This window comes from Nocardia sp. NPDC059177, assembly GCF_042755165.1.
Classification (GTDB): domain Bacteria; phylum Actinomycetota; class Actinomycetes; order Mycobacteriales; family Mycobacteriaceae; genus Nocardia.
This window is the reverse complement of record NZ_JBHZBX010000003.1, coordinates 1-57671: the sequence shown is the minus strand read 5'-3', so window position 1 is coordinate 57671 and position 57671 is coordinate 1. Positions and strand designations below refer to the sequence as shown.

Below are 57671 nucleotides of genomic sequence, written 5' to 3'. Positions count from 1 at the left end.
CTCGCGGGCAGCGCCGAGAACCGATTCGGCCCGTTCCTCGGTCTGGAGTGCATGAATCGCTGACCACCTTCGCCGGTCAGCTGAAGGGTGAGCGGTCGATGCCGCAGCTCATCCCCTCCGGGGGCAGCTGGCCGGTGAGCAGGTAGTCGCGTTTGACGTGTTCGGCGCAGGTGCTCGGCACATACATGCTGCTGTGGCCGATACCTTCGACGACGACCACCTGGGCCCGCGCCAGCTGCGCGGCCCCGGCGAGTGCGCCGCGGAGCGGGGTGGCCGGGTCGAAACGGCTGTTCAGGATCAGGATGGGTGCGGCGGTGTCGCGGTTCCACGGGCCGGTGTAGCGGTCGGGGTCGGTGGCCTGCCAGAAGGCGCACGGGGTGGCGTTGAAGACGGCGGTGCGGCCGAAGTAGGGGACGCGCAGGTCTTCGATCGCGCCGGCCCGGTGGTAGACGGCGGGGTCGGTCGGGACGGTGCTGTCGGCGCACTGGATCGTGTAGAACGCCTCGACCCGGTTGCCGGGGTGCTCCTTGTCGAAGATCGTGTCGTGGGTGACGGCCGGGGTGAAGGTGGTGCCCGCGTCGAAGAGTTGTTGCAGCAGCGTCGCCAGGTCGGCGTAGGTGCCGGGGCGCGACAGGCTGCCCGCGGCGGCCACGATCTGTCCGTAGGTCCACGGGGTGCCGTCGACCACGATGGGGGCCAGCCGGGCGCGTTCGACCAGCGCGATCCATTTGAGTTTCGGATCGCCCGCGGCGAACGCGCAGGCCGGACCGGCGGTCGAGCATTCGCGCAGGAAGGCGTCGAAGGTCTCGGCGAGCGCGTCGGCCACGCCCTGGCGGGTGTCCAGGGGCAGATTCGCGCCGTCGGCGCCGTGCCCAGTCGCATTGCCCGCGAAATCCAGGGAGCCGTCCAGCGCCATCGCCCGCACCCGGCCGGGGAACAGGTTGGCGTAGACCGCGCCGAGGTAGGTGCCGTAGGAGATGCCGTGATAGCTCAGTGCCGCGTCGCCTACCGCGCGGCGGAGCAGGTCCAGGTCGCGGGCGGTATTGGTGGTCGAGGCGTGGCTCAGGATCGGGCCCGCCGATGCCGCGCAGCGGGCGGCGATATCGGCCGAGCGCGCGAAGAACTCCGGTTCCTCGGCGGGGCCGGACGGCGTGCCGGGGAACGTCGCGAGGTAGGCCTGCTGCTCCTCGGCCGAGCCGAAACAGCTGGCCGGCGCGCTGCGCGAGACCGAACGCGGATCCCATGACACCAGATCGAAGCGGGCCCGAAGCTCCTCGGAGAACAGCCACGGCCAGCGCGCCCGTTCCCGCAGCCGGTCGACACCCGAGGGCCCCGGGCCACCGAAGTTCACGAACAGAGTGCCGATGCGCCGCGCGGGATCGGTCGCGGGCAGTTTGATGACCGCCAGCTGGATCTGCTCGTCGTGCGGCCGGTGATAGTCCAGCGGAACCTGCGCCCAGGCGCAGGAGAACCCGTCCTCGCAGTCCGTCCACCGTAGTTCCGGGGTGCTCGCGGCCTCGGCCAGCGGGTCTACATAAGGATCGGCCGCGTGCGCGGTGGCCGGGGCGGTGAGCGTGCCGAGTCCGAGCAGAACGGCGATGACGCAGATCCAGCTACGGCGACGGCGCGCGGAGCGCGAATACAACTGCCGAGCCTCCTGCACAGATCGGGCGAACGTGACGAAGCTATCACGTGGTTAGTCACGGAAACTAGTTGCGGGCGAAGGAAATTCGACCGGCCGGTGGAGTTCGGGCTGGTAGTGGCCGTTCCCCGGGGGCGCCCACCTCGGCATTTGTTCCACCCCTTTCGGTTAACGCCGGGTTACGCAATCCGGGAAATTCTGTGTTCTTGCCGATAATTCGCTCCCGGCAGTGGTCGGCAATTGTTCACGCCGCTACTCTCGGGCTGGTCGCGGGAAAATACACCGCGACCGGGAGTCAAAGACGATCCCTAATTCCGATGACAGCGGAGGAAGTGGGATTGTGACTGCAACCACAGAGGAAACCGGGCGTGACCTGGCCCACCGCGCGCCCCTACGCGGGATTCCGGCGGGTGCGATGCCGATGGTCGCCTTTCTTTCGATATTGGCTGGATTCATCGGCGCCGCCGCCTATACGCATTCCGCCGGATATTTCGTCACCTTCATGACCGGAAATACCGAGCGGGCCGTGCTCGGCTGGTTCGACAATGATCAGCTCTTGGCCACCGGTGCCATCACGCTGCTGTTCTCGTTCGGGCTCGGTGTCTTCGTCGCCTCGCTGCTGCGCCGGTGGGTCTGGCGCGACAGCCGTCACGGCGCCACGGTGGTGGCCACGGTCGCGCTGGTGGTCGCCGCCGCTGTCGACTGGGCGCTGGACCGCTCCGGCAGCCAGGAGGTCGACTTCATCCCGATCGCCTTCGTCGCCTTCGCCGTCGGCGCGCTCAACACCGCTTTCGTCAAGAACGGCGAGGTCAGCGTCCCGCTGAGCTACGTCACCGGCACCGTGGTCAAGCTCGGCCAGGGCATCGAGAGCCACGTCAGCGGTGGTAGTGCCAGGGACTGGCTCGGCTACGCGCTGCAATACGGGTCCTTCGCGGTGGGCGCGCTGCTGGGCGGTGTGCTCGGCGAGATCGTCGGCGGCGATCAGATGCTGCTGGTCGCGGCCGGTGTCTGCGCGGTGGGCGCCATGATCACCGCCCGCGCGAGCCGGGACCCGCTGCCCGCCACCTGACCGGCACCCGGATTTTGTCGCGACCACGGCGTTGCCTACACTAGAGCGGTTGCCTGGGCAGATCTGTGTCCGCTACACGCTCGGCGTTGGCGGATCGTTCCCCCGGCGCCGAGCGCTCGTGAAGAGTACTCATCCGGTCGGTAAGTGCCGCCCGGACCAGCCGAATTGTTGTAGGCCCACGGTCTGCGCGCGAGAGTGCGCCGATGCTGCATGGGAACCGCAGCGAGAAAGGTGTCGAGGTCTAACCATGACCATGACTGATCCGATCGCAGACTTCTTGACGCGTCTGCGCAACGCCAACTCGGCGTACCACGATCAGGTGAAGGCTCCGCACTCCAAGCTCAAGGCGAACATCGCCGAGATCCTGAAGCGTGAGGGTTACATCGCCGATTACCGCACCGAAGACGCGCCGGTGGGCAAGGCCCTCGTCGTCGATCTGAAGTACGGCCCCAGCCGTGAGCGCAGCCTGCAGGGCCTGCGTCGCGTCTCGAAGCCGGGTCTGCGTGTGTACGCGAAGTCCACCAACCTGCCCAAGGTCCTCGGCGGCCTCGGCGTGGCGATCATTTCCACGTCGACCGGTCTGCTCACCGACCGTCAGGCGGCCAAGCAGGGCGTGGGCGGCGAAGTCCTCGCCTACGTCTGGTAAGGGAGGTCAGGACAAATGTCGCGTATTGGTAAGAAGCCCATCGAGATTCCGGCCGGCGTCGACGTCACCATCGACGGCCAGGTCGTCACGGTGAAGGGGCCCAAGGGCACCCTGTCGCACACCGTGTCCGAGCCGATCACCGTCACCAAGGGTGAGGGTAACGAGCTCGAGGTCGCCCGTCCCAACGACGAGCGCGCCAACCGTTCGCTGCACGGCCTTTCCCGCACCCTGATCGCCAACATGATCGAGGGTGTCACCAAGGGCTACGAGAAGAAGATGGAAATCTTCGGCGTCGGTTACCGTGTGGCCGCCAAGGGCTCGAACCTCGAGTTCGCCCTGGGTTACAGCCACCCGGTGCCGATCGAGGCCCCGGAGGGCATCACCTTCGCGGTGGAATCGCCCACCAAGTTCTCTGTGTCCGGCATCGACAAGCAGAAGGTCGGCCAGATCTCCGCTGTCATCCACGGACTGCGTAAGCCCGACCCGTACAAGGGCAAGGGCATCCGCTACGCCGGCGAGGTCGTTCGCCGCAAGGTCGGAAAGACGGGTAAGTGATCATGGCGCAAACTGCTAACCAGAAGGCCAAGCGGATTCCGCTGGGCAAGGACGCGTCGACCAAGCGCCGGCTGTCCAAGACCCGCCGTCACTTCCGTCTGCGCAAGAAGGTCGTCGGCACCACCGAGCGTCCGCGCCTGGTGGTCAACCGTTCCTCGCGGCACCTGCACGCCCAGCTCGTCGACGATTCGGTGGGCAAGACCATCGCCGCCGCGTCCTCGATCGAGGCCGATGTGCGTGCGCTGGAGGGCGACAAGTCCGCCAAGGGCGCCAAGGTCGGTCAGCTGATCGCCGAGCGTGCCAAGGCTGCCGGTATCGAGTCGGTCGTGTTCGACCGTGGTGGTCACGACTACCACGGCCGCATCGCGGCGCTGGCCGATGCCGCTCGTGAAGGCGGGTTGAAGTTCTGATGACTGTTATTTCGAACGGAAGGAACGTCTGATGCCGGGACGTCAGCGGCGTGACGGCGGCAACGGACCCGCCGGACAGAACAGCAATAGCCCCGAGGGCAACCGCGACAACCGTCGCGGTGGTGGCGATCGTCGCGGTGGCGGCGACCGTCGGGACAACGCTGCCGAGAAGAACCAGCTCGAGCGCGTGGTCGCGATCAACCGCGTCTCCAAGGTCGTGAAGGGTGGTCGTCGCTTCAGCTTCACCGCCCTCGTGATCGTCGGTGACGGCAACGGTCTGGTCGGCGTCGGCTACGGCAAGGCCAAGGAAGTTCCCGCGGCCATCCAGAAGGGTGTCGAGGAGGCTCGTAAGAGCTTCTTCCGCGTCCCGATGATCGGCTCGACCATCACCCACCCGGTTCAGGGTGAGGCGGCGGCCGGTGTCGTCATGCTGCGTCCGGCTTCGCCCGGTACCGGTGTGATCGCCGGCGGCGCGGCGCGTGCCGTGCTCGAATGCGCGGGCATTCACGACATTCTGGCCAAGTCGCTCGGTAGCGACAATGCGATCAACGTCGTTCACGCGACGGTCGCCGCGCTCAAGATGCTCCAGCGTCCCGAAGAGGTTGCCGCCCGTCGCGGTCTGCCGATCGAGGACGTCGCTCCGGCGGGCATGCTGCGTGCGCGTGCGGGACAGGGAGCCTGACCATGGCTGATCTCAAGGTGACCCAGATCAAGAGCACCATCGGCGCCAAGGCGAATCAGAAGGACTCCCTGCGTACGCTGGGCCTTCGCAAGATCCGTCAGAGTGTGGTCCGTGAGGACAACGCTCAGAACCGCGGTCTGATCAACGTCGTGCGCCACCTCGTAACTGTTGAGGAGGTCTGACATGACCATCAAATTGCACCACCTGCGTCCTGCGCCGGGTTCCAAGACCGAGAAGACTCGCGTGGGTCGCGGTGAGGGCTCCAAGGGCAAGACCGCCGGTCGCGGTACCAAGGGCACCAAGGCCCGCAAGAACGTCCCCGCGGCGTTCGAGGGTGGCCAGATGCCGCTGCACATGCGCCTGCCGAAGCTGAAGGGCTTCACCAACCGCTTCCGCGTGGAGTACCAGGTTGTGAACGTGGGCCGCATCGCGGAGCTGTTCCCCGAGGGCGGCACGGTCGGTAAGGCCGAGCTCGTCGCGGCCGGCGCCGTTCGCAAGAACGAGCTGGTGAAGGTTCTCGGCGACGGTGAGATCGGCGTGGCGGTCCAGGTGACCGCCGACAAGGTGACCGGCTCCGCCAAGGAGAAGATCGCCGCCGCCGGTGGCACCGTCACCGAACTGGCCTGACGGTACTGTGTAGTCGACAGCGACACCGGACGAGTCGAGAGCTCGTCCGGTGTCACTGTTAGAGTCTCATCTAGTGTTGTCTGCCAAGCTCGTCATCGGCTGACGTTTCCGTAAGAACCGAAGTCGCATGGCATGACCATGTCGTTCGCCAGGAGGATCTGTGCTTTCCGCCTTCGTATCGGCCTTCCGGACTCCGGACTTACGGCGGAAGATTCTCTTCACGCTGGGGTTGATCGCGCTGTACCGGTTGGGTGCCGCGCTGCCGTCCCCCGGTGTCGATTATCAAAACGTACAAGAGTGCGTGAAGCTGGTCTCCGGTGGTGATTCCGCCGGTATCTACCAGCTCATCAACCTTTTCTCCGGTGGTGCGCTGCTGCAGCTGTCGGTGTTCGCGATCGGCATCATGCCCTACATCACCGCGAGCATCATCATCCAGCTGCTGACCGTCGTCATCCCGCGGTTCGAGGAACTGCGCAAGGAAGGCCAAGCAGGCCAGACCAAGATGACGCAGTACACCCGGTATCTGTCGATCGCCCTGGCGGTTCTGCAGGCCACCGGTCTCGTCGCGCTCGCGGCTCGCGGTCAGCTGCTACAGGGCTGCCAGGAGGACATCCTGGCCGACACCAGCGTCTTCGGCATGATCATCATCGTGCTGGTGATGACCGCCGGTGCCGCGCTGGTCATGTGGTTCGGCGAGCAGATCACCGAGCGCGGTGTCGGCAACGGCATGTCGCTGCTCATCTTCGCCGGTATCGCCGCGCGTATCCCGCTCGACGGCAAGGCGATCCTGGACACCCGCGGTGGCCTGGTCTTCGGTCTGGTGTGTGTCGCTGTACTGGCGATCATCGTGGCCGTGATCTTCGTCGAGCAGGGTCAGCGCCGGATTCCGGTGCAGTACGCCAAGCGCGTGGTCGGCCGCAAGATGTACGGCGGGTCGTCGACCTATCTGCCGCTGAAGGTCAACCAGGCCGGTGTCATCCCGGTGATCTTCGCGTCCTCGCTGCTGTACCTGCCCAACCTGATCGCGCAGCTGACCGGGGCCAGCTCGTCGACGGATCCGAGCTGGTGGCAGGAGATCATCCAGAAGTACCTGGTGGACCCGACCAACCTGGTCTACATCGCGATCTACTTCGGTCTGATCGTGTTCTTCACCTACTTCTACGTCGCGATCACCTTCAACCCGGAGGAACGCGCCGACGAGATGAAGAAGTTCGGTGGTTTCATTCCGGGCTATCGTCCGGGTAAGCCGACCGCCGACTACCTGAATTTCGTGCTGAGCCGCATCACCCTGCCCGGCTCGATCTACCTCGGTGCGGTCACCGTCCTGCCGAGCCTGTTCCTCGGTGCGGGCAGCGCGGGCCAGTCCGCGAACATGGCCTTCGGCGGTGCCGCCGTGCTCATCATGGTCAGCGTGGGTCTCGACACGGTCAAGCAGATCGAGAGCCAGCTGATGAATCGAAATTACGAAGGGTTCCTCAAGTGAGAGTTGTTCTGCTCGGTCCGCCGGGTGCCGGCAAAGGTACTCAGGCCGTCCTGCTGTCGGAAAAGCTGGGCGTTCCGCACATCTCCACCGGAGACCTCTTCCGCGCGAACATCAGCCAGCAGACCGCCCTCGGGCGTGAAGCGCAGAAGTACATGGACGCGGGCGACCTCGTCCCCAGCGATGTCACCAACCGGATGGTCGAGGCGCGCGTGGGCGAGCCGGACGCCGTCAACGGTTTCGTGCTCGACGGCTACCCGCGTACGGTCGACCAGGCCGACGCGCTGAAGAAGATCCTCGAGCACAACGGCACCGCGCTCGACGCCGTGCTGTGCTTTGTGGTCGCCGAGGACACCGTGGTCGAGCGGATGCTCGCCCGTGGCCGCGCCGACGACACCGAGGACGTCATCCGCAACCGGCTGCGGGTCTACCGCGAGGAGACCGAGCCGCTGCTCGAGTACTACGACGGGCTGGTCGTGACCGTCGACGGTATCGGCGAGGTCGACGAAGTCAACGCGCGGGCACTGGCCGCGCTCGGCAAGTAAAACCACCGATCGGAGTATTGAGGCCGGATGGTCTTCAACCGTAAGAAGAAGGTCGTGCCGTTCCGTTCGGCGGGCGAGCTCGATGCCATGGCGGCAGCGGGCGCGATCGTCGGGCGGGCGCTGGTCGCCGTGCGGGACGCGGCGAAGCCCGGGGTGTCGACGCTGGAGCTGGACGAGGTCGCCGAACAGGTGATCCGGGACGCGGGCGCTGTCCCGTCGTTCAAGGGCTACCACGGCTTCCCCGGCTCGATCTGTTCTTCGGTCAACGACCGCGTGGTCCACGGGATCCCCTCGGCGCGCGACATCCTCACCGAGGGCGATCTCGTCTCCATCGACTGCGGCGCCATCCTCGACGGCTGGCACGGTGATTCGGCGTGGACCTTCGGCGTCGGCCCCATCATCGAGGCCGACCGGCTGCTGAGCGAAGCGACCAGGCTGTCGATGGAAATGGGCATCGCCGCGATGCAGCCCGGCAACCGGCTCACCGATGTCTCCCACGCCATCGAACTGGGCACCAGGGCCGCCGAAAAAGAGCACGGCCGTCAGTACGGCATCGTCGACGGCTACGGCGGTCACGCCATCGGCCGCGAGATGCACATGGACCCGTTCCTGCCCAACGAAGGCGCCCCCGGTAAGGGCCCGCGCCTGGTGGTCGGTTCGGTACTGGCGATCGAGCCGATGCTCACCCTCGGCACCACCGAGACCACAACCCTCGACGACGACTGGACCGTGGTCACCACCGACGGCTCCCGCGCCGCCCACTGGGAACACAGCGTCGCGGTCACCGAAGACGGCCCCCGCATCCTCACCCTGCGCCCGGAGTAGCATTCGCGATGCTACCGATGTTCCTACCCTGGTAGCATTGATGGCATGAAGCTGAGCGTGAGCCTTTCCGAGGACGATGTCGAACTGCTCGACGCCGAGGTCTGCCGTGCTGGTCTGCCTGGACGGTCGGCTGCCATCCACCGGGCGATCCAGCTGCTGCGAGAACGAACGCTCGAGGACGAGTACACGGCCGCCTGGGACGAATGGGAATCCTCTGGCGAAGAGGAGATCTGGTCCCAGGCTGCGGCTGACGGCCTCGTCTGATGCGCCGGGGTGACATTCTGCTGATCGAGTTCGACCCGGTACGCCCGGATGAGGCCAACAAAGTGCGTCCGGCGATCGTGGTCAGCAACGACGGCGCGAATCGTTCAGCTGAGCGGCAGGGACGCGGAGTGATCTCTGTACTTCCGGTGACCAGCAATGTCGATCGGGTGTTCTCGTTCCAGGTGCTGCTCGAGGATGTCGGTCTACGTGCCGTGTCGAAGGTGCAGACCGAACAGATCCGGTCCGTGTCCATCAGCAGGGTCAGGCGTTCGCTGGGACGACTGCCCGCCGTGACCATGGCCGAGGTGGATCGGGTCTTGCGTTTGCACCTCGGATTGTGAGGTCAGCCTTCCAGCAGGATGGTGACCGGGCCGTCGTTTGTCAGCTGGATCTGCATGTGGGCGCCGAAGTGGCCGGTTTCGACGGTCGCGCCGAGGTCGCGCAGGGTGGTGGCGAAGGTGTCGACGAGGGGTTCGGCGATCGGGCCGGGGGCGGCGGCGTTCCAGGAGGGGCGGCGGCCTTTGGCGGTGTTGGCGTAGAGAGTGAACTGGCTGACGACCAGGATCGGTGCGTGCAGGTCGGCCGCGGAGCGTTCGCCGTCGAGAATCCGCAGGCGCCAGGTCTTGTCGGCCAGTGCCCGCGCGGTCGCCTCGGTGTCGGTGTGGGTCGCGCCGACCAGGGCGAGCAGGCCGTGCCCGCCGGAGGCCGCGGTGGGGTCGATCCGGCCGACGATCTGTCCGTCGACGCTCACCTGGGCGCTGGTCACCCGCTGCAGCAGTACTCGCACAGCCACCGATCATGCCGGGTGGCTGCGTGTGCGGGCGCGCCGGGTCAGGGCTTGCCGAAGAACAGGATGTCGGGGCCGTATTCGGTGAGCGGGCGCTTTTCGGCGGCCTGGCGGATGCCGCTGCCAGGGAGTTCGGTGACCTTGGCGAACATCTCGGCGTTGCCGAAGGCGGCGCGGACCTGGGTTTCGGAGGCGTAGTCGGCGCCGTAGTCGGCCAGGGTGGCGAAGTCCAGGGGCGCGAGGGGAGCGTCGAGCGGGGCCTGTCCGGCGGGTCGGCCGAGGGCGGCGTACTGGGTGGCGACGCCGTTGTCGTAGAGGCACAGCTCGTAGGAGATCTTCTCGATGGTGGCGACGGTGAGGACCGGCCATTTCTCCGAGAGCCGCACCGCCAGCGGATGTTTGCCGAGGGCGCCGATCTCCCAGTTCAGGCTCTTCACCGAAATCCAGCTGCCCGAGGCCTTTTCGACCAGCACCACATCGGCGGCCAGGTCCGTCGCGGAATTGGTGACCGGTTCCTTGACGCCCCAATGCTTTTCGTGCACCCCGGCGAAGCGGCCCGCGTCGACCGGCTCGACGCCGTCCGCGGCGAAGGCCGCGACGATCGCCGCGCGCACCTGCTCCAGCGCGTCCGGTGCCGAGCAGCGGACCGCGAGGGCGCCGTAGGTCGCCGAGATCTCCACCGGACGCGAGGGCGGCTCCGGCATGGCGCCGGCCGCGAGCGGCTTGAGCCCGACAAGTGCCAGCCGCCAGTTGATCTCGTCGATGGTGGCCAGGTCGCCACCGGATTGGTAGAGGATCTGCTGCTGGGTGAGCCTGCCCGCGCGCTCGAGCGTGCCTGCACCCAGCTTCACCAGCGCCTGGGTGGTCTTGACGGTGAGATCGAGTTCCTCGACCCGGGTTTCGCGCAGGCGCGCGGTCGCGGTGGCCGAGGTCAGTTCCGAATACAGCGCGCGGTAGCTCGCGATCGCCTGCTTGCGGGAGCGGCCGACCATCATCGTGCGCAGTAGCGTGCTGAGGCTGGCCAGGTACTTGCCCGGCTGCTCGGGCGTGCGCGCGTACATGGCGGCCCTGATCCGTACCGCGGACTCGGTCGCCGCGACCGCTGCGTCGTGGTCGAGGCGCATCAGCCAGACACCGCACTTGGACAGGCCGTCGGCGCACATGGCCGACACGTCGGGGTAGTCCCGGGCGACCTGCCGGTAGGCCGAGCAGGCGCTGCGAATGGTGTTGGTCGCCAGCTGGCGGTGCCCGACCAGGCGGGTGGCCTGTTCGAACAACCGCAGCGCGTCCTGGAGCGCGCCGGCGTACTCGTAGGAGACATAGCCCTCGACCAGCCAGTGCAGCCGGATCGCCACCGACTCCTGGGCGGGTTCGAGCGCTTCGGCGGTCCGGTCCCGGCCCGCTGGGTCGTTCCTGGTGGCGAGCAGGCCCTGGGCCAGCTCGGTCAGCGAGCCCGCCAGCTGCAGATAGTCCTCCGGACGCTGGCTGCGGGTCTGGGTGCGGTCGACTGCCACGCGCCGTTCGAGGCCGCTCAAATCGGTCATGAGCAGTTCCATCGCGACGTCAATCTCCGGCCTCATCACTCGTTGGTCGCCGGCCGTCGAACGGCCGGTACAGCTTCGGTCGAGTCTGTCACAGATCGCCCCGGCCTGCCCGATCGTCAGCGGAAACCGGAAGTTCATTTGCTGGGCCCACCGGTGTTTCCTTGCCGCTGTGCATATTTCGCATGGCTCACTAGAATGCGAGGCGATCGAGCCGACTGCAACGGTCGTCGGTGGGGTGCTGCGAGGAGCGGTTGGCGTGGGCGATTCTCCCTTCGAGGGGCTGGCGGGCAGGGCGAAAGTCAAGGTCGAGACGGGCGCCGCGCTCGAGGCCGCCAGGGCGTGCAGCTCGGCGATCGAGATCTTCAAGGGTTGCCAGGATCTGATCCGCGATCACGACCTGAACAATTACGACGAGGACCACTTGGGCGGCAGCCAGGTCGATGCGGGGCCGCCGCTGCGCAACAAGTTCATCACCGAGGCCACCCAGGCCAAGGATCTGATCGGGCGCTACATCGATTCGCTCGAAGACCTGGTCACCATGTTCAAGGCCGCGGGTGAGTCCTACACCGAGACCGACCAGGGTTCCGGCGACAATATTGCCTCGCTCAAGAACGAACTGCGCGGCGTGAATTCCGCACCGGGCGCCAGGGACCTGGCGGGGGAGGTGACCCAGGCCGGGGCATTCACACCGGCCCACTACGATCTCGATGTCGAAATCGTGGGTAACGAGATGTCCTTCGAGACCAAGCACAACTACGACATCGAGACCGCGAACGTGCCCAAGCACGCGGGCACCGCGACGGCGGAAGCCGTCGGTGTGCGGATCCCGGTCCGAGCTGCGGACAATATGTCCTGGCGCGATATGTACGACCTCGGCCAGCGGATCTCCTGGTACGAAGTGGCCTGCGACGCCCCGATCTGGGAGGCGATGGCGCACGCCGTGCACGGCGCCGCCTACGACCTCGAGCAGAAGCTCGGTGAGATCACCGGTGACCGGTGGGAGAGTCAGGGCGGCGAGGCCGCGCTGGCGGCGATCACCACTTTCGGTCAGTCGGCGATGATCGCCAGCGATTCGTTCACGATGATGCAGCAGAATCTGGAGTACACCGCGGATTGGCTGTACGCGACCAAGGCGTGTATGCCGATCGACAAAGAAGACAAATGCGATGACGATCTGCAGGAGAATCGCGATCGGTACGAGCGGCATTATGTCAATGGTGTGATGAACACCGAGAAATTGTTCCCGGCGGCGGCTGAGCCCGCTGCACCGAAGGCGCCGGTGACGACGCCTGAGGAAACGAACAATAATAACAATAACAATAACAATAATAACAACGGCAATAGCAACAACGGCGGCAGCAACAACAGTGGCGGCTCCGGAAGTTCCGGTGGCAGCGGCAGTTCCGGCGGCGGAGGCGGAGGCGGGCAGCAGGTGTCGGCCGCCGACGTCGCCAGGCAGCAGGCCGCTCAGCAAGCCGCCCAGCAGGCGGCGGCAGCGTTGCAGCAGGACGGCACCACCGGTTCGCAGCAGGGCGCGAACGGGCAGACCGCGGGTTCGGTCGGTTCGACGGGGTCGACCGGGTCCTCGACCGGCTCGACCGGTTCCGGCTCGGGCGACATGTCCAGCATCCTGTCCTCGGTGATGTCGGCGGTCACCAGCGCGGTCTCCTCGCTCACCCAGGCGCTGCCCTCGCTGGCCACCGCGCTGCAGCAGGTTTCCGCGACGACCGACACGGGCGCCACCTCGGGCCTGCCCGACTTCTCCCAGCTCGGCGACCTGTTCGGGCAGTTCCCCGATCTCGCGGAACTGCTGTCGCAGTCACCGGAGATCAACCAGCTGATCGCGGACAACCCCGCGTTGTCCCCGCTGGCGGAACTGCTCGGCATCGCGACCGCCGTGACGACCACCGACGAGGCGACGGTGGCCGGCGAGACCGTCGAGTCCGCGACCGGCGACGCCTTCCCGCGGGCCTCGCTGCCCGACTTCTCGAACCTGTCCGGATTGGGGGAGATCGTCACCCCGCTGACCGGTCTGGTGGCCGAGTCGCTGGCGACCGAGGCGCCCCTCCAGCACCTCGATGCCCCGGTCGAATCCGTCGAAGCAGGCAGCACCGGCTCGATCGCGCACGCGCGGCCGGAGGCGCAGGCATGACGCAGCGATGGGAACTCACCGATCTCGAATTCCGGGTGCTGTGGCAGCGATTCGTCGGCACCGACCTCCCGCGCCCACTCACCTTCCAGACCAGGACTCGCCTGCACGAGGACTACGAGGAGGAGAAGTACCAGACCTGGCAGCGGTTGCAGCACACCGTCGATCCGGCACTGCGATCGGTGTTCGAGGTGCTGGAGCGGCCGGAAGTCTATGTGCGGCTGCGTGGCTGGAAAGACGACGAGCGCGACAACGCCGAACACTGGCTCAAGGCGCGGGCGGCGCGGGCGGGCGCAAACGGCTACCTGATCTACCAGCTGCCGGGTGAAACACCCACGCACAGTGGCGGTTACGTCGTGGTCGATGTAGGGCCGCACGGACTCGCCGACGCGATCGTCGACCTGATGCCGGACACCGGCGCGGGGACCGGCGGCATCATTCCGCTGGTCACCGACACCCGCGACGAACACGAACCACGCGCATCGATGTTCTTCGAGGAGGCCGACACCTCGATCGTCGAGCGCAGCACCGAATTCTTCAACCGCCCGGCCGAGCGCACGGGCACCATCAATATCCGGCAGAACCAATCGATGTTCGGCTCGCGTGGCATGCATCGCGACATCCTGGTGTGGCGCGACCTGCCCGCCGACGGCCGGTACGTCATCGAACTACCGAACGAAAACCCCACGGCCACCGCGATATCGCGCACCGACCTCACCGACAAGATCAATGCCTCGATCGAGCGGATGATGTCGCGCGTGGAGTCGCACTGGGAGGCGAACGCCTGACCCGCACGCGCCGTTCATGATGGCGCCATCCGGGATTCGTTCGCCCATGCGAGGCTGTTGCGCACGCGACAGGGTTGTGGTGTGCTCGAAACACCACTCGTGGAGGGATGAGGGCGATGGGCACCTTCGAATACGACGCCGACAACTTCCGGACCGCGGCGAGCAAGTCACGCAGCGTCAGCAATCAGCTCACCGGCATCATCAACACGCTGAACAGTTCGCTCAACAGCCGCGGAAATGTCTGGGGCAACGACCAACTCGGCCAGAGCTTCAACGACGGCCCCGGCGGCAACGACGGCTACGACGCGTCCTGGACCAACACCAGCGACAACGTCAAGACCATGGCCACGTCCATGGGCGACTTCGCCGACGGCCAGACCGAGAGCGCCGACTACATCGACCGGATGGAACAGGGCAACCGCAACGGCTTGACCTAGCCGCATGCCCCAGGCCGGTCAGTGCGCGTCGGGGATGCCCAGGCCGGGGAGGTGGAGGTCGCTGTTGCCCGCCTTTTCGACCCAGCCCTGGTAGACGAGCGTGGCGGGGGAGTCGATGCCGAAGCCGTCGCGGAGTCCGGTGACGGTGATCGCGGCGAGCCGCTGATAGTCCTCGGTGGCTACCGGCCAGGGGAATTCGGTCCACCAATTGCCCATGTGGGCTTCGTCGGGTGGCTGCCAGCCGGCTTCGGTGATGGCCAGTGCGCCGTCGTCGCCGGGGCGGAAGCCGGGCTCGAGCCATTCGTCGCCGGTGAGTTCGGCCGACACCGCCGTGCCGGTCTTGCGGAACTGGGCGAACCGCCGTGCGCCCGGTGCCGCGGATTCGCCGATCACCAGGACTGTGGTGTCGGGGGCGGCCGCGAGCTCGGTGGCCAGGCCGTGGGCGAACTCGGTCCAGCCGGTCACAGCAGGCCCTGCTCGTCGAGCGCGATATTGCGGTCGTCGGCGGCCAGCCGGGCATTGGTGACCAGGTGCAGCCACACCGAGGCGGCGGAGCGTTCGAGCACGATCGTGGCCTCGGCGCCGGCCCACCGGTACTGCGGGGGTGGGCCCGCGACGCGCGCGGACGGTTCGCCGAGTTTGCCGGTGAGGGCGGTGGCGATGCTGTCGAAAGCTGCGGTGACCTCGGTGTTCTCGACCGCGTCGGCGAATTCGGTGAGCTGCAGGTCGATGCCGGTGACCTGGCCGTTCTTGGCGCGGATGGTGCCGCTGTCCGGGCCGAACCCGGTGTCGAGCATGATCCGGCGCGGCCGGCTGGAGATGGTGCGCCAGCCGAACTTCTCGACCACGGCGGGAGCGTCGTCGAGTTGCCACGACCAGTCCAGGGTGTGCAGTGCGCCCGCGAGTTCAGCTGCCTCGCCTGCGGGCAGCGCGCGCCAGTTCGCCATTCGCTTTCCTCTCGGTCAGAAGTACGACAGGAACGCCGCGTCGAAGTCGGGATCGCGGGTGTCGAAGGATTGCGGGGTGTAGTCCAGGGAGCGCACCCGCTCGACGAATCCGGCCGGCAGGGTGACCCGCTGTTCGGCGAGATATTCGAGGGAGTCCTCGCGCCAGATCCAGACGCCGTCGGAATACAGCGACGGTCCGCCTTCGATAAAGGCGCCCGCGACGAACAGGTGCTCCGAGGAGCCCATGACGTCGAAGATGGCGCGCACCTTGCGCATGTAGTTCAGGATCTGCTCGCGATCGGGTTCGACGGCGCCGGTCGGCGCGGTGTGTACCGAGGGCAGTTCGTCGTGCGTGCCCTCGTACATCTCGCGGTACATGGCCACCGGCTGCAATTCCATGGCCCCGATCCTTCGCGTGCTCCGGTTGGTCGTCAAGTTCGCCGACGCGATCCGCCGACGGGCATCTTCGCGGTCGTTTCCCGTTCATATTGCGGTCACGACGGATTCGCTGATGGCTGACACTCTGTTGCACAGGCGAAGGACTTGTGGTGTGCTCGGGTGGGGCACCACTTGCTTGGAGGATGAGGGGCGATGGCGACGTGCACGGACGTGAGTTGGTGACGTAGCCCTCCATGATCGAATTGCCCTCCGGGCTGCATTGGCTCTCGATTCTCGCCGGCATGGAATGGCCGGACGGCAATGAAGACGAGATGTGGGCCATGGCCGAGGACTGGCGCGCGGCCGCCGAGAGCCTGCGCGGTCTCGTCGATGACGTCGATGCCGCCAAAGACGCTGCGTTCAAGGCGTATCCGCAGGGCGAGGGCGTGGACGACATGCTCAAAGCCTTCGAGAGCATGGCGCGCGGTGACCAGTCGGTCACCAAGCTGGGCGAACTGTTCGACATCCTCGGTGACTCGGTGTATCAGACCGGTACCGAGATCGAATACACCAAGATCATGTTCCTGTCCTCGCTGGGGCTGCTGGCGCTGGAAATCGCGCTGGCTTGGGCGTTTCCGCCCACCGCGCCCGCCGTGGAGGCGGCGGCGATCCTGGCGACCAGGGCCGTGGCGCGCACCATTTTCGGGCGGGTGCTCGCGGCGATCCTGCGGCACGGCGCCAAGGCCGTGCTCACCCGCGTGCTGAAGTTCATCGGTCAGCACGTGGCGATCGACACCGCGCTGGGCACCCTGCAGGAACTCGGTGTGCAGCAGTTGCAGGTCGAGCAGGGCCACCGCGAGGACATCAACTGGGATCAGGTCAGGGCCGCCGCGATCAGTTCCGCCGCAGGCGGTTTGGCGGCAGGCCCGTTCGGTGACTTCCTCGGCAGGCGGCTCGGCGACAGCATGGCGCCGTGGCTGCGCGGCGCCATCACCGGCACCGGCGCGGGCCTGGTCGGTGCGGGCGGCGGCATGCTCGGCCAGTTCGCCTACGATGGTTTCACCAAGGGCTGGGACCAGGCCTGGACCAACTTGCAGGCCGCGGCGTCGGACCCGCTGATGTGGAGCGCGGGCGCCAGCAACGGTGGGCTGTCCGGCCTGAACAAGGCGGGCGCGAATTCCGCCTGGCAGAAGATCAATCCGGGTCTGTTCGAGCGGCCCAGTTTCAGTTCGCGGATCCGCGAGGCCATGGGTCCCGGCTACGACCTGGGCAGTTTCGGGCTGGACGACACTCCGGGTGCGGGCGACGGCTCGTCCAACCGGCCCGGCGGCGAAGGCGACGACCAGGCGGGTGCCGACGGCGGCGCGACCGGACTCGGCGGTGACGACGGCGTGCGGGCAGGTGCGGGCGAGGACACCATGGGTGGCGGCTCCGGCGAGAACCGGGCAGGCGCCGACGACGGCGGTCAGTCGATGCGGCCCGCGGGCACGACACAGTCGCCGGAGGGCGATGGGCGCACCGACACGAATTCTGGTGCGGGCCAAGGACGTCAGGAATCCGGCGACGATCAGCAGGCCGGTGCCGACGGCGGCGGCGGTGGTGGACGTCAGGATGCCGAGCCGGCGGCGCGGACCGGCGAATCGCAGCAGTCCGGTGACGGTGGCCGCCAGGACTCCGGTGCGCGAGGAGACGGGGAAAGCCAGGCTGGACAAGGAGAGTCGGGCCGGGATGGTTCGCGCGCCGGGGAGGCCGAGTCGACCGCTGACGGCGCGAGTGTCAACGACGGCACGCGCACCGACGCGCAGTCCACCGGCAAGCCGATCACCCAGGTCGACACGCCTGCGGCTACCCGGGACATGGCCGCGCAGGCCGGTGCGACGCCGCTCGCGGCCGGGGTGGCCGGTGCGGGTCCGGCGGCGACGGGCGGACCTTCGCCCGCTGCGACGGGTCAGGCGCCGGTCACGAGTCAGGCGGCCACGCCCCCGGCTTCGCAGCCCGCGGCGACACCCGCGCAGTCGGCGGCCCCCGCGCAGTCCAGTTCCGCACAGTCAACGCCCGGGCAGCAGGCGGGCACGCCGGCGACGCGGCCGGGCGGAACCGATGTCCGGGCCGGTATGGCGGATGGCATCCAGAGCGGTGCCGATATTCGTTCCAGCACGCCAGGATTCAGTGCCGATCCATCAAGCATGGCGGATCCCGGGAGCGGCGCCGACCAGGCGGATACCCCGGGCGCCCGGCCCGAGGCGGAGTCGCGCGCGGGAATCGGAGAGCAGCGCGGCGCCGGCCTGGCCGATACGCCGTTGCAGGGTCTGCGGGCCGCGCCCGGCGAAGCACCGCCGGTGCGCTCGGAGCCCGAGGCCACCGCGGCGCCGGTGCGTGCCGGTGAGACCGAAGTCCGGCCCGACCTCCTCGCCGACATCGTCCCCGTTCTGCCGCTCGTCGCCACCGATCCGGGCACGAGCTCCGCGCGACCGGGCCCGGACACGGGTCGTCCAGGCGCGAGTCCCGCGCGACCGGGCCCGGAGGCGAGTCGTCCGGGCGTGAGCCCCGCGCGGCCGGGCTCGGAGACGGGTCGTCCAGGCACCGACGACGCCGCATCGCCACGCGACCGCACCGACACCGACGACAACCGCCAGCCGCCCCCCGACAGTGACGACGCCCCGCTCGTTCCCGACGCGCATCTGCCCAATGGCCAAGGCGTCGTGCATCATCCGACCGGCACCGCGATCGGCGACGACGCCCGCACCCATCGCGTCAGCCAGAACGTGCGCAACGATGGCGCCCACGATGTGGTGGTGCACGGCCGATCCGACGGCAAGGTGACCCCTGGCAATGCCGATGAGGTCGATCCGCGCCACATCGTCGATGCCATCCGCAACAACCCGAACTACGTGCCGGGCACGCCCATTCGCTTGCTCTCCTGCCACGCGGGCAATGAGAAGGGGTGGGCCCAGTACGTCGCCGATCAGCTCGGTGTTGACGTCACCGCGCCGACGGACCGGGTCGGTGTGCAGCGGGAGCCGGGCTCGGATCCGGTGGTTGATCGTGGCGGCGAGTGGCAGACGTTCAGGCCGGAATCGGCGACCACACCCGCTGAAACACCGTCGCCCAGACCGGATTCCGATTCGTCCGAGTCGCGCGACACACTCGACGGCGACGACGCGCCGCGCGATCGCGAACTCGTCGACTTCATGAGCGACGAGGATCCGCCGACCCGCCCGGCCGCCATGTCGTTCCTGACACCGGAAACCGGCACACCCAACGCACCGTTCAGCCGGACTCCCGGAGTCGACGCGCATCTGCTCGGCGCGCTGGACATGAACGACCCGATGGTGCAGACCGCGGGCGATCCGCGCCGGATCACCCATGTCAACGGGGAGCCGATCGACGAGTTCTCGCACCGGCTCAGCGAGGAACGCGGCCGCGCCTTCGTCGACGCGTCCACCCAGGACGCCGCCCTGGTCGCCGAATACGAGCAGCACAAGGCCCAGCAGAAGGCCCTGGAGGCCGAAAAGGCCGCGGCGGGGCGGGGCGTGCGCGACGCCGCCATCGCGCTCAAAGAAGCTCAGACCGCGCGCGACGCCGGAGCCGAGGACGGCGACCAGCTGGTCCGCAGCGCGCAGGAGGACCTCGCGGCGGCCAAGGACAACGCCAAAGCGGCCAAGACCGCCCTCGACAACTTCATCGCCGCCGACAAGACCGAAGCCGAAGCAGGCAATTCGCCCGCCCAACGCCTGGCGAAGGCCGAGGCCGACCGGCTGCCCGCCGCCCGGCGCGGCCACGTCACCTCGATCACCATCGACCGCCTCACCGGTCGCGTGTACGAGGCCGCCAACGGCACCGCCGAACAGCGCATCCATCCGTCCCAGCTGCATCCGACGTTGCACGACAACGTTTCCCGCTACCAGGACCCCACCGACGTCTACCACAACGGCGGCGACCGGACGCATTTCCCGCATGTGGACAACCCGCTCGGCCACGCCGAGATCCGCGGCACCAACGCCGCCCTGCACGACCGGGAACTGCTCAACCAGCAACGCGGCCCCGACGACCAGCTGCCCACCGATTTCGACGGCCTGGCCTCCATCCTCAACTCGCCGTATGTCCCCAGCCGGGACGCCGAAGCGCCCTGCTGCGCCAACTGCACCCGGGTGGTGCAGGGCACCGAGAGCACCGCGGGCCACATCATCGACGAAGGCGCCCCCCGCGTCGACCCGTTGCGGCACGCCGACCTCGAACAGGCGGCCAGGGACGGCAATCCCGTCGAACCCCGGCTGGTCTCGCCGGAATACCCGGAGACCGACTTCATGGGCGACGACGATCCGGTGCCGCCCGGCATGGAGCGCGGGGACGACGGGCGACTGCATCGGCCCGGTGACCGGCCCGACAGCTTCCGCGACCCGGACGGCACCTGGCATCACAACGACGATCCGCCCGGCACCAAACGCAATGTCGACTTCCGGCTGTACGACTCCGGCGGGTTCGTCAAGGACCATCTCACCGGCGGCGAGTACCAGCATCGCGTGCAGAAGGGCGATTCCGAGCTGCACGAGATGCGGGACCCGGAACGCGCGGCGGAGCTGAGCGAGGCCTCCGACCGGCGGCTCGAACTGCAGACCGAGCGGAACAACACGGGCAAGGAACTCGCCCGGATCATGAAAGAGTTCGGGCTCACCGACAAGCACGAACTCGCGCCCAAGGCGCTGTCGGAGAAGATCAACAGCCTGCGTCAGCAGCTGCACGACGACACGACGCTGAGCGAGCAGGACCGGATCGGCAAGCTCGAACTGCTCGGCGATCTGGCCGACGTCGCCACCGACTACAACGACCTCGGACGCGAAATGGTCGAGGTCTCCAAGAAGCTCGGTGAGCTGGCCGGCCTCGACTACGCCCTCGATCCGGATGCCAGGCCGGGCGCGGTCAAACTCTCGCCTTTCGAGGGCGCGTTCGACGGGGCGGGCGTGGTCGACATCGCGTCGTTCGTCCCACGCGCAGAGGGTGATTCGGGTCCGACGCTGTTGATTGTCGAGGCGAAGGGTGTCGGGTCGACGCTCGGTGGCTCCAAAGTCATCAGCGCCGAACAGGGTTCACCGGAGTACCTGCGCCACATCTTGAACAAGGACCGCAATCTCGTGCGGCTGCTCAACGAGACGCCCGAGCAGATGCGTGCGCGTGGCGTCGACCCCGACAGCCCCGAGGGCCGGGCGATCCGGGACGCGGTGGACCAGCTGCGCGCGGCCATGGAGGACGGCACGCTCCGGGTCGAGTACCGGTTGGTGCACGCGGATGCCGACGGGAAGGTCACCGTCACCGAGCTGCTGCTCGACCGTGACGGCGTCGACGTGCTCGCCGACGTCCCGCTGCCTTTCGACGTCGACCCCGCCACGCTCGACCGGTCCACGGGCGACGACGCCACCACCGACTACATGAACGTGCCCGACGACCCACCGGACCCCGCCACCGACGACACCGACTGGCTGGGCGCCGACGACGACGAATCCACTTCGCACACACCTGATTTCGCCGACCCGGAGCCGCCGGTGCGGGAGGTCCGCGTCGAACTCGGTGACAACGGTGAGGTCGTCGCGCTGCATGTGCGGCTCGAGGACGGGCAGTGGATCGTCGCGCGCGACGACGCGGCGGACCCGGCGCAGCCGCCCGCGCGCGGCGACGACGCCGAGCCGGTGGATACCCGCAGTGAACTGCGGAAATGGGTCGATCGGCTCAATCGTGGCTTCGAGGGGCTCACTCTCAAATACCCGTCCGGGTCCGGGCTCGACGGACGTGGCCAGACCGCGATTCGCGACGGTGTGACCGGCGGTGTCGGCATGGTGACCGACCCGCCGCCCGCGCAGACACCCGCCACGCCCGCGCCCACACCGGACGGACCGGTGATCAGCGCCCCGCCGCCGAGCGCGGGCGACCCGGCGCTGAATGTGGCGCGTATCGGCAAGGAAGGCGTGACGGTCTGGCACAACCGCGAGCACCTGCCGATCATCGGCGGCCTGATGGGCAGGCAACCGGACACGGCGGGCGAGTACCACCCGGTGTACTTCCCGGACGGCACCGAATACCGGCCGTGGATCACCGAAATGGACCCGAATGCCGTGCGCGACACGGTGATCAGCGAGCTGCGGGCGAACCGGATGGATGCCGACGAGGCGCGCGCGATCCTGCGGGAACTGTTCGACGCGGCCAGGGATCCGCAGCTGCGGCAGGACCTGATCGACGATCTGGAGTTCAACGGGCTCGTCGACACCGACGAGGCGCGGGCCATGGAGGAGGCGCCGCTGCCCGACCCGGACCTGCCGCCCGAGCAGCCCGGCCCGCCGCCGGAGGGCGAGTCGCTGACCGAGATGGCGCAGCGGCTCGGCATCGACCTCGACGGGGACAGCCCGAGCGACATCCGCGCCGCGATCGACCGGCAGACCCACCGGGTGCTGCGCGAGATCGGCGCCATCGAGGGGCTGGCCGCCGCTGCCCACCGTGCTGAAGAGGAGCAGACCCGGCCCTACCGGCGGGCCGATCACCCCGTCGACACGGATTCGGGCGTGCCCGGCGACCGGAGCGTGGCCGGGCCGGGCCGCCGCGCGGAGCTCGAGAGCGAACCGCGCGCGGACACCGATGATCTCGACGACGAAGCCGGCGGTGCCGAGCCGCGCCGCAGTCACTGGGGCGACACCAGCAGGCCGCGGGCCGTGCCGTTCTCGGCGGAGGTCAGCTTCCTCGACAAGGATCCGCTCGGCCGCTTCCTGCGCGATCTGATCGTCGCCTTCGAGGGCAGCACCGCGCTGCGCGACTACGACCGGGTCGGCAACGGCGCGGACCGGCTGCCCGAATGGGCGAGCTTCTTCGACGACCGCGAGTTGGGCCAGCACCAGGCGCGCTCGCGCGAGTTCTTCGAGCACGCGCTGCGCCGCGACCAGCTGCGCGCCGAATTGTCCAGCTGGGCAGCGATGTTCGGCCGTGGCCTGGACGAGTTGTCCGGTGACCGGCTCGAACCGACACTGAACGAGCTGCGCGAATCGGCGCGTCAGCGGGCACAGAACCTGGCTGATTTCATCGCCGCCGCGCAGCCGATCCTCCAGGGCGTCGACACGCCGCCGGTCGGCACGATGTACGGCGACCAGGTCGCGCGGGTGCCCGATCCGGACGGTGGACCCGACCGGCTGCTGGTGATCGACGGCGCGCTCGATCGCGAAGAGGCGCTGGCACGCGCATTGCGCGATCATCCCGAGCTGGCGGCCGACGTCAACAACGGTGTGCTGAAACCGGACTTCCGCGCCGCCCACGACGACGGCGCCGGGCAGCGGTTCCTCGATCCGCTGGACACCCCGGACGTGCAGCACATCCGGCGCACCGTCGACGGCGCCGAACTGCAGGTGACGATGCTGCGCGGGGAGGACGGTGAGTGGCGTCCGGTCCAGCCTGCCCCCGAGCCGCCGCCCACACCGCGTGACCGCGCCGACATGGTGCGCGAAATCGTTGATCTGGCACGGCAATTGAACCTCGGACCGGCCGCCCTGCACCCGGACAATATCGCCGACACGGTGCGCGCGCTGCACCTGGACAACGCGGTCCGGGCCGGGCAGATCGAAGCGCTGGCCGACTACGAGCGCACCATGTCCGACATCGAGAACTTCAATCTGGTCGGCGACGCGCGCAGTCAGCTGGCGGTCCGGCTCGGCATTCCGGAAGCCGAGCTCACGCCGCGCCGGATCGCCGAAGCGCTGGTCAACCCGAAGCAGAACCGGGGCACGCGCGCCCAGCAGTTCGAGGACCTGCTCGACGGTCAACAGCGCGAACCCGACCGCACCAAGGGCTACTCCCAGCAGCTGGCGAACATCGACCAGGCCGCGGTCCGGGCCGCGCAGGACGCACTGATCCAGGCCCTGAGCCCGGCAGATCCAGCCAAGCTGCGGCCGATCATCAGCGAGACCGACCGGTACGGCCGCTCGGACACCCGCCCCGCCGACACCGGCATCGACCCGGCCGCGCTGCGCAAGCGCGTGCAGCGGATGTACCGGTTCGGTCAGCGTGACCAGGCGCTCGCCGCGCTCACCGCCTACGCCGACGCGCTGCTGTCGATCGACCCGTACAAGGATGTGCCCAAGGGGGATTCGTCCGCCGACCCGCGCACCACCGGCGACCCGCACATCTACGACGCCGACGCGGTGCACGGGCTGCGCGAGGTGGTCGACAGCGCGCGTCCCGGCGGCGATCCACGCGATTTCGCCGCCCTCGTCGCGGACAATCTGGCGCACGCCTACGGCGCCGATCTGCCGGTCGACCCGAACGATCCACGCCCGCATCCGAATCGGGACTGGGCGCGGTTGGTCGGTTTCGATATCGCCACCGCCGACGACGCGGCCTTCATCAAGGCCTACGAGGCCTACCTCGACGGCAAGATCGAAAAGCACGAGGCGCTGAGTCCGGCGGAGCTGGCCGCCGAGATCGCCACCATCCGCGACGAGATCCGGACCAGGACCGAGCAGATCGAACGGCTGCGGGCCCTGACCGAGGAGTTCTACCGGCCGGTGGCCGACCTGCCCGCCGGGTCGCCGGCCAGGGAACATCCCGGCCGTAAGCCCGATGAATTGACCGAGGGTCAGCAGGGCCTGCCCGCTGGGCCGGAGCCCACTGGTGGCGAGCCCACTGGTGGTGGGCCGATTGGTGGCGAGCCTGCTGGTGGTGGGCGGACTGGTGGTGGGCCCGTCGGCCATCCGCGCGGGCTGCCGGATTCGAGCCAGGATGCCGGCGCCGATGTGCCGTCCGAGCGCGGGCAGGACCTCGACGACCGGGCCGACGCGAAGCTCGACGAGACCATGCGCAAGCTCGATGACGTCGCCGACGAGCTCGCCGAACCCCTGCCTACGCTCGACGATCTGGTCGGCCCCGGCGAACCGGTCGACCCGCTGGCCAGGATCGACGAGGCCGTCGACCGGCAGAACAAGCTGGCCGATCAGGCCGACGAACGCCGTGCCGACCACGCCGATGAGGCCCTCGACGACACGCTGCGCTCCCTCGACGGTGCCGACGAGGATCTCGCGGCCATGCAGTCGTACCTGCGAGCCCAACGCGAATTCGAGGCCGCGCAGGCCGAGATCGCGCACAGGTTCGAGGAACTGGCCGCGCAGGAGGCCGCGGCGGCTAGCCAGCGCGCGGACGACCCCGAGGCCGCGGCCGACCTCGCGGCGCTGGAGTCCTACCTGTCCGCCCAGCAGCAGTTCGACGCGCTGCGCGCCGAACTGGCCGAGGCGGCCCAGGTGCGCCCGGAGGACCTCGACGCCGAAGCATTGGCCGACGCGCGCGCACTCGAGTCCTACCTACGGGCGCAACAGGAGTTCGACGCGGCGCGGGCGGAGATGGCGGCACGGTTCGCTGCCGCGATCGAGCGCCAAGGTTCGGAGGCTACGCGGCCGGACGGTGTCAACAGTGGTGACGACGTCGAGTCCGGCGCGGACCGTGGTTCCCAGGGCGACGACAGCTCGCGCGGTGACGACAGTTCTCGTGGGGACGACGATTCCGGCGAGCCGCCGGCCCCGGCTGATCCCGGTGGGCCGCCGTCGAAACCGCCGTCCCGTCCGCCGACGGCGTCGAGTCCGGAACCCGAAGAGCCATCGAGGAATTCGTCGCCGTTGGGTTCCGGTATGCCGCAGGCGCCGGCCGAACTGGCCGTGCCCGGGGATGCCGCGCAAGATCAGCCGGACTCCGATGGTGCCGAAGCCGAGGGTGGCGCACCGCAGCGCGCGTACCAGCGCCGGGACTTCCTCAACGACGCCTACCGGTTCCTGCAGGAACTGAACGACCTGCCGCCGTCGACGCATGCCGGTACACCGCCGCTCACCCCGGAGCAGGCCGAACAGGTCCGGATTCTCGCCGAGGCCCTCGGTCTCGGTGACGCGCTGGCCGGGCAGCGTGATCCGCTCGGTGCGCTCGCCGAGATCGCGGATATGGCGCGGGCGCGTGGATTCCTCGACAGCGCACTGGATCCCGATGCCGAGCTCGGCAAGCCCATGCGGTATCCGGACGACTACGAGCCGCTGGATCTCGATGAGTTGCAGGACGGCCTCGACCACTGGCGGGTCGACGGCGACCCCGAGGTGCGCGCCGATATCGCCGATGACCTGCGCCGCGCCGGACTCGACGACGCACGCCCCGCACTCGGCACCGAACCGGAACCGAACCCGCAGGCCACGCCGTTGCATCCGTCCTCGATCCTGCCGCCGGAGGACGGTGCGCGTCAGCCCGGCGGTCCACGGCTCGAGCCCGCCCAGCAGGCGATGGACCGCCTGGCCGCCAGGTTCGGTGTGGATCTCACCGATTCCGGTTCCCTCGATGCCGCGCGTTACCGACAGTTGTTGCGGGCGGGCGCGGTCGAGGCGTTCGCCGCCGCGGTCCGCCATGCCGAGGACGCCACCGATCCGCAGCAGCGGGCCGTGCGCGAGGCCGCCGCCCGGCGCTGGGCCGCCCGGCTGGGTCTGCCCGCCGACCCCGGTCTGGTGCGTGCCGCCGACGACATCATCCGGTTGCGGTCGGGCGTATCGCGCGACGCCGCCGATATGGCACACCTGTACCAGATGGTGCGCAACCAGCTCGACGACCGCGTGCTGTCGCTGAACGTCGACGGCGACCAGATGCTGGTGCGGCTGGTGCCCGACGGGCCCGACACCTGGCATCTCGAACCACTCGCGCGACGCGAGCCGAGGCCGTTCCGGCCGGTGGACACGCCGGTCGAGGCGCCGCCGAAGAAGAACTGGCTGCGCAGGCTGTGGGATCGACTGGTCAATCGGGGCTACTACGGCGAGAACCCGAAGTATCCGTCCGGCTCGAGTATCGATGGTGCCGGTCAGTCGATGCTCGGCTACGGTGCCGGGCTGCCCCTGACCTCGACGAAGGACGCCACGCCCAACGCGCCCGGCGGTGAATACGACCAGCTGCAGATCAAATTCAACCCCGCGCGCATCCTCAAAGAGGGCGTGTACATGTGGCAGCACCGCGAACTGGTGCCGATCCTGCGGCACCTGTCCTCGCGGATCGCCGACCAGGCGGGCGAATTCCTGCCGCTGCGCAATCCCGACGGCAGCGAGTACAAGCCGTGGATCTCCGACGCCGACCCGCAGCTGCGCCGCCAGATCGAACAGGATCTGCGCGACGCGGGACTGACACATCTGCTCGAGCCGGAGAGCATGACCCCGGCCGAACTGGCCGCGGCCACCCCGCCCGAGCTCACCACCGACTCACCCGAAGCCGCGCCACCGCAGGATTCGGCGCAACCGCCCGCTGTCGCTGAACCGCTGCCGCCGTGGCTGGCCGATGTCGTGAACGCGGTCAACGACCGCATCGCCGACGCCACCGTCCTCGAAGCACTGGCCCGCGAACTCGGTGTCCAGCTCACCGATTTCAGCGATGAGGGCCTGCGTCGCGCGGTCGCCGAGGCCGAGTACCGGATGTTGCGCCGCGACGGCGTGATCCAGGCGCTGGCGGCGATCTCGCGGTTCTTCAACGCCGAGAACGCCGATATTCCATTCCGGCCGAGCAACTTCAAGAGCAACGACCCGCTCGGGGCCTACCTCAAGGAAGTCGTCTCGGCCAGGGGCGACGAGTTCAGCTTCCAGTTGATGAACTGGCGCGGAGTGAACAACGGCGGCGAATGGGTCGACCTGTGGGGCGATCTCAGCGACGACGGCAGCGGCGAACCGACCAGACAGGCCGAGGACGCGCGCCGCATCTTCGACGACGCCCTGCGCCGGGCCGGGCTGCGCGACGAACGGTCCACGTGGGCGCATCTGGCCGGCACCGATCTGACCGCGCTGGTCGACAACCTCGACGCCGAACTGGCCGCATTGCGCGGGCAACTCGACACCAATATCGGGGTGTTCGACGAATTCACCCGGCGGGTAACCGATTTCACCGAGGCCGACAGCGGGGACCGTCTCGTCATCGATCCCGGGAACAATACGATCGCGATCGTCGACACCGGTGCCGGGCACGAAGCCGCGCTGGCACGGGCCCTCGCAGACGCCGATCCGGACTTCCTCGACCGGCTCAATCGCGGCGAGGTCGACATCCAGATCCGGGTCGTCGGGATCGACGAGCAGGGCGGCGTGCACATTCTGGAGGCCGTAGCGCCCGAGGTGCGGCATCTGCGCACCGAGATCGACGGGCGCACAGTCGATGTGACGATGGTGCGCGACGGGGCGGGTCCCTGGCGGATGATCGAGACGCCGCCCAGTCATACCGAGCCGAAACTGCCGGTTGTCGCCGACGAGCCGAATCACCCTGTGCCGGAGCCTCGTTCGCTGGCCGAGGTCAGGGCCGACATCGCCGAGGTGGCGCGGCGGCTCGGCATCGACGATCCGTCGACGCTGTCGAACGCGGAAGTGGACCGGCTGCTCGCCGATCTGGACCGGGCCAATCACGTGCGCGCCCGGCAGTTGGAGGCGCTGGTCGACTACGCGCACAGCGTCGACGCGACCGACACCTTCAACGCTCTGCACAACGCACGCAGCGCGCTGGCCCTGCGGGCGGATGTCGAACCCGGCGAGCTGACGCCGGAGGTGGTCGCCGCGGCGCTCGCCGACCCCGATACCCGCATCGAGCTGCATCGTCAGCGGGCCGCGAACATCACCGCCTACGCCGAACTGCTGCACAAGATCGACCCGGTCGCCGTCGACGCCGCGCGCGCCGCGCTGGCCCCGCATCTCGGGCTCGCGCGCGGCGCACTGCCACTGAACGACGCGACGGCGCTGTCCGAGGCGCTGTCCAACCGGTCCGCCCAGGGCCGCCTCGACGATCTCACCAGTTCGCTCACCGACTACGTGCGGGCGCTGGCCGCGATCGACCCGTTCACCCGAGATCTGGTCTTCGACCCCGACACCGATCCGCGAGCCATCGGCGACGACCCACCGGTACCTCAGCGCGATGCCCTCGACTTCCTGCGTGAAGTGGGCGCCGACAACCTCACCGACCGTTCGCCCCTGCCCGCCCCGCCCCCCGACGCGGTCCGCGGCCCCGGCCGCGACAATGCCCGCCTGCTCGGCACCGACCTGACCGATGCCGACGACGCGACGGTCGCCAAGATCTACCAGTGGTTCCGCGACGGCCGCATCGACGCCCACGAACGCCTCACCCTCGAACAGATGGCCCCGGTCCACGAGGAGATCCGCGCGGAAATCCGCCGGCACGCCGCCGACATCGCCCGCCTGCGCGCCCTGCTCACCGAACCTTTCGTGACCGACCCCGAAATCGGTGCCGCGAACCCACCCAACCTGGCCGCTCCGACCGACGGCGTGCCCCCGTCGAACCCGGATGGGCCGCCTCCCGCCCCGCCGACCCCCGGCTCGCCGACCCCCGCCGTACCGACTGCGCCGGCGCGCCCGGAATTGCCCGCCGGCCCGGAGCACAACGGCGACAACGGAACTCCGCCACTCGTGCTGAACCCCGTAACCGCTCCGGGTGACCCGGGCATCCCGACGGATCGCGCGCCTGGCGAGGACGACCTGCCCGCGGCTCAGCTCGACTCCGCGGCCGCGGGTGTGCCCGAGGCGGGCGACGGGCCGCATCATCGTCCGCCGGCAGATCCGGTCGTCGGAGATGAAGCGGATCCCATCGAGCCCCGTCCGTCGGTGAACGACCGCGATGGCGTTGTGATCGGCGATGATCCGTCCGCGCCGGTTGCCGGCGATGAGACGGACTCGGGCAACCCCCACCCGAACGGCCGAGCCGGTGCCGCCGGCGACGGCGCGTCCGTGCTGAATCCGGTATCCGATCCGGGCGACCCTGGAATTCCGGATGGTGACAGTCCGGACAAGGGGTTCGACCCCGGTGGACCCGGACTACCGCCGCGTTCGCCGGAAGGGGACCGGTCCGGTCCGCGCCGACAGTTGCCGGGATCGTCCCTGCGCTCGCATATTCCGCATCCGCCACACGAGTACGAGGTGGAACTCGAGGTCCCGGTATTCGACGCCGTCGAATGGCCGGTCCCACCACTGGAATTGACCCCCGAACCCCAGGACCCCCCACAACCTCCGCGCCCACCCTTGCCACCACCCCCGGAACCCCAAGACCCACCGTGCCCACCGGAGGCACCCGAACCACCACAGCCGCCTGTGCCGCCTGTGCCGCCGGTGCCACCTGTACCGCCGGTCCCCACGGATCCACCCGCGCCCCCATGGCCGCCCGTGCCGCCGGAACTCCCGATTCCTCCACTGCCGCCGACGCCGCCGCTGCCGACGGACCCGCCGGGGCTCCCCCTCCCACCGTGGCCGACAGAACCTCCTGTGCCACCAGGAATTCCGTCTTCGCCGTGGCCGACGGAACCACCCGTACCGCCGGGTATTCCGGTTCGTCCGGGAATGCCGGAGTCGACACCGGTGGGTCCGCCGGGGATCCCGCTGCCGCCGGTATCGACACCGATCCAGCCGTCGCCGACGGATCCGCCGAACGGGCCGGCGTGGCCGGTTCAGCCGACTCCGACTCCGCCTGGTGGACCCGCCATGCCACCACTCCCACCGTGGGTGACCCAGCCGCCGGGTTCCGGCCTGCCTTACCCGCCGGACGGAAGTCAGCCATACCCACCCGCGAGCGACCAGCCGTATCCGCCGGACGGAAGTCAGCCATACCCACCTGCGAGCGACCGGCCCTACCCGCCGGGCGCAGGTCAGCCGCACTCGCCGGGAGCTGGTGAGCCGTACGCACCGGGAACCGGCGGCCCGTACGCACCCGGGAATGGTCAGCCGTACCCGCCGGTGAGCCAGCCCTACGCTCCTGGAACCGGTGCGCCGTATTCGCCGGGGAATGATCAGCTGAATCCACCAGGACCCGGTCAGCAGCGTCCGTTCGACGCCGGTCAGCCGTACGTGCCGGGCAGTGGTCAGCCGTATCCGCCCGGGAGTGGTCAGCCGTATTCGCCGGGTGCTGGTGGGCCGTACTCGCCGGGAAGTGGTCAGCACTCGCCGTCGGGGAACGTGCAACCTTATGGGCCGGGGTTCGGGCAGGGTTATTCGCCGGGGAGTGAGCAGGTCTATGTGCCGGGTAGCGGTGCGGCCTATGGGGCGGGGAACGGCAGCGGATCGGCTGGTGGGCAGCAAGGTGCGTCGATGTATCCGCCGCCGATGATGCCGCCGGGTGGTCGGCCGGGGGGTGAGCGGCGGGCGTATCGGCCGGAGTATCGGGCGCCGGTTGAGCAGGTCGTGTTGCTGGTGCGGCCGTACGGGAGCGGTGTGCTGGCGGAGTTCGATCCGCGGTCGGGGGCGTTGCGGCCCGCGGCGCCGGGGCAGCTCGGCGCGGACGGGTTGTACGGGGACCTGGGCGGGGTGACGGTGATCTTCTATCGGCTCGCCGATCGGCTGCTGGTGCAGGTCGGCAGCCAGGCGATCGACGTCACCGACGGCGCGCACATCGGGTGGGAGCGGTCGGCGCAGCGGATGACGCGGTTCACCGTCGCTGTCGACGGCAGGCCGATGGGTGAGCTGATCTACCGTGCCCTGCCACCGGAACTGGACCTCGGCCTGCTGGTCCGTAACGTGGTTGCCGACCCGGCGAACCGGATGACAATCTTCAGCGACCGAGCCTGACCGATCGGAGAGGTTTTCCCAGGTGAGTGACGATCCGATCGAACTGAGCGATCCGGATGTGGTGATTGACGCGGCGACCGGCACGCTGACCTATCGGGGCGAGCCCTACAGCGGCGCGGTGACCCGGACCCGCCCCGACGGCACCTGGCAGGAGTACTGGAGCTACGACGAGGGCGACCGCGACGGCGACTGGTCCGGCTGGTACCCCGACGGCACCATGCGCTACAACGGCGAGTTCTACCGCAACCGTCCCGTCGGCACCTGGCAGGAGTGGTACCCCGACGGCGCGCGCCGCCTCGAGGACGTCTACGACATCGACGGCATCCTGCTCACCCACTCGCGCTGGAACGAGGCGGGCGAGCTGGTCGAATACGAAGACGAGCGCACCCGCAAGGGCATCGCCACCGACGCGGTCGACGCCGACGATCCCGCCCTGCGCTGGGACGACGAGCAACGCCGGATGTACTACCGCGACGAGCCGTTCACCGGCCAGGAATTCCGCCGCCCCGCGCCGAGCGCCCCCGTCACCGAACTGTCGACCTACGCCGACGGCTACCGCGACGGACCGTCGCGCGGCTGGTACCTCGACGGAACCCCGCGCTACTCCGGCGAATACGCCGACCGCCACGAAGTGGGTACCTGGCGTACGTTCTTCCCGTCCGGAGCCCGCGAAGCGGAAACCGTCTTCGCCCCCGACGGCGCGCTGCGCACCCGCACGCAATGGGACGAGACCGGCGCCCTGATCGCACAGCACGGCGCGAGCCGGGACTAGGCAAGGAGTGTGCATTGGCTGAGGAGCTGGCCCGCGAGCCGGATGTCGGATTCACGCTCACCACGGTGGTGGCCGACAGCGGCGTGACCGAACAGGCCGCCGCGCTGAGTCATCGCATCGCGAAAACCGTCGCGGCACTTGGCCCGCCGGGATGGACCAAGGTCGAGGCGTCGTTCGCGATGACGGCGGCGGCCGAGGTGTCGATGGTCGTCTTCCACGACGAACAGGACCGGTTCGCGCGGGTCTTCCCGAGCCCGGAGCTGCTCGAACTGTTGCGCGAGCACCGGCATCTGTCCGCGTCGCTGGGTGACGGCCCGTGGTGGCGCTACCTGCTCACGCTCACCAACGCGGGCCGGATGGAGGTCGACTACGACTACGGCGACGACCCCTTCCCCGACGACCAGCTGTTCCCACCGACGGTGTACCGCACCGATATCGAGGTCTATCCGCGCGAACGCCTGCCGGTCTGGCTGGCCGCCTACATCGGCCACGGCGATCGCCAGATCCGTGGCCCGGTGGCCGCCGCCGAGCAGGCGCGCATCGATACCGCCGCGGGCAGGCACGCGGTCGGTTCGGCACCGGATGTGGAGTTCCCCGCGCTCGAACCGATGGCCCGCCGGTGGGCGCTGATCGCCGCGGCCTTCGTGGCGGTCGGCTCGAAGTGGGGCCCGCGGGTGACCCCGGCGTTCCACGTCTTCGAGGGTTCGTCGTTCAGCGGGTCGACGCTGTGCCTGCTGCCCGGTGACCGCGCGGTCCTGTCCGGCGGGGTCTGGGACGCACCGGAACTCGACGCCGTCTACAACCGGGACGCGCCCGCACCGCAGCTGTATCTCGGTGCGCCCGACTGGGTGGCCGCACCGGTGCTCAACCGCCGCGCCGACAACGGCCTGCTCACCTTCTGCTACTGGTGGGAGGGTGGTCGCTGGTATCGCGGCGCCTCACCCGGCGCGGACGCACTCGCGCCCGCGGTCCCCGGCATGTGGGACACCAGGACCGTCGTCCGGGTACTGACCGGGCTGCTCGGCGACAACGCGCCCGACGAGCGCCGCGACGCCGTGCTCGGGCTGGTCGAGGCCGCCGAACGCGCCGCCGTCGCCCGCGACACCTTCACCCGGGTCTTCCCCGTCGACGACTACCACGTCGACGCGGCCTGGTTCGAGCTGAATCTGGCCGGTCTCACCGGCGCGCACACCGCCGGTCTCGCGAAAGAGTAAGCCCCGGCGCGCTGTTGCGAGGCCGGACCAGTTGTGGTGTGCTCGCTGAGGCGAAGGGAGGACGCATGGCCAACGAGCACGCCAAGGCCCAGATGGCCGACATCCTCGAGACGGTCCAGGAGCAGATGCGGGCGATCGCGCAGGTGCAGCAGGACCGCGCGAAGATCGTCGCCAGCGCCACCGTGCGCAAGCGCGTGACCGTGACGGTCAACGCCGATTACAAGGTCATCGAAACGAAGTTCACCCCTGATATCGACGATCTCACCTACACCGAGATCGCCAAGGCTGTCACCGACGCGGCACAGCAGGCCGCGGCCGAGGTCGCGCGCCGGACCCAGGAGATGATGGCGCCGCTGCAACGCGAACGCACCCGGCTGCCGAAGATCACCGAATTGGTCGATGACATGGACGGATTCGCGATTCCGGAGCCGGTGGAGGCATCCCTGGCACCGCCCAATGACCCGGAGCGGGAACTGCTTCCGGATCCCGTGGACGAAACCGGCGGCGATCGTCAGCGGACCGCGACCGACTCCAGCTGGTAGTAGCGGATGGTCGATGCGCTGTCACCAGCGAGATCGCCACTGTACATGCGGGATTCATCCGGCAACCCTTAGAATCGTCAACAAGCTGTGCGAATCGGCGGTGTCGTTGTAGCGGTGCCGGACCGGACAGGGAGGGGTCGACAAACATGGCGGGACCATCGGCGGAAGAACAGTGGTCAGGTTTGAGTTCCGCGGCGGCGGACGGCTCGCTGCTGCTCGAACCCGGCGCGCTGCCCGCCCTGGTCGAGGCCACGAACAACGCGCGGTACTGGGTGAATTCGGTCAAGCAGTCCGCCGGTGTGGTGGCCACACTGCCGGACTTCTCGTCGCTGGAGTCGGGTAAGCAGCTCGCCACCCAGTTCAAGAACAAAGTCGAAGAGCTCGAGACGATCCTCGGCAAGCACGAGACCATCCTCGACAACGCGGGCAACACTTTCCTCGAGGCCGCCAGGCACTACGAGGGCGCCGAGTCCGACACCTCCGTCGACCTGGACGCGCTGCGCACGCAGATCGAGCAGGGCAAGTCCAAGGGCCTCGACATGCAGACCTATCCGCCGACGGTGCTGCCGGTCCGGCCGGTGAGTAACACCGCGACGCTGCCGGGCGCACTGGTCGACGGCACGACCTTCGATCCGTCGGGGATGAAGGCAGAGAGCCCGGCCGGCTACACCTACGACGAGCTGGAAGCGATTCGCGCCTCGATCGACCCGGTGCCGAGGCAGCTGGAGTACACGGTGCTGTTCTGGGGGCAGTTGTCGACCTGGCTGAAGACCGGCTTCGACGATCTCAACGCCAAGGTGGAGGCCAGCAAGCAGAGCTGGTCGAGCCCGAACGGCGGTGGCGCGACCAGGGCCATGTCGGCGATGTCGGCCTATCACGAGGGCAACGGACTGCTCGTCGATCAGGTCAAGCAGGTCTCGGTCGCCCTGGATTATTCGGTGGGGTGGCTCAATTCGACGGCCAAGGGCATGGCGACGGCGCTGATGCTGCCGCGCTGCTACTCCGACCCGGACGGCGCGCAGGCGCAGGCCGACAAGGAGGAGTGCGCCAAGGACGCGCGCCAGGTCATGTGGAACATCTACGTGCCCGGGCTCAACGGCACCACCAGCCATATCGCCACACTGCCCGAGCCGACGGCGCCGACCAGCGGCGACGGCACCGGTGACGGCAGTGGCAACGGGAACGGCACCGGCAACGGAACTGGCTCGGGTTCCGGCTCCGGGTCGGGTTCCGGCTCGGGCGGCGCCGGTTCCGGCCAAGCGCTCGCGGCGATCGACCGGGCCCTGTCGCAGTTGCAGCAGTCCGAAGGCAGCACCGAGGGCCTGGGCAACGGTGGCATCAGCGAGGAGAACGGCGGGCTCGGCTCGACGGATTCGGCCGGCTCGTCGGGGACCGACCAGCTGAGCTCGGCCCTGCAATCCGGTCTCGACCAGGCGAGTTCGGCCGCGCAATCCGCACTGGAACAGGCGAGTTCGGCTGCCGAACAGAGCTCGCTGGCCGGTATCCCGACCTCGGCCGCGCTCAGCTCGTTGCAGGACCAGGCCAAGAAGGCGCTCAGCGCGGCCAGCCGGGGCGGCGGTGGCGGCGGTGGTTCGGGCGCGGGCGGCGGCGGTGCAGGCGGGCCCGCGGCCTTGACGCCGAGCCTGGACAGTGCCTCGAAGCTGTTCCCGCGGGCCTCGGTCAGCACCGGCGCCGAATCGGCCATCCGGGCGGGCCTCGCCTCCGGTTCCGGTATGCCGATGGGTGGCATGCCGATGTCGCCGATGGGCGGCGCGGGCGCGGGTGGGCAGCAGCAGAAGGAACACAAGCGCGCCGACTACCTCGACTCGGTCACCCACCTGGACGAGGCGCTCGGTGACGCGCCGATCGTCGCCAGGCCGGTGGTGGAACAGTGACGCCCACCTGGGAATTCACCGGCGACGAGTTCGACGCGCTGTGGTTCGGCATCGAGGCCGAGGATATGCCGAGCCCGTTCATCCACACCAGCGAGCCGCGCAGCGCCGACGAGGCCCAGTTCGTCCGCAGACGGGACTGGGCGGCGATCCAGCAGCGCTGGGGGCACGAGCTCGACGAGATCATCGACGTGCTGACCCGGCCCGATATCCGGGTGATCGTGCGCGGCTACGGCGGGGTGACCCGGATCGACGATCCGGCGCGTTCGGTGCGCATGCTCGCGGTCCGCAAGGGCGAGGTCGGCTATCTGGTGCGGCAGCGGCCGGGCCGGACCATCTATCACGCGGACGGCTTCGAGGTCACCCGGCACGGCGCGCTCACCCTCGGTGACGTGATCGCCGATCAGCTGCCGCAGGTCCCGGCGGGCCGCGGCCAGGAGATCCGGCTCGACGAACCCGGCCACGACCAGCTCGACCACAACTACGGGCGCTCCCTGGTGCAGCACTACGACGACGATGCCGCGGTGCGCACCATGACTTTTCAGCAGGCGCCGGTGGATCGTGGCGGTTTCATCGATATCGAGCAGGGCTGGTCGCGTTTCGGTCCGCGCGGGGTCGTGCGGTTGCGGCTGGGCTGGCGTGATCTGACCGACGACGGGCGCTATGTGGTGGTGCCCGGCACGCCGCCGGTGGCCGTCGGCGCGGATCGGCGGCGAGTGGTGTCGCTGGTCAACGCGCAGATCGCCGAAGTTGTCAGAGCCATCAGAGATGATCGGGCGTAGCACGATGGACGAATTTCCGACCGAGTTCACCGTGGCCTCGCTGACCGGCGAGATCGCGGTGCGTACGACCGAGCAGGGCCTGCCGGTGGGGGTGACCGTGGCCGCCGATCAGCTGCGGCGCGACCCGGCCGACCTGGCCGCCGAGATCCTGCGGCTGTGCCAGAAATCGGCCAAGCGGGCCGGGCTGGCGCGGCGGAATCAGCTGGCGGAGGCGGGTTTCGATCCGACACTGCTGGCGGCGACGGGGCTGCCGACCGAAGCCGAGGTGGCGGCGGCGGAGATCGTCGAGGAGCAGGACTACGACACCGAGCCGCAGAGCTGGCTGCGATCGGTCTAGCGAGCGAGGAGGGGAGGAGCGGCGATGGTCGAAACCATGGACGAGCTGATCGCGAAGGTGCGGGGGCAGCTCTACCGGCTACAGGATCTGGCCGAGGCGACCGGTGGCATCCGGGAACAGGAGACTTCGCCCGACGGCGCGGTGACAGCCACCGTCGACGGTGCGGGCGCCCTGGTCGGGCTGGAGTTCACCGCGGCGATCGGCAAGCTATCGCCGGCCGATTTCGAACGCGTGCTGGTGGCGACCGCGCAGGCCGCCGCGTATCGCGCGTTCGCCCAGCGCGCCGACCTGGTGACCGCCTACAACCGGGGCGACACATGAGATTCAGCGGATCTTCACCGAGCGATATGCGTAGGACAAGTTTCCGGCGGGTAGATAAAGTAGCGAAACAGCAAGGGCTGTTTCGAGATTGGACATAGCCATGAATACTGTTGCGGTAGTTCCCGAGGCGATTCGTGCGTACGCGGGCGCATCGGCCACCATGGCGGCGGGTGTCGCCCAGGCTGGTGCGGTGAACCAGGCCGCCACCGTGGCCGCCGCGGCCCCGGTGTTCGGTTTGATCGGCCAGGAGTTCCTGCTGTCGTTCGTCTACGCGCAGGCCAACCATCTCAGTTCGGTGGCCCAGCTGGCCGCGGTGCACGCGGGCACCGCGCTCACCGCCGCGCAGGCCGCCACCACCTACGAAGGTGCGGACGGGGCGTCCAGGCTGGGTATCGCCGCGGTCGACCTGTAGCCATGGAGAATCCCGGGGGAAGCGCGGCGGCGTCGGTGGATCCGACGGTGCTCGACCTGCTGCGCGCGAGTTCGCTGGCGCCGATGCTGGATCAGCCGGTGAGTCAGGTGCTCAGCTCGATGGGGCTGCCGCAACTGCCGCAACTGCCGGAGTTCATCCAGCTGCCCGACATGCCGCCGCTGCCGACGATCGACCTGACCGCGCTGATGCAACCGCTCACCGAGCTGGCCTCGGCGTTCGGGTCCGGCGACCTCGGCGGCACCATCTCCGACGGCATCAGCTCGATCAACCCGGCCGACGCGCTCAGCACCATCACCTCGGTGCTGGAGACGACGATGTCGCTGGGTTCGACGGCGCTGCAAGCGGTGATGCAGCTGTGGCAGAGCGATGCGGCCACCGACGCGACGGTCAAGGCGACATCGGCGGCGGCCAACGGCGCCGAGCTCGCCACTCAGAGCACCGCGGAGAAGGGGGTCCTCACCCACGGCGCGGGCAATGTCGCCGTGGGCACCTCCTTGATGACCGCGTTGATCGCGCGCTTCTCGGCCAGCTTGGCGGTGCTCGTCCCGCTCGCCGGGACGACGCCGGGCGGACAGGCGGCACTGATCGCGGCGACCGTGGAGGCGGTGACGGAGGGGCTGGGTATCACGGCCGAGACCAAGGCCGAGATGGTGATGCGCGCCGTCGAGATGACGCAGGCCGGCGAGAAGGTCCCGGTGACCAACGCGCCCAGCGGTGTCGAGTCGAGCACCGAGTCGCTGAGTCAGCTGATGAGCCTGGTCTCGCCGTTGATGAGCGCCGCGAGCACCGCGGTGTCGTCGATCAGTTCGCTGGCCGAGCAGGTGAGTTCGCTCTCGACCAGCACCACCGATGACACGACGACTACCACCGGCGACACGACGACCACTGATACCGACCTCACCGACGCGGAGACCACCGAGAACCTGGCCGCCGCAGGCGGTGGCGGCGGTGTGATCGGTGGTGTCGGCGCGATCGGCGGCGCGGGCGCGGCCTCGACGTCACTGAGCCCTTGGCAGGGCCGCTCGGCCGGCCTCGGCGGTGCGGGTGGCCTCGGCGGTGTGAGCGGCGGCACCGCCGGTGGCGCCAGTGTGACCACGGCCTCGGCGACCGGCTCGTCGCCGGGGTACATGCCGATGGGCGGCGCGGCAGGTGCGGCGGGCGCGCCGATGGCCCGCGCGGTCGACGGTGGCGGCAACGAAGCCGTGCACTCGCAGTTGGTGACCGGCAACCACGGTGACGAAGTTGTCGGGCAGCTCGACGGGGTGGCGACCCCGGTGGTCGGCGCCGTGGAATCGGTGAGCACCGAAGCGCCACCGGACAAAGAACTCTCACTGTGACGCGGTAGCACCCACGACAGGAGTGACAGATGGACAACACATTCGAATTCGACGCGGCTTCGATGAGCGCGGCCGCGGCGGCGCTGGACGGCATCGCCGACCGGCTCACCACGGAGATGACCGCGGTAGCGCCGACACTGCAGGTGGCGCCCGCCGGTCTCGACGAGGTGTCCGACCGCGCCGCCACCACCACCAACGGCGTCGCCCAGGACTATCTGACCGCGGGTGAGGCCGGTGTGCACGAGGTGAACAAGCTCGCCGCCGCGCTGCGCGCGCAAGTCAGCGACTTCGATCAGATGGAAACCGACAACACGAGCAGATTCACCGGCTGATGATCGAACCACCGCAGCCTGGATTCACCGGCGTGGTGTGGGAGGCGCGCGAGCCCGACAAACTCGCCACCGATCTCACCACCGGTGCCGGACCGTTACCGATGGCCGAGGCGGCCGCCGCCTGGATGCGGCTCGCCGCCGCCTTCGGCGCGGCCGTGCTCGACTACGAACAGGTACTACAGACCGTGCGCGGCTCCTGGAAATCCGGCAACAGTGAGCAGCTGGTGGAACGGATCTCGACACTGCGCGAATGGTTGCTCGAGACCGCCGCCGCCGCCACGGCGAACGCTGCCCGGCTGCAAGCCCAGGTGCTCGCCTACGAGGTCGCGGCCCTGGCCATGCCCAACTCCGCCGACATCGCCGCCATCACCGCGATGCGGCACGCTCTCGAACAGGTCGGCGCCGCGCTCGGCGCGCCGATCCAAGCCGTCGCCGCGCAGACCGATGCCGATGCCGACATGGCCAAAGCCGTTGCCTCGCGGGTGATGCGCAGCTACGAGGCGGCGACCGAACCGCTGGCGACGCCCTGGGCGCACGTGCTGCCACCGACGATCGTCGCGGAAGCGGTACTGGCGGGCGAGCATTCGACCGAAGAGGAAACCACACCAGGTACACCGGGCACTCCGGTCGTGTCGGGTGCGGCACCGATCGGTCTCGGTGCGCTGGCCGCTCCGGTTCGGACCGCCTACCACGCGCCGACCTTCGCGCAGGGCACCGCCGCGGGCGCCACCGCCCGGACGCTACCGGTCAGCACTCCCTCGGCTGGGGCCATGCCGATGGTGCCCGGCGCCATGGCAGCCGCGGGCGGACAGGATTCCAGCTCGCGATTCCCGCGCGCGGGAATCGCCTACGAGGAAAACGATCACCTGGTCACCGAAGGCGAGATCCAGGCCGCGCCCGCAGTGCTCGGCGTCGCCGACCGCACCGCCCCGCAGACCGGCGGCACCGCGACGGCGGAGGGCAGGCCATGACCACACTCACCAACGACTCGCTGCTGGCCGTCGCCGACCGGCTCGGCGTCCAGACCCTGCCGTTGGTCCTGGCGGTCGGCCCGCAACAGGACACCTTCGACGCCTGGCAGGCCGCCCGCGACGCCGCCGTCGCCGAACTCACCGCGACCGGCGTCTTCGACACCTACGGCGATGTCGAACCCGGACTGGCCGATGCCCTGAGCATCCTCGCGCAACCCGACGCCGAACTCGTCGCCCGCTGCTACGGCGACGACGAACGGCGCCGGATCTGCGTGGCCCGCCGGGGTGCCGGCCACGCGGGTGCGGTCCGCAGTGGCGACACTTTCGACATCAGCACCAGCACCGTCGAGGGCTCGAACAGCGAACTCGCCCGCCTGCTGCTCGCCGCGCTGCCACACCGCGCGCCTGCCGAGGTCTCCGGGGTGAGCGTCGCGGCCGACGACCTGGCCGCGCGGCTCGACGCCGCCGAAACAACTTCCCAGTACGTGGACGCGCTCTACTCGCTCGGCATCTCCGCGCATCGAGCGACCGTGCTCGGTGCGGCCTTCGGCTCCTGCCATGGCTACACCGAGATCGTCGCCGCCGTCCACCACGACGGGCTGACCACCCGAGCCCCTGGCGCGGTCGCGGTGTACGACACCGCGCGCGGCCGGATCGTCGTCGCGCCGATGACGGCGCCCGACGGGCAGGTGTGGTCGACCATCACGCCGGGCACCGACCACCGCCTCACCCAGGCCGTCGGTGCGCTCCTCGAGGGGCTTCCCGGTGGGGGGTGGCGGCCCGACTAGCCATCTCTCGTTTCAACCATCAAGTAGGAAAGGTTCGGCACATGCCCCCTCAGGGACCAGTAGGTGTAGAAGCCGGCGGCGTAGACGGCGTCGTCTCCAAGCTCGAAGGCACCATCAACAACCTCCGCACGTCGGTCGGCCAGATCGACGACGCCGCCCAGGCCGTGCTCCGCGGCTGGAAGGGTGACGCCTCGGACGAATTCGTGAAGGTCGCCCAGGCCTGGCACGACGAGGCCGACGCGCTCAACAAGAAGTTCGACCGGCTGACCGACGCGGTCAACACCGGTAAGTCCACCCTCGTGAACATGGACGGCGCAGGCCTGTCCGGCGGCGGCGGCTCCACCGGCGGCAGCAGCTACACCAACCTCTGATCGCGAATCGCCAACGACAGGAACTGAGCTCATGACCATTCTTTACGATCCCGCGGCGATGAACGAACTGTTCAGCGACCTGCAGACCTACGGCGGGAAGATGAAGGGCGAAATCGACGAACTCGAAGGCGCCGCTTCGGATTTCCGCAACAACCTGCAGGGTGACAACGCGATCGCGAACTTCGACACGGCGCACACCAACGTCACCACCGAGCTGACCGACACCCTCGACAAGCTCGACAAGCTGGCCGCCCAGGTCGAATCGGCGCTCAACCGCGCCCTCGAAGCCGACGGCAAGGTCGGCGACGGCTTCGCTGATTTTTAGGAGCGCTGGCGCGCTCGAGCGCGGCCTCTTGAGTCCCGATGAAAACGGGGCGTGACTTGTGCCTTCGGCACTTTGTCACGCCCCGTTTTCCTCGGGCCTGGCCGCTACGCCCGCTGCGCGGGCGGGGCCTCCTCGAGGTCGGCCCGTGGGGGGTTGCGATTGGTGGGGATGTTGCGGACCTGGTGACCGCTGTGCTCCGCTGCTGGGGTGCTCGCGAGGCTTGCGCTGCTTAGGTGTTGGTTGCGTTGCCGCCGTCGTGGCCGCTGTGTGCTGATGCTGTGGTGTCTGTTGGGCGGGTCTGCTGGAATGTCCGCTGTCCAGCGCTGCGGCGTCTGCGTAGTGCAGAGGGAGTTTGTGGTCGGGCGTGAATAGTCGGGCGCCGCTGTGGGTTTGCAGTGCCCGACTGATCAGCGGGCTGCCAGGGATTCTCCGATGTAGTGCATTTCGTCGGGGGTTGTCACCATCGATACCGTCGCGCTGCCGGTGCTGGTGCGGACGGTGATTCGGTTGGGGGCGTGGGGGTCCTGGATCAGGGTGACGTCCGGGGGGACCGAGTCGGGGGCGCGTTCGGTGGTGCGGACTTCGATGAAGGTGGCGCCGCCCAGGTGGACGGTGGGGGGGATGCCGTCGAAGACCAGGACGGTGGTGGTGGGGTAGGGGGCTGCGGGGGCCGGTGGGGGGCCGGGTGGGGATTGGGGGGTGGCGCCTGCGGCGCGGGGGGCGATCGAGAGTAGTTGGGGGGTGGCCAGGTTGGCGACCATGGAGTGCCAGGCCTGGGGGCGGGTGGTGTGGACGATGGCGTGGGCGCCCAGGGCGGTGGCGCGCAGGACGACCTGCTGGGCCAGGTCCAGGTTGCCGATGACGTCCACGTGCCGGGTGCCCGCGCCGATCAGCGGGACGGCGATGCCCTGGCCGCGTTCGTCGGCGCCGATCAGCTGACCGCAGCCGGTGGTGGGGACGGCGATGTCGGTGAGGGCGGTGAGGGTGCCGCGGTAGCCGTCGCGGCCGCCGAGGGCGTCGGCGGCGCCGATGGGCAGGGCGTCGAGCAGGATGCGGTGCTGGCTGCCGGGGAGTTCGCGCAGGCCGGGCAGGGGGGCCTGCTCGTAGGGGGCTGCGGTGTCGAAGCGGACGACGGCGTTGATCACGACCGTGCCTGCGGTGTCGTCGGCGCGGCCACCGCGGCGGGCGCCGGGGTGCAGGCGCAGGGTGACGGTGGTCGACAGGGTGGGCAGCGACCAGATCTCGGCCAGGCCGTTGGTGCCGATCATCGGCGCGGTGAGCTGGTAGTGGGTCAGGTGCCTGCCGAACTCGGATTCGAGGCCGTGCGTCGACTCGGTGACCCGCAGCGGGTCGAAACCGTGCGACAGTTCGCGCACCGCGCTGTTCATCTCGGTGGCGGTGAGCACGGCGGCGTCGATGCCGTGGGTGGCCAGGCGATTGGCGACGCGACGGGTGGCGATGATCATGGTGCGCAGGGCGCCGGTCGCGCCGCCGCCGCGCTTGTCCACCGCGACCGCGTTGGCGACCGGGTCCAGGCGCAGCACGAGCCAGCAGGTGCGGTGCGCGATGGCGGGCAGCGGGCCGAGGATCCGGTCGTAGAGGTGCGCGGCGGCGCCGGTGCCCGCGGTGCGCGCGCCGGTGGCGATCACGTCGATGCTCACCAGCTCCACGTCGAACTGGTCGAGGCAGCGCGCGACCTCGGTGAGCGGCAGCAGCTGATCGGCGCTCAGCGCGCCGCGTTGCAGCAGGGTGAGGCTGTCCGGCGGCGGATCGATCCGCAGCATGGTCAGCAACAGATCGCCGTCCCAGCGCACCCCGCAGCCGCCGCCCTCGGGCAGCGGCACATCGAAGGCGGGGGCGCGGTCGAGGGTGTCGGTGCGGCCACGCACCCGGCGCCCGAGCCAGCCGCCGATACGGACCGCGGGCGGGCGACGCCGGATCGGGACCAGCCCGATCAGCAGCACGGCCGCGGCCCCGCCGATCGCCCAGTACCCGGAATCGGTGGTGGCCAGCAGCACCCAGGCCACGATCGCCGCGAGCACCGCGACCGGCACACAGGCGCGCAGTGGATACATTCGGAACAACCAGAATTCCGGGTCACGCAGTGTGTCGTAGACATTGTCGCCGCCGGTTCGCCCGGCGTTCATACTGTTGTTCAAAATCGTTGTCCCTGCTTGGCATCCGTCGATTCATGGTGAAGGACAATTCCGGAATTACGGTACCGTGTCCGACGAGATGGTGATCAACGCAATGGAGTCCCTGTGCCGGCACAGCTGACAACCAAAGCCCAGGTCAATGGTTATCGTTTCCTGCTGCGCAGGCTCGATCATGCCCTGGTCCGCCGTGACGTGCGCATGTTGCACGATCCGATGCGGTCGCAGAGCAGGTCGATGATGGTGGGCGCGGTCCTCGGGCTGATCATCGTGGCGGGGGCGGCCATCCTGGGTTTCCTCAAACCGCAGGGCTCGATCGGTGACGCGCTGATCGTGAGCGGAAAGCAGAGCGGCGCCATGTATGTGGTCGTCGAGGCGAAAGAGGGGGAGAAGACCCTTCATCCGGTGCTCAATCTGGCCTCGGCCCGGCTGATCGCCGGCGAGGCGCAGTCGCCGAAATCGGTGAAGGACGACAAGCTCGGCGGGCTGCCCCGCGGCGCGTTGCTCGGCATTCCCGGCGCACCGGCGGCCATGCCCGGCTCCGGACAGGGGTCGCGCTCGGACTGGACGCTGTGCGAGACCACCCAGCTCTCGGCCTCCGGCAGCGCGTCCGGCGCCACCGGCGGGCGCACCACCGCCATCATCGGCACGCTCGAGACTGGTGACCGGATCGACGTCACCGGCGGCGACGACGCACTGCTGGTGCGCCGCGACGACAAGACCTACCTGGTGTATCGCGGCACCAGAGCCGAGGTCGACCCGAACAATTCCGTGGTCGCGCGCACCCTCGGGATCACCGAGCAGCAGGCCCGCCCGATCGGCAGTGCCGTGCTCGGCGCGACCACCCAGGCACCGCCGCTGACGGTCCCCGTCATCGACCGCGCAGGCGAACCAGGCCCCGGCAAACTGTCGAATGTGCCGATCGGCGGCATCATCTCGGTCACCGGGGTGCAGACCGCCGGCCAGGAGACCATGTACGTGGTGCTTGCCGACGGCGTGCAGCAGGTCTCGGAGTTCACCGCCGACCTGCTGCGCAACGCCGATTCGCGCGGTATGCGCGAGATCGCTGCCCTGGCACCGGACGCGCTCGACCAGGTGCCGATGCTGCACACCCTGCCGGTCGACGATTTCCCCGAGCGGCGCCCGCGCATCCTCACCGCCGAGGACGCCCCGGTCGCCTGCGTGCACTGGGCCAAGGACCCCGGCATGGCCACCGCGCAGGGCAAGTCGGTGGACGGCCCGGACGAACGCGCCACTGTGACAATGCTGACCGGCATGACACTGCCCCTGCCGGACGCGGCCAAGCCGGTCGCCCTGGCCACCGCCGACGGCACCGGCGACCGGATGGACGCGGTCTACCTGCCGCCGGGCACCGGTGAGTACGTGCAGGTCACCGGGGCCGAGCCGGGGAGTCTGCGGCGCGAGTCGCTGTTCTATGTGGCCGACAACGGGATTCGCTACGGCATCCCCGACGCGGCCACCGCGGCCGTGCTCGGCCTCGGCGACACCCCGCGCCTGGCGCCGTGGTCGGTGATCGGTCAGCTGGTCCCCGGCCCGACCCTGTCCGCGAAAGACGCACTGACCAGCTACGATTCGCTGCCGACCGGGTCGAGGTAGCCGGCCGTCAGCTCAGGTTCGGGACGTCACCCACATTGAGGGTGGCGATGATCCCGGCGAGAGCGGTGTGCATGTCCTCTTCCTCGATCCGCATCAGCACATCGTCGTCGACCTCGGTGAGGTCGATGCCGTCGGTGTTGGCGAGCCGGAACTCGCGTTCCTCCTCGGCGGCCTCGATCACATTGCGGATGAAGCGGCCGTTGCCCGCCAGGTCGACGCCACGACGCGGCTGCCCACTCTGATCGGTGCTCTCCAGGTCGTAGAGGTACTGGCAGGTCTGGATCAGGGTGTCCAGCGCCGCCGGTGCCAGCTGCGAATCGCGTCCACTCGCGACGATCTCGCCGATCTGGCCGAGTTCGGCGGCGGTGTAGGAGGGGAACTGCAGGCGCTTGGCGAAACGGGAGGCCAGACCGTCGTTGGCGGCCAGCAGCCGGTCGATCTCGCCGTCGTACCCGGCGATGATCACCACCAGCCGGTCGCGGTCGTTCTCCATGCGCGCCAGCAGCGTATCCACCGCCTCGCGGCCGAACGCGTCACCGCCGGACAGACCGGTCTGGATCAGCGTGTAGGCCTCGTCGATGAACAGCACACCGTCCATCGCGCTGTCGATCAGCTTCTCGGACTTGATCGCGGTGCCACCGAGATTCTGGCTGACGAAGTCGACCCGCTTGGCCTCGACCACCTTGTCGGTCTTCAACAGCCCGACACCGCAGTAGATCTTGGCGACCACGCGCGCGATGGTGGTCTTACCGGTGCCGGGCGGCCCGGTGAAAGCCAGGTGCTGGCCACGGGATTGGCTCGACAGGCCCTTGCCCGCGCGGATCTTGGCCAGCTGCGCCGAGGACTGCAGCTTGGCCACCTGGTTCTTCACCGAGGCCAGGCCGACCTGCTTGTCGAGCTGCGCCCTGGCTTCGGCCAGCACGGTTTTGGCGCGGTCCTCGGCGGCGGCGTCGTTCATCGCGGCCAGCGTCGGCGCCGAGGTGGGATCCCACTTGTCGGTGCGCGCGTCGATCACCTCGCGGCTGGTGACCACGATCCGGAAGGTGCGGTCCCGCATGGCATTGGTGTTGGCGGCGAAATCGGGCAGCTGTGAGTAGACCTGCTCGAACAGCTTCTGCGCCTCGGCCTCGTTGCCCGATTCCCGCAGGCACAGGCCACGGTTGTACATGGCGGTGAACTTGGCCGACGGAATCGGGCCTGCCTCGGCCTGTTCCATCCGCCGGATTCCCTCGCCGAACAGCCCGAGCTGCGCGCAGGCCGTGCCGACCATGACGTTCGCGCCGGTGGCCAGGTACGGGTCCTTCCAGTCGGCCGAACCGGCCAGCACGGTCATCACATCGGGCCAGCGCTGGGTGTTGTAGTGCAGGATGCCGCGGATGTAGGCGCTGATCCGGTCGTCGATCTGCTTGTCCGGATCCTCGGCGCGGCCACGGCGCAGTTCGGCGAGCTGGTCGAGCACCTGCTCGGCCTGCTCGTAGTCCTGGTCGGCGATCAGCTGGGAGGCCCAGGCCAGCCAGATCTCGGTGAGACCGGAGAGCGGATAGTCGATGTAGAGGCCGGGCAGGAACCGTCCCGCCATCGCCCGCGGGGCGAGGCCGAGCCTGCGCTGTTCGCGGCCGAGCGAGTCGAGACTGGTTCGATGCAGGTGGAACAGCACCTCTTTGGTGATTTCGCCGGCCGCCGCGCGGCCCAGCCACGCGTCACACATCGACGAATCCCATTCCGTCGCGCGCTGGAACGCCAGCTTCGCGTACTCGTCGTCGCGCGCGGACTCCTGCCCGTCGATGGACAGACCGAGCGAGAGGATGCCGGCGTCGAAGGCGCGCTGAGCCTGGCGAATGTCTGGCATATCGTGTCGGACCCCGAAATCTTCCTCTGGTGGACAGCTGTTGTTCAATCCGGCACTCGAGACTTCGATCGCGCCGGTTTGCCCTGTCCGTTAGATTAGGTAACGCTGCCGTGTGGTCGCAACGGAAGTAGTCAGCTACGACTGAGAGTTCATCACTGGTGTCGACGTTGTTAGGCAATGAGCCCGAACTATGCCGAGTTTCAGTGATCGGGGGTGATACGCAGCTCGACATCGGCCTACCAGCCACGGTGCCGATCGCCGGATTCATCGGCGACCTGGTGGCATTGATCCGGTCCCGCGATCCGCGGCTGCCCGACGGCGACGAGGACACCGCTCCCGTCCGCGCCCAGCACTGGACGCTGGCCCGGCTCGGGCAGGACCCGCTGGCGCCCAGCCGCACCCTCACCGAAGCCGAGGTCTACGACGGCGAACTGCTGGTGCTGAGCCCGGTGACCCGCAAGGAGTCGCCCGCGCTCTTCGACGACGTCATCGACGCCGTATCCCGGCTCACCGCAGGCGAGTTCCGTGGCTGGTCCGGGTCGGCGGCCCGCTGGACCGGGCTGATGATCGCGACCCTGGCCATTCTCGCCGCGCTCGGTGTGCTCGCCGTGTCACGGGCCGATAGCGATCCGTTGCTGCCTGCGTTCGCGCTGCTCGGGTGCGGGATCGCCGCCTCGGCGGCGGCCGGGATCGCCGCGCGCAAATTCGCGGATCCGATTACCGCCAACTGGCTTTCGCTGGACGCGCTGCTGCTGCTGTTCGGCGGTGGCGCGCTGGTGGTGCCCGGTGCGCTGGGCGCCGGGCAAGTACTGCTGGGCAGTGTGCTGCTGCTGGTCGCGGCGGTGATCGGCTATCGGGTCACCGGGATCGGCGCCGGGCTGTTCGCCGCGGCGATCACCCTGAGTGTGTTCGGCGCGATCGCGGGCACTGTCTATCTGATCTGGCATCCGGGGCTGGCCAAGCTGTTCGCCGGGGTGCTCGTCGCCGCGGTGGTGCTGCTGTCGTCGGTGCCACGGCTGGCCGCGGCGGGGGCCCGGCTGCCGATTCCGCCGGTGCCCACCGCCGGTGGCGCGATCGACCCGGCCGACCACGAACAGCGCCCGACCATCGAGGGCATCGGCGCGGTCGGCGCGATCGCGCTGCCCTCGGCCGCCGGCCTCGGCGAACGCGCGCGGGTGGCCAATCAGCTCCAGACCGGGCTCGTGGTCGCCTGCGCGGTGGCCGCGCTGATCGGCGCGGTCGGCGCGGCCGACCCGTTCGGTCCCTTCCACTCCGGCGGCGTCGCGCTGGCCGCGGTCACCGCGATCGTGCTGTGCCTGCGCGGGCGGTCCTATGCCGATCTGGTGCAGGCGGCCACCCTGATCACCGCGGGCACGCTCATCGTGCTCGCGCTGTTCACCGGTCTGGGCCTGGGCCACGATTCGTTCGAATTCGCCGCGGTGGCACTGCTGCTGGTGACCGCGGGCGCGGTGATCGCCTTCGGTGTCGTCGGCCCGCATCTCGAGGTGACCCCGGTGACCAGGCGGATGATCGAGATCTTCGAATACCTGCTGATCATCACCATGATCCCGCTGGCGCTGTGGATCATGGACGTGTACTCGACCGCTCGCAACATATGACCCGCACCCCCTTGCGGCGCACGCTGTTCCGGCTGACCTGCGCGGCGACCGTGCTCGGCGCGGTCGCCGGTTTCCCGGCGCCTGCCGGTGCCATCGCCCCGCCCCGGATCGACCCGGTCGCGCTGGAGGCGGCGGTCGCGCTGAGCGGTCGGCCCGCTCCGCTCGAGCCCACCGAGCAGCGTGAACTGTGCGCGGCGCCGGTGCTGCGCGGTAGCGCGCCGAGTGAGCCGCCGATGGCGCAGCGGGTGCTGGATCTGCCGTCGGCCTGGCAGTTCAGCCGCGGGGCAGGCCAGAAGGTGGCGGTGATCGACACCGGCGTGAACCGGCATCCGCGCCTGCCCGCGCTCCAGGCCGGTGGCGACTATGTCAGCGATTCCGACGGCACCGTCGACTGCGACGGCCACGGCACCCTGGTGGCCGGGATCATCGCGGCGCGACCGTCACCCGACGACGCGTTCGCCGGGGTCGCCCCCGAGGCCGAGATCCTCACCATCCGCCAGCTCAGCCTCGCCTACGAGGCCAAGGACCGCCAGGGCGAGCGGGCTCCCGGCGCCCTGCGCAGCGACGGCTACGGCAGCGTGCTCACCCTGGCCGCCGCCGTCGTCCGCGCGGTCGACATGGGTGCGACGGTGATCAACATCTCCGAAGTCGCCTGCACCTCAGCCGGTTCCGACACCGCCGACGGTTCCCTCGGCGCCGCCGTGAAATACGCCTACGACCGCAATGTGGTGGTCGTGGCGGCGGCCGGCAACGTGGAACAGGGCGGGCCATGCGGCACCCAGAACGAGGGGTCGGGCTGGAGTTCGGTGACCACCGTGCCGTCACCGGCCTGGTTCACCCCGTATGTGCTCTCGGTCGGCTCGGTCGACGCCGACGGCACGCCGTCGGCGCTGTCGCTGCGCGGACCGTGGATCGGGGTGGCCGCGATCGGGCGCAATATCGTCTCCCTGGACAGCAAGCCCGGCGGCACCGGCCTGGTCGACGGCGTGCAGACCATGAACGGTGTGCAGCCGGTCGACGGCACCAGTTTCGCCGCACCGTATGTGTCCGGCCTGGCCGCGCTGGTCCGCGCGCGCTTTCCGGAACTGTCCGCGCAGCAGGTGATCGAGCGGATCACCCGCACCGCGCACGCACCGGGCCGTGGCCGCGACGACGCCATCGGCGCAGGCCTGATCGACCCGCTCGCCGCGCTCACCGCCCCGCTGCCCGCCGAGGCGCCGAGCGAGGGCGCCGATGTCGGGCATCCGCTGGCGCAGCCCTACGCGGGTCCCGAACCGGACCCGCGCCCGCGCCGGGTCGCGATCATCGGCGCGCTGACTCTGTTGGCCGCGTTGGGTATCGGCGCCGCGTTCGGTTTCCCGTTCCGCAGGCGCAGTGCCGATCTCAACCAGGAATTCGAGTAGTAGAGGGATCGATGGCCACCGAAGGTTTCGTCCGTCGCCCCCGGATCGCGCCGCCGCGCGCACCGGGCGGTGAAGTCGCGCTCACCCCGCCACCGGAGATCCAGCGCGCCATCCCGTCGCCGCTGCTGATGAAACTGATGCCGGTCATCATGGTGATCGCGGTGATCGGCATGATCGCGATGATGGTCTCGATGGGCCGCAATCTGCTGGCCAATCCGATGATGATGATGTTCCCGATGATGATGCTCATGTCGATGGTCGGCATGATGGCGGGCATGCGCGGCGGCGGCCCCAAGCGCGCCGTCGAGCTCAACGAGGAACGCAAGGACTACTTCCGCTACCTCGACCAGGTGCGCAAGGACGTGCGCAGCACCGGCGTCAAGCAGCTCGAGACGCTCGGCTGGAGTCACCCCGAACCGGCCGATCTGCCCTCGCTGATCGGGACCAGGCGGATGTGGGAACGCCGCCCCAACGACCCCGATTTCGGGCACGTGCGCGTCGGCGTCGGCAGCCACCGCCTCGCCACCAAACTGGCCCGCCCGGAAACCGGCCCGCTCGAGGACCTGGAACCGGTCTCGACCGTGGCGTTGCGCCGTTTCGTGCGCACCCATTCGGTGGTGCACGAGCTGCCGACCGCGGTCTCGCTGCGCGCGTTCCCCGCCATCAATATCGGCGGCGACATCGACGAGGGCCGCGAACTGGTGCGCGCCATGGTGATGGAGCTGACCACCTTCCACGGCCCGGACAACCTGGTCGTCGCCATTGTCTGCGCCGATCCCGACACCCACTGGGCCTGGGCGAAATGGCTTCCGCACGTGCAGCATCCGTCGGCCCGCGACAGTCTCGGCTCGGCCAGGATGATGTACACCTCGCTCGGCGAGCTCGAATCCGCGCTCCAGCTCGAGCTGATGGAACGCGGCCGGTTCATGCGCAACCCGCAGCCCACCCAGGGCAGGCTGCACGTGGTGGTGGTGATCGACGACGGCTACATCAGCGGCAACGAACGCATCATCAGCGAATCCGGCCTCGACTCGGTGACCGTGCTCGACCTGACCGCGCCCGAACACGGGCTGGCGGCCCGGCGCGGCCTGCAGCTGGTGGTCGGCGACGGCGCGGTCTCGGCGCGCAGCGCCGCCGGGGTGGAACGCTTCGCCACCGCCGACGAGGTCAGTGTCGCCGAGGCGGAGTCCTTCGCCCGCGCGCTGGCCCGCTACCGGCTCGCCACGGCCGCGCAGATCGTCAGCCTGGGGGAGGGCACCACCAGCGACCCCGGCCTGATGGCGTTGTTGCGCATTCCCGACGCCGCCCAGATCGACCCGGCCAGGGTGTGGCGCCCGCGCACCGCGCGCGAACGGTTGCGCGTGCCGATCGGCATCACCCCCGACGGCACCCCGGTCGAGATCGACATCAAGGAATCGGCCGAGAACGGTATGGGCCCGCACGGCCTGTGCATCGGCGCCACCGGTTCGGGCAAGTCGGAATTCCTTCGCACACTGGTGCTTTCGCTGGTGACCACGCACTCACCGGACGCGCTCAACCTGGTGCTCGTCGACTTCAAGGGTGGCGCGACCTTCCTCGGTCTCGACTCGCTGCCGCACGTCGCGGCCGTGATCACCAACCTCGAGGACGAGCTCTCCCTGGTCGACCGCATGAAGGACGCGCTGGCCGGTGAGATGAACCGCCGCCAGGAGTTGCTGCGTTCGTCGGGCAACTACGCCAATGTCAACGACTACGAGAAGGCCAGGGCCGCGGGCGTTCCGCTCGATCCACTGCCCGCGCTGTTCGTCGTGGTCGACGAGTTCTCCGAATTGCTCTCGCAGAAACCCGATTTCGCCGAACTGTTCGTGATGATCGGCCGTCTGGGCCGCTCGCTGCACGTGCACCTGCTGTTGGCCTCGCAGCGTCTCGAGGAGAACAAGCTGCGCGGCCTGGAATCGCATCTGTCCTACCGGATCGGTCTGCGCACCTTCTCGGCCAACGAATCCCGCGCGGTGCTCGGCATCACCGACGCCTATCACCTGCCCAGCGTGCCCGGTGCGGGTTACCTGAAAAGTGATGCCTCCGAACCACTCCGGTTCAACGCGAGCTATGTCTCCGGTCCGTACGTCGCCCCGGTCGGCTCGGTCGTCGACGACGACGGCGCGCCCGTCGGCGGGCAGCGGATGGTGGTGTTCACCGCGGCGCCGGTCGAGGTCGAGGAGCCCGCGGCGCCGGAGGAGGATCCGATCCTGCGCGGCAGGCCGGAACTCCCGCCGCCCCCGCCCAGCGGTCCGGTCGCCGAGGAGGGCATCCCGGACTCGCTGCTCGATGTCGTGGTCAAGCGGCTGACCGGGCACGGCAGGCCCGCCCACGAGGTCTGGCTGCCGCCGCTCGAGGAGTCGCCCACCGCCGATATGCTGCTGCCCGACCCGGATTGGCGTTCACCGGTGAACCGGCACGGTCAGCTGTGGATGCCGATCGGCGTGATCGACAAGCCCTACGAGCAGCGCCGCGATGTGCTCACCATCAATCTGGCGGGCGCGCAAGGCAATGTCGCGGTGGTCGGCGGTCCGCAGTCCGGCAAGTCCACCACGCTGCGCACCATCATCCTGGCCGCGGCCGCCACCCACACCCCCGAACAGGTGCAGTTCTACTGCCTGGACTTCGGTGGCGGCAGCATGGCCGGTCTGGTCGGCATCCCGCACGTCGGCTCGGTGGCGGGCCGCCTCGACGGTGACCGGGTGCGCCGCACCATCGCCGAGCTCACCACTCTCATGCGCCAGCGCGAGGAACGCTTCGCCGAACTCGGTATCGAGTCGATGGCCGAGTTCCGCAGGCGCAAGTTCTCCGCACTGGAGGCCCGCCAGATCAACGGCACCACCGCGCCCGCCGGTGACCCGCTGGCCGCCGATCAGTTCGGTGACGTCTTCCTGGTGATCGACGGCTGGGGCGCGATCCGCGAAGAGTTCGACCTCCTGGAACCGTTGATCAATGCCATTGCCACCCAGGGCCTTTCGTTCGGTGTGCACCTCGTGCTCGGTGCCTCGCGTTGGGCCGAGATCCGCCCGATCGTCAAGGACCAGATCGGCACCCGGCTCGAACTGCGCCTCGGCGACCCCGGCGACTCGGAGATGAATCGCCGCACCGCGCACCAGGTTCCGGTCGGCAGGCCCGGCCGCGGCCTGACCCCCGACCAGCTGCACATGCTGATCGCGTTGCCGCGCTACGACTCCGACTCCACCGCGGCCACCGTCGCCGACGGTGTCACCCGCGCCAAGGAAGAACTCATCGCCCTCTACCCGGGCAGGCGCGCACCCGAAGTGCGAATGCTGCCGCTGAGCTTCCCGCGTGACCCGGTCGTCGCCGCCGCGCGCGAACAGGGCGTCGTCCTGGACCGGACCAAGATCGTCGTCGGCCTCGGCGAATCCGAATTGCAGCCACTGGTCCTGGATTTCGGTCTCGAACCGCACTTCATGGCCTTCGCCGACGTCGAATGCGGCAAGACCACACTGCTGCGCAATATCGTGATGGGCATCGCCGAACAGTCCACCGCCGACCAGGCCCGGGTGATCCTGATCGACTACCGCCGCACCATGCTCGGCGTGCTCGAAGGCGATCAACTGGCCGGCTACTCGACCTCCTCACAGACCTGCGGCCCGATGATCCAGGAAGTCGCAGGCTACCTCGCCAAACGCATCCCCGGCTCCGACATCACCCAGCAGCAGCTGCGCGAACGCAGCTGGTGGTCGGGCCCCGAGATCTACATCGTGGTCGACGACTACGACATGGTCGTCACCGGCTCCAGCAACCCCTTCGCCCCCCTGCTGGAGTACCTACCCCAAGCCCGCGACATCGGCCTCCACCTGGTAGTCACCCGCCGCATCGGCGGCGCGTCCCGCGCCCTCTACGACCCGATCCTCGGCGCGATGAAGAACCTGTCCGTCCAGACCCTGATCATGAGCGGCTCCCGCGACGAAGGAAAACTGATCGGCGACGTCCGCCCCAGCAAGATGCCCCCCGGCCGCGGCACCCTGGTCTCCCGCAGCCAGGGCATCGAACTCGTCCACATCGCCGACCTGCCGGTGCTGGGGTGAAAGCCGCATGCTTCATCCGAGGTAAGGCGTTGCTCTGCCATCCTCGAAGTGGGCGATGCGCAATCGAACAGTCGGATGCACGGGGAGATCCGCCAGCTCGCCCACCTCAACGAACCGAACCTCAGTCGATTCGCTACTCACCGAGACCTCGCCGCCCACCACCCGGCCGAGATAGGTAACGGCGAACTCCTGCCGCACCTCACCGTCCCCGTACTCGATCACATGCTCGGGATCGGTGTAGATTCCCAACAACCCCGTGATCTCGACGTCGAGCCCGGTCTCTTCCTTCGTCTCGCGAACCGCACACTGTGCGAGGGTTTCCCCGATCTCCATCACTCCGCCCGGCAATGACCAGTTGCCCGAATCACCCCTGCGCTGCATCAAGATTCGGCCCGCGCTGTCCGTGACCAGAACCGATGCGCCGGGAATCAGACTGTTGGCCTTCGGCGCACCCGGATCTTTGTAGTAGTCACGCCGTGAGGCCATGCGAAAACCCTTGTGTGTAGGGGGTTACCGAACCCCAGATTTGTTCGAACTGTTCGGCGAACGAGGAGAAGATCCCGTGCGGCGACAGCTTCCGCAGGTGCAGCGCCGGGTGCTGATATCCGCGCGCCCGGAGAAGGTATGGCGTGATGATCATCTGGTCGTCGAACCGGAACACCGAGTTGTAGAGGTGGCTCGTGTGCAGTCCGACGTCGCACCCTGGCGTGTCGGTCAGTGGTCCCAACATGCTGAGCGCGTTGCGAATTCGGCCGGCGAGGGTTCCGTTCATCTGCTCCAACGCATCACGCTCGGCCACATGGGGACAGTGCGGGTCGGCGAACGCCAACCGGACGCGAGTACCCCTACGGCACTTCTCCGCGAGGATGTCTGCCGCGTCCGGCAGGAGCTCCAGAACGAAGGGATACGCGTATCCGGCGATGTCGATCTGCTCGCTTGCCCCGAGGAGCAGCGAGGTCCACAGCTCATTGGGCATGTCCGCGCGGTGGGCGAACGCACCCAGCACCTCAGCCGTCGCCGCTGTTCCCGCTGCAAGATCAGGGCGCGTCTGGGGCCACAGCAGATCTTCGGTCTCACCCAGCACCCGCGCGACCACCGACCGTGTCCGCCGATGCGGGACGCGACCGGCCAGCCACCGATTGACGGTCTTCACGTCGACACCGACAGCCTCAGCCAACGCAACCGAATCCAGTCGCGCGCGTAGCATCGCCGATTCCAAGCGGTGGGACATGCTCGAACCATACGGCCCATTTCCCGGACATACCAGCACCTTTGAAATGTCCAGCGGAGTGTCCCGAACATAGTTCAGGTGCCCCGCTCGGATCAATACCTTCAGATCACGTGCATGACCAGCCGCGAAGGGGGCGACGTGATCTACAGGCAGACAGCTCGCGCGTATGCGAGAACAAGACTGGCCGGGGGGAATCGTCGATGACCGCCATCCTTGACCAAGCACTTGTCCTCCGTATTCTGCAACCCGGAGGCCAACTCACCGATCGCCAGATCGCCGCCGACACCGGGCTCTCCATCCGGCGAACAAGACGCGCGCTGCGAGTGCTGCACCACATCGGGTTCCTCCGGCAACCACCGCACCGGCAAGCCTGGGAACTCTCGTTGTCCGGCCACGCCTACACGAAGACCTCTTCCGGACGGGCCATGCTCGACGTGCCGCGATCGGTGATCCCAGGATGAAACCCATCGCTCTAGGCTACCTCCGCTCCGACCTGTCCGGCGCGGCACAGGACTGGGACGAGATCCGCATCCGATCGCTGGCGAAGCGGTATGGCTACGACCTTGCCAAGACCATCGTGTTCACCGCTCGCACGGTCGACCCCCTCACCGGACTCATCGCCATCGTCCGGCGAATCAGCGCCGAAGCGGTTTTCGTACCTCATCGGCAGCATCTCGGCGCCGAGATGCCACCCACACTGGTCGGCATCTGCGATGTGATCACAGTCGACGACGAAAGCACCTACGCGAGGCGGCACTGGCGCTCGGCCAGTCGCTTCATAGAGCGTACGACATAAGGGCGTACGATTGGTGCAGCATTTCGGTGCGCTCAGGTGTCCACATAAAGGGGGCTGAATTTATTTCGAGGCTGCCCGCACGGCGAATCGCCCAAACATCGCCGGACTCCAAGAAATATACGATCATGTCATCAGATGTTGCCGCGAGCAGTTTGGTTGCGATGAACAACATGTCGGTGACTTGAGCATCCAGGCTTTCAGCCTTGTTTAATCTGAAAAAGATCGATACTGTCGGTTTGAATCCGAATTGCTCCTCTATGGGGTCTCCCCAGGCTGGAGATCGGCTGGCGCTGACGCGAATGTACAACCCACGTCGAACCGAAACACCATCGATGAGGCTGTCTGTAGTTGCCCGATCGGAAATTTCATCCGAGAGGCAGATCGATTTCACCAATGCGGCAATTTCTGACACGCTTCGATCTGTTGCGACCGCCACCATGTGGTCGAGAGCCATTCAGGGCAGTCTCATCAATTGGGCGTCGGCCCACCGGCAAGTGTCTCTCACTTCTCTGCTGACACCCGTATCTCCAGTGCGTGTTGGAGAAAGGCTGGCAAGGACTTTGCAAGCATTCGGACCTCCGGGTGACCTTCTTGATACGTAAATACTGCGGGGGAGTCAGGTTCGAAGAAATATACCTTGTAACCTTGGTGATAGCCGAAGAAGAATCGATTTTCGAGAGACAGCGACTCGCCGTCCCCGCTGGCAACATCGATCGCGGCTTCTCGGGCTCCCAGCGATCTGGGATAGAAGATGTCGGTGCCTTCGAACAGTTTTCCGGCTCTCCTGCCCATTGCTTGCAAGAACGCAAGATACTGATCTGGAAGGCGAAATGAACCAGCGCTGGAAGACACCTCTTCTATTTCGCTGACCGAACATCCCATGATCTCATCTTCTGACGCGACTCCGGAAGTCAATAATTCTTGACGCAGGTGTTTCATACCACCCATCATCGGGTCAGAAGTCGAGATCGCCACTGGTGGCACGATACTCGTTAGGATTCGAGCCCAGCCAGCACCACGGCGTCACCGAGCTAGGAGCCCCTAACAGGTTCGGTCAGGTAGCGATGAGACCCACTGTCGTGCAGTATGTTTCGCCGTGGCGGCGCCGTGGATCGTGGATGATGAGTTGTGGGCGGTTATCGAACCGCTACTACCAGTCA

General features: G+C 68.6%; 49 protein-coding genes (1 of these 49 running past the window's edge). 37 read left to right on the top strand and 12 right to left on the bottom strand.

Annotated features, from left to right (window positions below):
- Positions 1 to 63: the end of a hypothetical protein gene (locus ACFXK0_RS05250; protein ID WP_379408547.1), read on the top strand. Its footprint begins 150 nt before the window's first position; the window shows 63 of its 213 coding nt (coding positions 151-213); its start codon lies beyond the left edge, outside the window; it ends in the stop codon at positions 61 to 63.
- A 13-nt stretch (positions 64 to 76) separates the two neighbouring features.
- Here the strand turns inward: ACFXK0_RS05250 and ACFXK0_RS05245 are convergent, their stop codons facing one another.
- On the bottom strand, positions 77 to 1645 hold the full coding sequence (locus ACFXK0_RS05245) for an alpha/beta fold hydrolase (RefSeq protein ID WP_379408546.1): 1569 nt from the start codon (positions 1643 to 1645) through the stop codon (positions 77 to 79).
- Between the two features lie 274 nt (positions 1646 to 1919).
- Between ACFXK0_RS05245 and ACFXK0_RS05240 the strand changes: the two genes are divergently transcribed.
- The 12 genes from ACFXK0_RS05240 (at position 1920) to ACFXK0_RS05185 (ending at position 9086) form a co-directional block, all read left to right on the top strand.
- Complete coding sequence (locus ACFXK0_RS05240) at positions 1920 to 2711, top strand: YoaK family protein (protein WP_379408792.1); 792 nt, start codon at positions 1920 to 1922, stop codon at positions 2709 to 2711.
- A 247-nt stretch (positions 2712 to 2958) separates the two neighbouring features.
- Positions 2959 to 3357: a 30S ribosomal protein S8 gene (gene rpsH, locus ACFXK0_RS05235; protein WP_067491077.1), complete on the top strand. Its 399-nt coding sequence runs from the start codon at positions 2959 to 2961 to the stop codon at positions 3355 to 3357.
- 15 nt (positions 3358 to 3372) lie between these two features.
- Positions 3373 to 3912 (top strand): 50S ribosomal protein L6, encoded by a 540-nt coding sequence (gene rplF, locus ACFXK0_RS05230; protein WP_379408545.1) that lies wholly within the window; start codon positions 3373 to 3375, stop codon positions 3910 to 3912.
- 2 nt (positions 3913 to 3914) lie between these two features.
- Complete coding sequence (rplR, locus tag ACFXK0_RS05225) at positions 3915 to 4322, top strand: 50S ribosomal protein L18 (RefSeq protein ID WP_067491072.1); 408 nt, start codon at positions 3915 to 3917, stop codon at positions 4320 to 4322.
- 31 nt (positions 4323 to 4353) lie between these two features.
- Complete coding sequence (rpsE, locus tag ACFXK0_RS05220) at positions 4354 to 5004, top strand: 30S ribosomal protein S5 (RefSeq protein WP_379408544.1); 651 nt, start codon at positions 4354 to 4356, stop codon at positions 5002 to 5004.
- Between the two features lie 2 nt (positions 5005 to 5006).
- Positions 5007 to 5186 carry a 50S ribosomal protein L30 gene (gene rpmD / locus ACFXK0_RS05215; RefSeq protein ID WP_019045070.1) on the top strand — a complete coding sequence of 60 codons (180 nt, stop codon included), beginning with the start codon at positions 5007 to 5009 and terminating at the stop codon, positions 5184 to 5186.
- 1 nt (position 5187) lies between these two features.
- Positions 5188 to 5631, top strand: a complete 444-nt coding sequence (gene rplO / locus ACFXK0_RS05210; RefSeq protein ID WP_071926439.1) for a 50S ribosomal protein L15 — start codon at positions 5188 to 5190, stop codon at positions 5629 to 5631.
- A 160-nt stretch (positions 5632 to 5791) separates the two neighbouring features.
- Positions 5792 to 7114, top strand: a complete 1323-nt coding sequence (gene secY, locus ACFXK0_RS05205) for a preprotein translocase subunit SecY (RefSeq protein ID WP_379408543.1) — start codon at positions 5792 to 5794, stop codon at positions 7112 to 7114.
- Positions 7111 to 7656 carry an adenylate kinase gene (locus ACFXK0_RS05200; RefSeq protein WP_379408541.1) on the top strand — a complete coding sequence of 182 codons (546 nt, stop codon included), beginning with the start codon at positions 7111 to 7113 and terminating at the stop codon, positions 7654 to 7656. The genes secY and ACFXK0_RS05200 overlap by 4 nt, the downstream gene beginning before the upstream one ends.
- A gap of 27 nt (positions 7657 to 7683) precedes the next feature.
- Positions 7684 to 8481 carry a type I methionyl aminopeptidase gene (gene map / locus ACFXK0_RS05195; protein WP_379408540.1) on the top strand — a complete coding sequence of 266 codons (798 nt, stop codon included), beginning with the start codon at positions 7684 to 7686 and terminating at the stop codon, positions 8479 to 8481.
- A gap of 45 nt (positions 8482 to 8526) precedes the next feature.
- Positions 8527 to 8745, top strand: a complete 219-nt coding sequence (locus ACFXK0_RS05190; protein WP_379408539.1) for a ribbon-helix-helix protein, CopG family — start codon at positions 8527 to 8529, stop codon at positions 8743 to 8745.
- Positions 8742 to 9086 carry a type II toxin-antitoxin system PemK/MazF family toxin gene (locus ACFXK0_RS05185; protein WP_379408791.1) on the top strand — a complete coding sequence of 115 codons (345 nt, stop codon included), beginning with the start codon at positions 8742 to 8744 and terminating at the stop codon, positions 9084 to 9086. The genes ACFXK0_RS05190 and ACFXK0_RS05185 overlap by 4 nt, the downstream gene beginning before the upstream one ends.
- 2 nt (positions 9087 to 9088) lie before the next feature.
- Here the strand turns inward: ACFXK0_RS05185 and dtd are convergent, their stop codons facing one another.
- Together dtd and ACFXK0_RS05175 are read right to left on the bottom strand one after the other, a co-directional pair.
- Positions 9089 to 9532, bottom strand: a complete 444-nt coding sequence (gene dtd / locus ACFXK0_RS05180; protein WP_379408538.1) for a D-aminoacyl-tRNA deacylase — start codon at positions 9530 to 9532, stop codon at positions 9089 to 9091.
- Between the two features lie 44 nt (positions 9533 to 9576).
- Positions 9577 to 11076, bottom strand: coding sequence for a hypothetical protein (locus tag ACFXK0_RS05175; RefSeq protein WP_379408536.1), 1500 nt, complete (start codon positions 11074 to 11076; stop codon positions 9577 to 9579).
- Between the two features lie 256 nt (positions 11077 to 11332).
- Here ACFXK0_RS05175 and ACFXK0_RS05170 point away from each other — a divergent pair, with 256 nt between their 5' ends.
- The 3 genes from ACFXK0_RS05170 (at position 11333) to ACFXK0_RS05160 (ending at position 14450) form a co-directional block, all read left to right on the top strand.
- Entirely contained in the window at positions 11333 to 13228 is a 1896-nt protein-coding gene (locus tag ACFXK0_RS05170) for a hypothetical protein (RefSeq protein WP_379408535.1), read from the top strand.
- A complete protein-coding gene (locus tag ACFXK0_RS05165; protein WP_379408533.1) occupies positions 13225 to 14013 on the top strand; it encodes an ESX secretion-associated protein EspG in 789 nt (262 codons plus the stop codon). The genes ACFXK0_RS05170 and ACFXK0_RS05165 overlap by 4 nt, the downstream gene beginning before the upstream one ends.
- Before the next feature lie 116 nt (positions 14014 to 14129).
- Positions 14130 to 14450, top strand: coding sequence for a hypothetical protein (locus tag ACFXK0_RS05160; protein ID WP_379408532.1), 321 nt, complete (start codon positions 14130 to 14132; stop codon positions 14448 to 14450).
- A gap of 18 nt (positions 14451 to 14468) precedes the next feature.
- On the opposite strand, the gene ACFXK0_RS05155 is transcribed toward ACFXK0_RS05160, so the two are convergent.
- From ACFXK0_RS05155 to ACFXK0_RS05145, 3 genes are read right to left on the bottom strand one after another with little or no spacing between them, the layout of a single operon-like run.
- Positions 14469 to 14915 carry a hypothetical protein gene (locus ACFXK0_RS05155; RefSeq protein ID WP_379408531.1) on the bottom strand — a complete coding sequence of 149 codons (447 nt, stop codon included), beginning with the start codon at positions 14913 to 14915 and terminating at the stop codon, positions 14469 to 14471.
- Positions 14912 to 15397, bottom strand: coding sequence for a DUF6301 family protein (locus tag ACFXK0_RS05150; protein ID WP_379408530.1), 486 nt, complete (start codon positions 15395 to 15397; stop codon positions 14912 to 14914). Before ACFXK0_RS05150 ends, ACFXK0_RS05155 begins: the two co-directional genes overlap by 4 nt.
- A gap of 15 nt (positions 15398 to 15412) precedes the next feature.
- A complete protein-coding gene (locus ACFXK0_RS05145) occupies positions 15413 to 15796 on the bottom strand; it encodes a hypothetical protein (RefSeq protein WP_379408529.1) in 384 nt (127 codons plus the stop codon).
- A 233-nt stretch (positions 15797 to 16029) separates the two neighbouring features.
- Between ACFXK0_RS05145 and ACFXK0_RS05140 the strand changes: the two genes are divergently transcribed.
- The 15 genes from ACFXK0_RS05140 to ACFXK0_RS05070 all read left to right on the top strand — a co-directional run bounded on the left by ACFXK0_RS05140 (position 16030) and on the right by ACFXK0_RS05070 (position 41770).
- Positions 16030 to 31353 (top strand): hypothetical protein, encoded by a 15324-nt coding sequence (locus ACFXK0_RS05140; protein WP_379408528.1) that lies wholly within the window; start codon positions 16030 to 16032, stop codon positions 31351 to 31353.
- Positions 31354 to 31375: 22 nt separating this feature from the next.
- Positions 31376 to 32125, top strand: coding sequence for a toxin-antitoxin system YwqK family antitoxin (locus ACFXK0_RS05135; RefSeq protein WP_379408526.1), 750 nt, complete (start codon positions 31376 to 31378; stop codon positions 32123 to 32125).
- A 14-nt stretch (positions 32126 to 32139) separates the two neighbouring features.
- Positions 32140 to 33339 (top strand): hypothetical protein, encoded by a 1200-nt coding sequence (locus tag ACFXK0_RS05130; protein WP_379408525.1) that lies wholly within the window; start codon positions 32140 to 32142, stop codon positions 33337 to 33339.
- Between the two features lie 65 nt (positions 33340 to 33404).
- On the top strand, positions 33405 to 33881 hold the full coding sequence (locus tag ACFXK0_RS05125) for a YbaB/EbfC family nucleoid-associated protein (RefSeq protein WP_379408524.1): 477 nt from the start codon (positions 33405 to 33407) through the stop codon (positions 33879 to 33881).
- A 182-nt stretch (positions 33882 to 34063) separates the two neighbouring features.
- Positions 34064 to 35776 (top strand): hypothetical protein, encoded by a 1713-nt coding sequence (locus ACFXK0_RS05120; RefSeq protein ID WP_379408522.1) that lies wholly within the window; start codon positions 34064 to 34066, stop codon positions 35774 to 35776.
- Complete coding sequence (locus ACFXK0_RS05115; RefSeq protein ID WP_379408521.1) at positions 35773 to 36555, top strand: ESX secretion-associated protein EspG; 783 nt, start codon at positions 35773 to 35775, stop codon at positions 36553 to 36555. Before ACFXK0_RS05120 ends, ACFXK0_RS05115 begins: the two co-directional genes overlap by 4 nt.
- Positions 36556 to 36559: 4 nt before the next feature.
- The gene (locus tag ACFXK0_RS05110; RefSeq protein ID WP_379408520.1) at positions 36560 to 36892 is read left to right on the top strand and encodes a hypothetical protein; all 333 of its coding nucleotides are present in this window, start codon (positions 36560 to 36562) and stop codon (positions 36890 to 36892) included.
- 24 nt (positions 36893 to 36916) lie between these two features.
- Positions 36917 to 37213 carry a YbaB/EbfC family DNA-binding protein gene (locus ACFXK0_RS05105; protein WP_379408518.1) on the top strand — a complete coding sequence of 99 codons (297 nt, stop codon included), beginning with the start codon at positions 36917 to 36919 and terminating at the stop codon, positions 37211 to 37213.
- Positions 37214 to 37313: 100 nt separating this feature from the next.
- Complete coding sequence (locus ACFXK0_RS05100; protein ID WP_379408517.1) at positions 37314 to 37625, top strand: type VII secretion target; 312 nt, start codon at positions 37314 to 37316, stop codon at positions 37623 to 37625.
- A 2-nt stretch (positions 37626 to 37627) separates the two neighbouring features.
- On the top strand, positions 37628 to 38983 hold the full coding sequence (locus ACFXK0_RS05095; protein WP_379408516.1) for a hypothetical protein: 1356 nt from the start codon (positions 37628 to 37630) through the stop codon (positions 38981 to 38983).
- Between the two features lie 29 nt (positions 38984 to 39012).
- Positions 39013 to 39315, top strand: a complete 303-nt coding sequence (locus ACFXK0_RS05090) for a PE family protein (RefSeq protein ID WP_379408514.1) — start codon at positions 39013 to 39015, stop codon at positions 39313 to 39315.
- Positions 39315 to 40286, top strand: a complete 972-nt coding sequence (locus tag ACFXK0_RS05085; protein ID WP_379408513.1) for a PPE domain-containing protein — start codon at positions 39315 to 39317, stop codon at positions 40284 to 40286. Before ACFXK0_RS05090 ends, ACFXK0_RS05085 begins: the two co-directional genes overlap by 1 nt.
- Positions 40283 to 41074, top strand: coding sequence for an ESX secretion-associated protein EspG (locus tag ACFXK0_RS05080; protein WP_379408511.1), 792 nt, complete (start codon positions 40283 to 40285; stop codon positions 41072 to 41074). Before ACFXK0_RS05085 ends, ACFXK0_RS05080 begins: the two co-directional genes overlap by 4 nt.
- A 41-nt stretch (positions 41075 to 41115) precedes the next feature.
- Entirely contained in the window at positions 41116 to 41445 is a 330-nt protein-coding gene (locus ACFXK0_RS05075; protein WP_379408510.1) for a WXG100 family type VII secretion target, read from the top strand.
- 31 nt (positions 41446 to 41476) lie between these two features.
- Positions 41477 to 41770: a WXG100 family type VII secretion target gene (locus tag ACFXK0_RS05070; RefSeq protein ID WP_379408509.1), complete on the top strand. Its 294-nt coding sequence runs from the start codon at positions 41477 to 41479 to the stop codon at positions 41768 to 41770.
- A 407-nt stretch (positions 41771 to 42177) separates the two neighbouring features.
- On the opposite strand, the gene eccE is transcribed toward ACFXK0_RS05070, so the two are convergent.
- Entirely contained in the window at positions 42178 to 43917 is a 1740-nt protein-coding gene (eccE, locus tag ACFXK0_RS05065) for a type VII secretion protein EccE (RefSeq protein ID WP_379408507.1), read from the bottom strand.
- A 114-nt stretch (positions 43918 to 44031) separates the two neighbouring features.
- Here eccE and eccB point away from each other — a divergent pair, with 114 nt between their 5' ends.
- Complete coding sequence (eccB, locus tag ACFXK0_RS05060) at positions 44032 to 45540, top strand: type VII secretion protein EccB (protein WP_379408506.1); 1509 nt, start codon at positions 44032 to 44034, stop codon at positions 45538 to 45540.
- Between the two features lie 7 nt (positions 45541 to 45547).
- Here eccB and eccA read toward each other — a convergent pair whose 3' ends face one another.
- On the bottom strand, positions 45548 to 47389 hold the full coding sequence (gene eccA, locus ACFXK0_RS05055; RefSeq protein ID WP_379408504.1) for a type VII secretion AAA-ATPase EccA: 1842 nt from the start codon (positions 47387 to 47389) through the stop codon (positions 45548 to 45550).
- A 158-nt stretch (positions 47390 to 47547) separates the two neighbouring features.
- Between eccA and eccD the strand changes: the two genes are divergently transcribed.
- Genes eccD through eccCa form a run of 3 tightly spaced genes read left to right on the top strand, consistent with a single transcriptional unit; the run spans position 47548 to position 54484 of the window.
- Positions 47548 to 49008 carry a type VII secretion integral membrane protein EccD gene (eccD, locus tag ACFXK0_RS05050; RefSeq protein WP_379408503.1) on the top strand — a complete coding sequence of 487 codons (1461 nt, stop codon included), beginning with the start codon at positions 47548 to 47550 and terminating at the stop codon, positions 49006 to 49008.
- Positions 49005 to 50411, top strand: a complete 1407-nt coding sequence (mycP, locus tag ACFXK0_RS05045; RefSeq protein ID WP_379408502.1) for a type VII secretion-associated serine protease mycosin — start codon at positions 49005 to 49007, stop codon at positions 50409 to 50411. The genes eccD and mycP overlap by 4 nt, the downstream gene beginning before the upstream one ends.
- Positions 50412 to 50422: 11 nt before the next feature.
- Positions 50423 to 54484, top strand: coding sequence for a type VII secretion protein EccCa (gene eccCa, locus ACFXK0_RS05040; RefSeq protein WP_379408500.1), 4062 nt, complete (start codon positions 50423 to 50425; stop codon positions 54482 to 54484).
- A gap of 12 nt (positions 54485 to 54496) precedes the next feature.
- On the opposite strand, the gene ACFXK0_RS05035 is transcribed toward eccCa, so the two are convergent.
- Together ACFXK0_RS05035 and ACFXK0_RS05030 are read right to left on the bottom strand one after the other, a co-directional pair.
- Positions 54497 to 54970, bottom strand: coding sequence for an NUDIX domain-containing protein (locus ACFXK0_RS05035; protein WP_379408498.1), 474 nt, complete (start codon positions 54968 to 54970; stop codon positions 54497 to 54499).
- Positions 54954 to 55715 (bottom strand): XRE family transcriptional regulator, encoded by a 762-nt coding sequence (locus ACFXK0_RS05030; RefSeq protein ID WP_379408497.1) that lies wholly within the window; start codon positions 55713 to 55715, stop codon positions 54954 to 54956. The genes ACFXK0_RS05035 and ACFXK0_RS05030 overlap by 17 nt, the downstream gene beginning before the upstream one ends.
- 200 nt (positions 55716 to 55915) lie before the next feature.
- Here ACFXK0_RS05030 and ACFXK0_RS05025 point away from each other — a divergent pair, with 200 nt between their 5' ends.
- Both ACFXK0_RS05025 and ACFXK0_RS05020 read left to right on the top strand, forming a co-directional pair.
- Positions 55916 to 56176: a helix-turn-helix domain-containing protein gene (locus tag ACFXK0_RS05025; protein ID WP_379408496.1), complete on the top strand. Its 261-nt coding sequence runs from the start codon at positions 55916 to 55918 to the stop codon at positions 56174 to 56176.
- Complete coding sequence (locus ACFXK0_RS05020; protein WP_379408495.1) at positions 56173 to 56511, top strand: hypothetical protein; 339 nt, start codon at positions 56173 to 56175, stop codon at positions 56509 to 56511. Before ACFXK0_RS05025 ends, ACFXK0_RS05020 begins: the two co-directional genes overlap by 4 nt.
- On the opposite strand, the gene ACFXK0_RS05015 is transcribed toward ACFXK0_RS05020, so the two are convergent.
- Positions 56492 to 56965, bottom strand: a complete 474-nt coding sequence (locus ACFXK0_RS05015; protein WP_379408493.1) for a SitI3 family protein — start codon at positions 56963 to 56965, stop codon at positions 56492 to 56494. The genes ACFXK0_RS05020 and ACFXK0_RS05015 overlap by 20 nt on opposite strands.
- A gap of 47 nt (positions 56966 to 57012) precedes the next feature.
- Complete coding sequence (locus ACFXK0_RS05010) at positions 57013 to 57486, bottom strand: hypothetical protein (protein WP_379408492.1); 474 nt, start codon at positions 57484 to 57486, stop codon at positions 57013 to 57015.
- Positions 57487 to 57671: the final 185 nt, after the last annotated feature.

Bases quoted from the DNA above. Each gene is read 5' to 3' on its own strand.
- ACFXK0_RS05070 (WP_379408509.1), top strand. From the start codon at position 41,477: ATGACCATTCTTTACGATCCCGCGGCGATGAACGAACTGTTCAGCGAC.
- ACFXK0_RS05160 (WP_379408532.1), top strand. From the start codon at position 14,130: ATGGGCACCTTCGAATACGACGCCGACAACTTCCGGACCGCGGCGAGC.
- rpmD (WP_019045070.1), top strand. From the start codon at position 5,007: ATGGCTGATCTCAAGGTGACCCAGATCAAGAGCACCATCGGCGCCAAG.
- ACFXK0_RS05150 (WP_379408530.1), bottom strand. From the start codon at position 15,397: ATGGCGAACTGGCGCGCGCTGCCCGCAGGCGAGGCAGCTGAACTCGCG.
- ACFXK0_RS05190 (WP_379408539.1), top strand. From the start codon at position 8,527: ATGAAGCTGAGCGTGAGCCTTTCCGAGGACGATGTCGAACTGCTCGAC.
- map (WP_379408540.1), top strand. From the start codon at position 7,684: ATGGTCTTCAACCGTAAGAAGAAGGTCGTGCCGTTCCGTTCGGCGGGC.
- ACFXK0_RS05145 (WP_379408529.1), bottom strand. From the start codon at position 15,796: ATGGAATTGCAGCCGGTGGCCATGTACCGCGAGATGTACGAGGGCACG.
- rpsH (WP_067491077.1), top strand. From the start codon at position 2,959: ATGACCATGACTGATCCGATCGCAGACTTCTTGACGCGTCTGCGCAAC.
- eccE (WP_379408507.1), bottom strand. From the start codon at position 43,917: ATGAACGCCGGGCGAACCGGCGGCGACAATGTCTACGACACACTGCGT.
- eccA (WP_379408504.1), bottom strand. From the start codon at position 47,389: ATGCCAGACATTCGCCAGGCTCAGCGCGCCTTCGACGCCGGCATCCTC.
- eccCa (WP_379408500.1), top strand. From the start codon at position 50,423: ATGGCCACCGAAGGTTTCGTCCGTCGCCCCCGGATCGCGCCGCCGCGC.
- rplF (WP_379408545.1), top strand. From the start codon at position 3,373: ATGTCGCGTATTGGTAAGAAGCCCATCGAGATTCCGGCCGGCGTCGAC.
- ACFXK0_RS05110 (WP_379408520.1), top strand. From the start codon at position 36,560: ATGGACGAATTTCCGACCGAGTTCACCGTGGCCTCGCTGACCGGCGAG.
- mycP (WP_379408502.1), top strand. From the start codon at position 49,005: ATGACCCGCACCCCCTTGCGGCGCACGCTGTTCCGGCTGACCTGCGCG.
- ACFXK0_RS05090 (WP_379408514.1), top strand. From the start codon at position 39,013: ATGGACAACACATTCGAATTCGACGCGGCTTCGATGAGCGCGGCCGCG.
- rplR (WP_067491072.1), top strand. From the start codon at position 3,915: ATGGCGCAAACTGCTAACCAGAAGGCCAAGCGGATTCCGCTGGGCAAG.
- ACFXK0_RS05035 (WP_379408498.1), bottom strand. From the start codon at position 54,970: ATGGCCTCACGGCGTGACTACTACAAAGATCCGGGTGCGCCGAAGGCC.
- ACFXK0_RS05105 (WP_379408518.1), top strand. From the start codon at position 36,917: ATGGTCGAAACCATGGACGAGCTGATCGCGAAGGTGCGGGGGCAGCTC.
- ACFXK0_RS05080 (WP_379408511.1), top strand. From the start codon at position 40,283: ATGACCACACTCACCAACGACTCGCTGCTGGCCGTCGCCGACCGGCTC.
- rpsE (WP_379408544.1), top strand. From the start codon at position 4,354: ATGCCGGGACGTCAGCGGCGTGACGGCGGCAACGGACCCGCCGGACAG.
- ACFXK0_RS05020 (WP_379408495.1), top strand. From the start codon at position 56,173: ATGAAACCCATCGCTCTAGGCTACCTCCGCTCCGACCTGTCCGGCGCG.
- rplO (WP_071926439.1), top strand. From the start codon at position 5,188: ATGACCATCAAATTGCACCACCTGCGTCCTGCGCCGGGTTCCAAGACC.
- ACFXK0_RS05085 (WP_379408513.1), top strand. From the start codon at position 39,315: ATGATCGAACCACCGCAGCCTGGATTCACCGGCGTGGTGTGGGAGGCG.
- ACFXK0_RS05165 (WP_379408533.1), top strand. From the start codon at position 13,225: ATGACGCAGCGATGGGAACTCACCGATCTCGAATTCCGGGTGCTGTGG.
- ACFXK0_RS05025 (WP_379408496.1), top strand. From the start codon at position 55,916: ATGACCGCCATCCTTGACCAAGCACTTGTCCTCCGTATTCTGCAACCC.
- ACFXK0_RS05125 (WP_379408524.1), top strand. From the start codon at position 33,405: ATGGCCAACGAGCACGCCAAGGCCCAGATGGCCGACATCCTCGAGACG.
- ACFXK0_RS05030 (WP_379408497.1), bottom strand. From the start codon at position 55,715: ATGTCCCACCGCTTGGAATCGGCGATGCTACGCGCGCGACTGGATTCG.
- ACFXK0_RS05100 (WP_379408517.1), top strand. From the start codon at position 37,314: ATGAATACTGTTGCGGTAGTTCCCGAGGCGATTCGTGCGTACGCGGGC.
- ACFXK0_RS05095 (WP_379408516.1), top strand. From the start codon at position 37,628: ATGGAGAATCCCGGGGGAAGCGCGGCGGCGTCGGTGGATCCGACGGTG.
- ACFXK0_RS05015 (WP_379408493.1), bottom strand. From the start codon at position 56,965: ATGGCTCTCGACCACATGGTGGCGGTCGCAACAGATCGAAGCGTGTCA.
- ACFXK0_RS05075 (WP_379408510.1), top strand. From the start codon at position 41,116: ATGCCCCCTCAGGGACCAGTAGGTGTAGAAGCCGGCGGCGTAGACGGC.
- ACFXK0_RS05175 (WP_379408536.1), bottom strand. From the start codon at position 11,076: ATGACCGATTTGAGCGGCCTCGAACGGCGCGTGGCAGTCGACCGCACC.
- ACFXK0_RS05140 (WP_379408528.1), top strand. From the start codon at position 16,030: ATGATCGAATTGCCCTCCGGGCTGCATTGGCTCTCGATTCTCGCCGGC.